The organism is Kaistia terrae, from assembly GCF_026344005.1.
Classification (GTDB): domain Bacteria; phylum Pseudomonadota; class Alphaproteobacteria; order Rhizobiales; family Kaistiaceae; genus Kaistia; species Kaistia terrae.
Genome location: NZ_JAPKNH010000014.1, coordinates 1 through 56,188 on the forward strand (window position 1 = coordinate 1; position 56,188 = coordinate 56,188).

At 64.0% G+C, this 56,188-nt stretch carries 58 protein-coding genes (1 of these 58 cut by a window edge); 24 read left to right on the plus strand and 34 right to left on the minus strand.

The features are described from left to right. Positions 1–183 precede the first annotated feature (183 nt). Together queG and OSH12_RS23960 are read right to left on the minus strand one after the other, a co-directional pair. Positions 184–1,422, minus strand: a complete 1,239-nt coding sequence (gene queG / locus OSH12_RS23955) for a tRNA epoxyqueuosine(34) reductase QueG (RefSeq protein WP_266346164.1) — start codon at positions 1,420–1,422, stop codon at positions 184–186. Next, positions 1,320–2,012 carry a glutathione S-transferase family protein gene (locus tag OSH12_RS23960; RefSeq protein WP_266346165.1) on the minus strand — a complete coding sequence of 231 codons (693 nt, stop codon included), beginning with the start codon at positions 2,010–2,012 and terminating at the stop codon, positions 1,320–1,322. Before OSH12_RS23960 ends, queG begins: the two co-directional genes overlap by 103 nt. Before the next feature lie 155 nt (positions 2,013–2,167). Here OSH12_RS23960 and OSH12_RS23965 point away from each other — a divergent pair, with 155 nt between their 5' ends. Further along, positions 2,168–2,974: an undecaprenyl-diphosphate phosphatase gene (locus OSH12_RS23965; RefSeq protein ID WP_266346166.1), complete on the plus strand. Its 807-nt coding sequence runs from the start codon at positions 2,168–2,170 to the stop codon at positions 2,972–2,974. A gap of 100 nt (positions 2,975–3,074) precedes the next feature. Here OSH12_RS23965 and OSH12_RS23970 read toward each other — a convergent pair whose 3' ends face one another. Beyond that, entirely contained in the window at positions 3,075–4,046 is a 972-nt protein-coding gene (locus OSH12_RS23970) for a complex I NDUFA9 subunit family protein (protein ID WP_266346167.1), read from the minus strand. A gap of 78 nt (positions 4,047–4,124) precedes the next feature. After that, positions 4,125–5,195 (minus strand): heat-inducible transcriptional repressor HrcA, encoded by a 1,071-nt coding sequence (gene hrcA, locus OSH12_RS23975; protein WP_266346250.1) that lies wholly within the window; start codon positions 5,193–5,195, stop codon positions 4,125–4,127. Between the two features lie 149 nt (positions 5,196–5,344). Here hrcA and rph point away from each other — a divergent pair, with 149 nt between their 5' ends. Genes rph through hemW form a run of 3 tightly spaced genes read left to right on the plus strand, consistent with a single transcriptional unit; the run spans position 5,345 to position 7,871 of the window. Then, positions 5,345–6,058, plus strand: a complete 714-nt coding sequence (gene rph, locus OSH12_RS23980; protein ID WP_266346168.1) for a ribonuclease PH — start codon at positions 5,345–5,347, stop codon at positions 6,056–6,058. Beyond that, entirely contained in the window at positions 6,058–6,708 is a 651-nt protein-coding gene (locus OSH12_RS23985) for a non-canonical purine NTP pyrophosphatase (protein WP_266346169.1), read from the plus strand. The genes rph and OSH12_RS23985 overlap by 1 nt, the downstream gene beginning before the upstream one ends. A gap of 5 nt (positions 6,709–6,713) precedes the next feature. Continuing rightward, positions 6,714–7,871: a radical SAM family heme chaperone HemW gene (gene hemW, locus OSH12_RS23990; protein ID WP_266346170.1), complete on the plus strand. Its 1,158-nt coding sequence runs from the start codon at positions 6,714–6,716 to the stop codon at positions 7,869–7,871. A 439-nt stretch (positions 7,872–8,310) separates the two neighbouring features. Here hemW and OSH12_RS23995 read toward each other — a convergent pair whose 3' ends face one another. After that, positions 8,311–9,534: a penicillin-binding protein activator gene (locus OSH12_RS23995; RefSeq protein ID WP_266346171.1), complete on the minus strand. Its 1,224-nt coding sequence runs from the start codon at positions 9,532–9,534 to the stop codon at positions 8,311–8,313. Between the two features lie 130 nt (positions 9,535–9,664). Here OSH12_RS23995 and rsmI point away from each other — a divergent pair, with 130 nt between their 5' ends. The 5 genes from rsmI to OSH12_RS24020 all read left to right on the plus strand — a co-directional run bounded on the left by rsmI (position 9,665) and on the right by OSH12_RS24020 (position 14,994). After that, on the plus strand, positions 9,665–10,654 hold the full coding sequence (gene rsmI / locus OSH12_RS24000) for a 16S rRNA (cytidine(1402)-2'-O)-methyltransferase (protein ID WP_266346172.1): 990 nt from the start codon (positions 9,665–9,667) through the stop codon (positions 10,652–10,654). Beyond that, entirely contained in the window at positions 10,605–11,009 is a 405-nt protein-coding gene (locus OSH12_RS24005; protein ID WP_266346173.1) for a YraN family protein, read from the plus strand. The genes rsmI and OSH12_RS24005 overlap by 50 nt, the downstream gene beginning before the upstream one ends. A gap of 64 nt (positions 11,010–11,073) precedes the next feature. Next, complete coding sequence (gene gshB, locus OSH12_RS24010) at positions 11,074–12,015, plus strand: glutathione synthase (RefSeq protein ID WP_266346174.1); 942 nt, start codon at positions 11,074–11,076, stop codon at positions 12,013–12,015. 108 nt (positions 12,016–12,123) lie between these two features. Next, entirely contained in the window at positions 12,124–13,656 is a 1,533-nt protein-coding gene (locus tag OSH12_RS24015; protein ID WP_266346175.1) for a YifB family Mg chelatase-like AAA ATPase, read from the plus strand. A 393-nt stretch (positions 13,657–14,049) separates the two neighbouring features. Next, the gene (locus tag OSH12_RS24020) at positions 14,050–14,994 is read left to right on the plus strand and encodes a GNAT family N-acetyltransferase (protein ID WP_380224662.1); all 945 of its coding nucleotides are present in this window, start codon (positions 14,050–14,052) and stop codon (positions 14,992–14,994) included. Between the two features lie 72 nt (positions 14,995–15,066). Here OSH12_RS24020 and OSH12_RS24025 read toward each other — a convergent pair whose 3' ends face one another. From OSH12_RS24025 to hisB, 10 genes are all read right to left on the minus strand, one after another. Continuing rightward, a complete protein-coding gene (locus OSH12_RS24025) occupies positions 15,067–15,705 on the minus strand; it encodes a trimeric intracellular cation channel family protein (RefSeq protein WP_266346177.1) in 639 nt (212 codons plus the stop codon). 13 nt (positions 15,706–15,718) lie between these two features. Continuing rightward, positions 15,719–16,324, minus strand: a complete 606-nt coding sequence (grpE, locus tag OSH12_RS24030; protein WP_266346178.1) for a nucleotide exchange factor GrpE — start codon at positions 16,322–16,324, stop codon at positions 15,719–15,721. Positions 16,325–16,448: 124 nt separating this feature from the next. Next, entirely contained in the window at positions 16,449–17,348 is a 900-nt protein-coding gene (locus tag OSH12_RS24035) for a cation diffusion facilitator family transporter (RefSeq protein ID WP_266346179.1), read from the minus strand. A gap of 120 nt (positions 17,349–17,468) precedes the next feature. Next, the gene (coaA, locus tag OSH12_RS24040; protein WP_266346180.1) at positions 17,469–18,422 is read right to left on the minus strand and encodes a type I pantothenate kinase; all 954 of its coding nucleotides are present in this window, start codon (positions 18,420–18,422) and stop codon (positions 17,469–17,471) included. 22 nt (positions 18,423–18,444) lie between these two features. Further along, positions 18,445–18,768 carry a phosphoribosyl-ATP diphosphatase gene (locus tag OSH12_RS24045; protein WP_266346181.1) on the minus strand — a complete coding sequence of 108 codons (324 nt, stop codon included), beginning with the start codon at positions 18,766–18,768 and terminating at the stop codon, positions 18,445–18,447. Between the two features lie 12 nt (positions 18,769–18,780). Continuing rightward, positions 18,781–19,569, minus strand: a complete 789-nt coding sequence (gene hisF / locus OSH12_RS24050) for an imidazole glycerol phosphate synthase subunit HisF (protein WP_266346182.1) — start codon at positions 19,567–19,569, stop codon at positions 18,781–18,783. Then, positions 19,569–20,309, minus strand: coding sequence for a 1-(5-phosphoribosyl)-5-[(5-phosphoribosylamino)methylideneamino]imidazole-4-carboxamide isomerase (hisA, locus tag OSH12_RS24055; protein ID WP_266346183.1), 741 nt, complete (start codon positions 20,307–20,309; stop codon positions 19,569–19,571). The genes hisF and hisA overlap by 1 nt, the downstream gene beginning before the upstream one ends. Beyond that, on the minus strand, positions 20,309–20,959 hold the full coding sequence (gene hisH / locus OSH12_RS24060; protein WP_266346184.1) for an imidazole glycerol phosphate synthase subunit HisH: 651 nt from the start codon (positions 20,957–20,959) through the stop codon (positions 20,309–20,311). The genes hisA and hisH overlap by 1 nt, the downstream gene beginning before the upstream one ends. After that, the gene (locus tag OSH12_RS24065) at positions 20,956–21,447 is read right to left on the minus strand and encodes a DUF2628 domain-containing protein (protein ID WP_266346185.1); all 492 of its coding nucleotides are present in this window, start codon (positions 21,445–21,447) and stop codon (positions 20,956–20,958) included. The genes hisH and OSH12_RS24065 overlap by 4 nt, the downstream gene beginning before the upstream one ends. Positions 21,448–21,456: 9 nt before the next feature. Then, entirely contained in the window at positions 21,457–22,050 is a 594-nt protein-coding gene (gene hisB / locus OSH12_RS24070) for an imidazoleglycerol-phosphate dehydratase HisB (protein WP_266346186.1), read from the minus strand. A gap of 209 nt (positions 22,051–22,259) precedes the next feature. Here hisB and hslV point away from each other — a divergent pair, with 209 nt between their 5' ends. The 3 genes from hslV to OSH12_RS24085 all read left to right on the plus strand — a co-directional run bounded on the left by hslV (position 22,260) and on the right by OSH12_RS24085 (position 25,298). Further along, positions 22,260–22,826 (plus strand): ATP-dependent protease subunit HslV, encoded by a 567-nt coding sequence (gene hslV, locus OSH12_RS24075; RefSeq protein WP_266346187.1) that lies wholly within the window; start codon positions 22,260–22,262, stop codon positions 22,824–22,826. Positions 22,827–22,843: 17 nt separating this feature from the next. Next, positions 22,844–24,148: an ATP-dependent protease ATPase subunit HslU gene (gene hslU, locus OSH12_RS24080; RefSeq protein ID WP_266346188.1), complete on the plus strand. Its 1,305-nt coding sequence runs from the start codon at positions 22,844–22,846 to the stop codon at positions 24,146–24,148. Between the two features lie 202 nt (positions 24,149–24,350). Next, complete coding sequence (locus tag OSH12_RS24085) at positions 24,351–25,298, plus strand: DUF1402 family protein (protein WP_266346189.1); 948 nt, start codon at positions 24,351–24,353, stop codon at positions 25,296–25,298. A 79-nt stretch (positions 25,299–25,377) separates the two neighbouring features. Here OSH12_RS24085 and OSH12_RS24090 read toward each other — a convergent pair whose 3' ends face one another. From OSH12_RS24090 to OSH12_RS24105, 4 genes are read right to left on the minus strand one after another with little or no spacing between them, the layout of a single operon-like run. Then, complete coding sequence (locus OSH12_RS24090; RefSeq protein WP_266346190.1) at positions 25,378–25,758, minus strand: helix-turn-helix domain-containing protein; 381 nt, start codon at positions 25,756–25,758, stop codon at positions 25,378–25,380. Continuing rightward, positions 25,755–26,345, minus strand: coding sequence for a Smr/MutS family protein (locus OSH12_RS24095; protein WP_266346191.1), 591 nt, complete (start codon positions 26,343–26,345; stop codon positions 25,755–25,757). The genes OSH12_RS24090 and OSH12_RS24095 overlap by 4 nt, the downstream gene beginning before the upstream one ends. Further along, positions 26,342–27,439: a murein transglycosylase A gene (gene mltA / locus OSH12_RS24100; RefSeq protein ID WP_266346192.1), complete on the minus strand. Its 1,098-nt coding sequence runs from the start codon at positions 27,437–27,439 to the stop codon at positions 26,342–26,344. Before mltA ends, OSH12_RS24095 begins: the two co-directional genes overlap by 4 nt. 15 nt (positions 27,440–27,454) lie before the next feature. After that, positions 27,455–28,177, minus strand: coding sequence for a Tim44/TimA family putative adaptor protein (locus OSH12_RS24105; RefSeq protein WP_266346193.1), 723 nt, complete (start codon positions 28,175–28,177; stop codon positions 27,455–27,457). Between the two features lie 250 nt (positions 28,178–28,427). Between OSH12_RS24105 and secB the strand changes: the two genes are divergently transcribed. Next, positions 28,428–28,913, plus strand: coding sequence for a protein-export chaperone SecB (gene secB / locus OSH12_RS24110; RefSeq protein WP_266346194.1), 486 nt, complete (start codon positions 28,428–28,430; stop codon positions 28,911–28,913). Between the two features lie 103 nt (positions 28,914–29,016). On the opposite strand, the gene dnaQ is transcribed toward secB, so the two are convergent. From dnaQ to OSH12_RS24135, 5 genes are all read right to left on the minus strand, one after another. Continuing rightward, positions 29,017–29,736, minus strand: coding sequence for a DNA polymerase III subunit epsilon (dnaQ, locus tag OSH12_RS24115; RefSeq protein ID WP_266346195.1), 720 nt, complete (start codon positions 29,734–29,736; stop codon positions 29,017–29,019). A gap of 66 nt (positions 29,737–29,802) precedes the next feature. Continuing rightward, positions 29,803–30,396 carry a dephospho-CoA kinase gene (coaE, locus tag OSH12_RS24120; RefSeq protein WP_266346196.1) on the minus strand — a complete coding sequence of 198 codons (594 nt, stop codon included), beginning with the start codon at positions 30,394–30,396 and terminating at the stop codon, positions 29,803–29,805. Further along, a complete protein-coding gene (locus tag OSH12_RS24125) occupies positions 30,393–31,271 on the minus strand; it encodes a shikimate dehydrogenase (RefSeq protein ID WP_266346197.1) in 879 nt (292 codons plus the stop codon). Before OSH12_RS24125 ends, coaE begins: the two co-directional genes overlap by 4 nt. A gap of 9 nt (positions 31,272–31,280) precedes the next feature. Then, complete coding sequence (locus OSH12_RS24130) at positions 31,281–31,868, minus strand: Maf family protein (protein WP_266346198.1); 588 nt, start codon at positions 31,866–31,868, stop codon at positions 31,281–31,283. Further along, on the minus strand, positions 31,865–32,755 hold the full coding sequence (locus OSH12_RS24135; RefSeq protein WP_266346199.1) for a pyruvate, water dikinase regulatory protein: 891 nt from the start codon (positions 32,753–32,755) through the stop codon (positions 31,865–31,867). Before OSH12_RS24135 ends, OSH12_RS24130 begins: the two co-directional genes overlap by 4 nt. 435 nt (positions 32,756–33,190) lie before the next feature. On the opposite strand from OSH12_RS24135, the gene hemE reads away from it, so the two are divergent. The 3 genes from hemE to rho all read left to right on the plus strand — a co-directional run bounded on the left by hemE (position 33,191) and on the right by rho (position 36,142). Next, the gene (gene hemE / locus OSH12_RS24140; RefSeq protein WP_266346200.1) at positions 33,191–34,213 is read left to right on the plus strand and encodes a uroporphyrinogen decarboxylase; all 1,023 of its coding nucleotides are present in this window, start codon (positions 33,191–33,193) and stop codon (positions 34,211–34,213) included. A gap of 14 nt (positions 34,214–34,227) precedes the next feature. Beyond that, entirely contained in the window at positions 34,228–34,656 is a 429-nt protein-coding gene (hemJ, locus tag OSH12_RS24145) for a protoporphyrinogen oxidase HemJ (protein WP_266346201.1), read from the plus strand. 220 nt (positions 34,657–34,876) lie between these two features. Beyond that, positions 34,877–36,142: a transcription termination factor Rho gene (gene rho, locus OSH12_RS24150; protein WP_266346202.1), complete on the plus strand. Its 1,266-nt coding sequence runs from the start codon at positions 34,877–34,879 to the stop codon at positions 36,140–36,142. A gap of 113 nt (positions 36,143–36,255) precedes the next feature. Here the strand turns inward: rho and OSH12_RS24155 are convergent, their stop codons facing one another. Beyond that, positions 36,256–38,274 (minus strand): thioredoxin domain-containing protein, encoded by a 2,019-nt coding sequence (locus OSH12_RS24155; RefSeq protein ID WP_266346203.1) that lies wholly within the window; start codon positions 38,272–38,274, stop codon positions 36,256–36,258. 156 nt (positions 38,275–38,430) lie between these two features. Here OSH12_RS24155 and mnmE point away from each other — a divergent pair, with 156 nt between their 5' ends. From mnmE to OSH12_RS24180, 5 genes are all read left to right on the plus strand, one after another. Beyond that, positions 38,431–39,759 (plus strand): tRNA uridine-5-carboxymethylaminomethyl(34) synthesis GTPase MnmE, encoded by a 1,329-nt coding sequence (mnmE, locus tag OSH12_RS24160; protein WP_380224676.1) that lies wholly within the window; start codon positions 38,431–38,433, stop codon positions 39,757–39,759. A gap of 95 nt (positions 39,760–39,854) precedes the next feature. Then, a complete protein-coding gene (gene mnmG / locus OSH12_RS24165) occupies positions 39,855–41,738 on the plus strand; it encodes a tRNA uridine-5-carboxymethylaminomethyl(34) synthesis enzyme MnmG (RefSeq protein WP_266346204.1) in 1,884 nt (627 codons plus the stop codon). Continuing rightward, positions 41,735–42,370, plus strand: coding sequence for a 16S rRNA (guanine(527)-N(7))-methyltransferase RsmG (locus tag OSH12_RS24170; protein ID WP_266346205.1), 636 nt, complete (start codon positions 41,735–41,737; stop codon positions 42,368–42,370). The genes mnmG and OSH12_RS24170 overlap by 4 nt, the downstream gene beginning before the upstream one ends. 27 nt (positions 42,371–42,397) lie before the next feature. Further along, positions 42,398–43,246 (plus strand): ParA family protein, encoded by an 849-nt coding sequence (locus OSH12_RS24175; RefSeq protein ID WP_323180723.1) that lies wholly within the window; start codon positions 42,398–42,400, stop codon positions 43,244–43,246. Positions 43,247–43,291: 45 nt separating this feature from the next. Next, on the plus strand, positions 43,292–44,176 hold the full coding sequence (locus tag OSH12_RS24180) for a ParB/RepB/Spo0J family partition protein (RefSeq protein WP_266346206.1): 885 nt from the start codon (positions 43,292–43,294) through the stop codon (positions 44,174–44,176). A 51-nt stretch (positions 44,177–44,227) separates the two neighbouring features. Here OSH12_RS24180 and holA read toward each other — a convergent pair whose 3' ends face one another. From holA to leuS, 3 genes are all read right to left on the minus strand, one after another. Then, positions 44,228–45,259, minus strand: a complete 1,032-nt coding sequence (gene holA / locus OSH12_RS24185) for a DNA polymerase III subunit delta (protein WP_266346207.1) — start codon at positions 45,257–45,259, stop codon at positions 44,228–44,230. A gap of 219 nt (positions 45,260–45,478) precedes the next feature. After that, positions 45,479–46,069, minus strand: a complete 591-nt coding sequence (gene lptE, locus OSH12_RS24190; RefSeq protein ID WP_266346208.1) for an LPS assembly lipoprotein LptE — start codon at positions 46,067–46,069, stop codon at positions 45,479–45,481. After that, a complete protein-coding gene (leuS, locus tag OSH12_RS24195) occupies positions 46,056–48,689 on the minus strand; it encodes a leucine--tRNA ligase (RefSeq protein WP_266346209.1) in 2,634 nt (877 codons plus the stop codon). The genes lptE and leuS overlap by 14 nt, the downstream gene beginning before the upstream one ends. Positions 48,690–48,982: 293 nt before the next feature. Here leuS and OSH12_RS24200 point away from each other — a divergent pair, with 293 nt between their 5' ends. After that, positions 48,983–49,714, plus strand: a complete 732-nt coding sequence (locus tag OSH12_RS24200) for a YggS family pyridoxal phosphate-dependent enzyme (protein WP_266346210.1) — start codon at positions 48,983–48,985, stop codon at positions 49,712–49,714. Positions 49,715–49,975: 261 nt separating this feature from the next. On the opposite strand, the gene OSH12_RS24205 is transcribed toward OSH12_RS24200, so the two are convergent. Next, complete coding sequence (locus tag OSH12_RS24205; protein WP_266346211.1) at positions 49,976–50,482, minus strand: L,D-transpeptidase family protein; 507 nt, start codon at positions 50,480–50,482, stop codon at positions 49,976–49,978. A gap of 198 nt (positions 50,483–50,680) precedes the next feature. Here OSH12_RS24205 and OSH12_RS24210 point away from each other — a divergent pair, with 198 nt between their 5' ends. Together OSH12_RS24210 and OSH12_RS24215 are read left to right on the plus strand one after the other, a co-directional pair. Beyond that, the gene (locus OSH12_RS24210) at positions 50,681–51,364 is read left to right on the plus strand and encodes a response regulator transcription factor (protein WP_266346212.1); all 684 of its coding nucleotides are present in this window, start codon (positions 50,681–50,683) and stop codon (positions 51,362–51,364) included. A gap of 52 nt (positions 51,365–51,416) precedes the next feature. Beyond that, a complete protein-coding gene (locus OSH12_RS24215) occupies positions 51,417–51,896 on the plus strand; it encodes a cyclic nucleotide-binding domain-containing protein (protein WP_266346213.1) in 480 nt (159 codons plus the stop codon). Between the two features lie 24 nt (positions 51,897–51,920). On the opposite strand, the gene OSH12_RS24220 is transcribed toward OSH12_RS24215, so the two are convergent. The 5 genes from OSH12_RS24220 to OSH12_RS24240 form a co-directional block, all read right to left on the minus strand. Further along, complete coding sequence (locus OSH12_RS24220; protein WP_266346214.1) at positions 51,921–52,712, minus strand: SDR family NAD(P)-dependent oxidoreductase; 792 nt, start codon at positions 52,710–52,712, stop codon at positions 51,921–51,923. Between the two features lie 64 nt (positions 52,713–52,776). Beyond that, on the minus strand, positions 52,777–53,355 hold the full coding sequence (locus tag OSH12_RS24225; protein ID WP_266346215.1) for an SRPBCC family protein: 579 nt from the start codon (positions 53,353–53,355) through the stop codon (positions 52,777–52,779). Then, the gene (locus OSH12_RS24230; protein WP_266346216.1) at positions 53,352–53,759 is read right to left on the minus strand and encodes an ArsR/SmtB family transcription factor; all 408 of its coding nucleotides are present in this window, start codon (positions 53,757–53,759) and stop codon (positions 53,352–53,354) included. Before OSH12_RS24230 ends, OSH12_RS24225 begins: the two co-directional genes overlap by 4 nt. A gap of 351 nt (positions 53,760–54,110) precedes the next feature. Then, on the minus strand, positions 54,111–54,914 hold the full coding sequence (gene xth / locus OSH12_RS24235; RefSeq protein ID WP_266346217.1) for an exodeoxyribonuclease III: 804 nt from the start codon (positions 54,912–54,914) through the stop codon (positions 54,111–54,113). Positions 54,915–55,536: 622 nt separating this feature from the next. Continuing rightward, a protein-coding gene (locus OSH12_RS24240; RefSeq protein WP_266346218.1) for a LolA family protein crosses the window boundary here: on the minus strand, positions 55,537–56,188 show its 3' portion. The gene runs 14 nt beyond the window's last position; only the last 652 of its 666 coding nucleotides appear in the window; its start codon lies off the right edge, out of view; its stop codon occupies positions 55,537–55,539.

The following is a 56,188-nucleotide window of genomic DNA, read 5'->3' on the forward strand; positions in this document are numbered from 1 at the left end:
TGGATCTTGCTCTAGCGGGCTAGGCCGCAACGCAGAGGATCCCGGGCAGCGCTTGCGAGTTCTGCTGGACCCTCCTTCGAGGCTTCGCTGCGCGAAGCACCTCAGGATGATGGTCGAGGGGGGCGAAGGCTGACTATGGGGCCATGAGGTCCCTGCCCCATCCCGCCACCTTCAACTGGCGGACTACGCGCCCCGCCATTCCTCCCGCACCGCCTCGTCGGCCTCCGCGGCCATCGCGCCCGGACGGGACGCTTCGAACTCGGCCGAGGCCAGGCGCGAAAACGCCCAGACGGCGGCGCCCCTGACAACCGGGGCCGGATCGTCCAGCAGGGTCCGCACCGCGCCCAGCAGGGCCGCGTCGCCGGAATTGCCGATCGCGATCAGGACGTTGCGCACAAAGCGATCGCGGCCGATGCGCTTGACCGGCGAGCCGGAAAAGAAGGCCCGGAAGGCCGCGTCGTCGAGCGCCACAAGCTCCGAAAGCCTCGGCCCCTCATATTCGGGCCGCGCCTTCAGCTTCATCTCCGAGGCCGCTTTCGCAAACTTGTTCCACGGACAGGCCGCGAGGCAATCGTCGCAGCCATAGATCCGGTTGCCCATGGCGACGCGGAATTCACGCGGGATCGGCCCGGCATTCTCGATCGTCAGATAGGAAATGCAGCGCCGCGCATCGATGCGGTATGGCGATGGAAAAGCGTTGGTCGGGCACGCGTCGAGGCAGGCCCGGCACTTGCCGCAATGATCGCGCTCCGGCGCATCGACGGGGAGCTCGAGCGCCGTGAAGATCGAGCCGAGAAACAGCCACGAGCCGAATTCGCGCGAGACGAGATTGGTGTGCTTGCCCTGCCAGCCAAGCCCAGACGCTTCGCCAAGCGGCTTTTCCATCACCGGGGCCGTATCGACGAAGACCTTGACCTCGGCGCCGGTGCGCGAAGCGAGGCGGCCGGCAACCTGCTTCAGCTTGCCCTTGATGATGTCGTGATAGTCGCGGTTGCGCGCATAGACGGAGATGTTGCCGCGATCACGCGCTTCCAGCAGCGTGCGCGGATCGTCTTCCGGGCCATAGTTGAGGCCGAGCATGATGACGGTGCGGACATCCGGCCAAAGCACAGTCGGATCCGCACGGCGCGCGGCCGTCTCCTCCATCCAGGCCATGGAGCCGTGGTGGCCGTCCCTCAGGAAAGCGTGTAGCCGCTCTGGCGCCAGCGGAATGGCATCGGGACCGGTGATGCGGACGACGCTGAAGCCCTCGGCCAGCGCATCGGCGATCAGCCGCGCCTTCTCCGCCTGAAGCTGCTTTGGCGTCAGGAGAGCTTGGGTCAGAAGTCCAGGTCGATGTAATGCGGCGCCGGGGGAACGCCCCGCACCACGTCGTTCAGCAGCTGCCGGAACGACGGCCGCGACTTCACCCGCGCGTACCACGCCTTCGCCGCCTCGTCCGCCTCCCATGGCACCTCGCCAAGATAGTCGATGCAGGAGATCTCCGCGGCGGCCGCGAAGTCGGCAAGCGTCAGTTCACGCCCGGCCAGCCAGTTCCGCCGCGCCGCCAGATATCCAATGTACTGGATATGATAGCGGACATTCGCGCGCGCGGCACGAATGGCGGCGGGATCGGGCGAGGTATTGCCTTCACCCTGCTTCATCTGCCGCTTGTAGATCTTTTCCGTAACGAGATAGCTCGTCACTTCGCCATGCAGTTTGCCGGAAAACCATTCGACGAGCCGGCGCACTTCGGCGCGGTCGGCCGCATGTTCCGGCATGAGCCGGACCTCGCCCATGCGGGCGCCCTTGGTTTCGACAAGATACTCCGTGATGACGGAGCCGCCGGCCACGACCGCTTCGTTGTCATCGATGAAGACCGGCAGGATTCCAGCCGGGTTCAGCGCCAAAAGGGCCGCATTGCGGACCCATGGCTTCTCTTCGACGAATTCGACGGCCTCATCGTACTCCGACAGCACAAGTCGGGCATAACGCGAAGCGGCGGAAAAGGGATGATGATGGAGAAAGGACATTGATCCGCAGGTCGAGAGCTGACAGAGCGAAGCGATTCTGCGGCAGTGAGTGCAGTTGCGAGAACGGCTTCAGCGACCGCATATAGGCCGCGATTGTGGCGAGTATCAAGCCGATTCGCGGCTTTTGACTCTCAACACCGCTTGCAGGAACGATCATGGATATCCCAGGTTTGCTGGATGCGCTTGTACTCGGCCTGATCGAAGGCCTCACCGAATTCATCCCGGTCTCCTCGACCGGCCACCTGCTGCTGGCGGGGCACTTCCTCGGCTTCGACAGTCCGGGCCGCGCCTTCGAGGTGTTGATCCAGCTTGGTGCGATCCTGGCCATCCTGACGGTCTATTTCGGCCGGCTGCTCAAGATCGTGCACGATCTGCCCAGCGATCCGCGCACGCGCCGTTTCGTGCTCGGCGTGCTGCTCGCCTTCCTGCCGGCGGCCGTCATCGGCGCCGCGGGACACAGCTTCATCAAGCAGGTGCTGTTCGAGAGCCCGATGCTGATCTGCATCATGCTGATCGTCGGCGGCTTCATCCTGCTGATCGTCGATAGGCTCGATCTGAAGCCGCGCTATCACGACGCGATGGATTTTCCGCTCGGCATGTATCTGGGCATCGGCTTCGCACAGTGCCTGGCGATGATCCCCGGCGTATCGCGCTCGGGCTCATCCGTCGTCGCCGCCATGATGTTCGGCAGCGACAAGCGCGCCGCGGCGGAGTTCTCGTTCTTCCTGGCCATGCCGACCATGGCGGGCGCCTTCGCCTATGATCTCTACAAGAACCACGACATCCTGACCGCCGCCAGCCTGTGGAACATCGCCGTCGGCTTCGTGGCGGCTTTCGTCGCCGGTGTCTTCGTCGTTCGCCGACTGCTCGATTTCGTCAGCCAGCGCGGTTTCGCACCCTTCGCCTATTGGCGCATCATCGTGGGAGCCATCGGCCTCGCGGCGGTCCTCACCTTCGGGTGAGCCATCGGTCCGACTGATGACGGAATGAAAAAGCCCTCGCCGGGGATACCGGGCGAGGGCTTTTCTTATTGGATCCAACAACCGAATTGGCAGGCGCCGATTACGCCGTGCGCTTGTGGTCGAACTGGCCGTGCGGCTTGAAGCGCTGCAGATAGGACGGCAGTTCCGCGAGCATATTGCTCGGATGGATGCCGATACCGGCCAGCGTACAACCTTCCGCTTCGGCGGCGGCCGAAACGACATTGTCGGTCTTCAGCAGGCGAACCTGATCGACGGTCAGGAGCGGCTTCGGCAGCCACTGGGCAATCGTCGCACCATAATGCGCCATCGTCCACGGCACCGAGACCAGCAGCGGCGAACGCTCGATCTCTGCCAGCAGCAGTTCCATGCACTGGCGGAATGTCTTCACTTCCGGGCCGCCGATCTCATAAATCGTACCGCCGGCCAATTGGCCCTCGACGGCGCGAGCGATCGCTTCCGCCACATCGGCGACGAAGACGGGCTGCAGCTTGGTCGCGCCGCCGCCGATCAGCGGCAGAATGGGCGAAATGCGGGCCATGTCGCCGAAGCGGTTGAAGAACTGGTCTTCCGGTCCGAACACGATCGAGGGACGCAGGATGACGGCATTGGGCACGGTCTCGAGAACGGCGTCCTCGCCCAGAGCCTTGGTGCGGGCATAGAGCGATTCCGACTTCGGATCCGCGCCGAGCGCCGACTGATGCACCAGCGTCTGGATGCCGGCAGCGCGCGTTGCCTCGGCCACCGCGCGGGCGCCGAAATTATGCAGGACGGAGAAATTCTGGCGGCCGCTCTCGTTCAGGATGCCGACGAGATTGACGACCGCGTCCGCGCCCTGAACCGCCCGATCGACCGACCAGCGATAGCGCAAATTCGCCTGGACCGGCATGATCTGGCCGACAGCGCCAAGCGGCTGCAGATGACCGGCAAGATCCGGGCGTCGCACGGCGACACGGATGCGCCAGCCGCGCTTGGCGAGCGCGCGCACCACATGACGGCCGATGAAGCCAGAGCCGCCGAAAACCGTGACCAGTTTGTCGGTACCCGTCGCCATGTTCTCGTCTCCACTCTATATTTGAAGCGTTCTCATATCGGCTCGCTGGCGCGCTGTACAGTCGCCAGACGGTCGCGCTCAGCCGATCAGCCGGCCCACCAGCTTGGCGGTATAATCGACCATCGGCACGATACGCGCATAATTGAGCCGCGTCGGCCCAATGACGCCGAGAACGCCGACCACCCGGCTCTCGGAATCGCGATAGGGCGACACCACCAGGGACGAACCGGAGAGCGAGAACAGCTTGTTCTCCGAACCGATGAAAATCCGCACCCCGTCGCCCGCTTCTGCACTGCCGAGCAGGTGAACCAGCTCGCGCTGCGTCTCGATATCGTCGAACAGCAGGCGGATGCGCTCAAGATCCTCGGCGGCGCGAACGTCCTCGAGCAAATTGGCCTGGCCGCGCACGATCAGCGTATCGGGGCGCAGTCCGGTCGCCTCGACCCAACTCGCCAGCCCCGCATCGACCAGGCGCGCCGTCAACTGATCCAGTTCGGCGCGGACCTGTTCCTGCCGCTGGTTCAGTTCGGCGCGTGCTTCCGGCAGGCTGCGACCGCGCAGATGCGTATTGAGGTAGTTCGAGGCCTCGACCAGGCTCGACGGCGTCGTGCCGGGATCGAGGTCAATCAGACGGTTCTCGACCGATCCATCTTCGCCGACCAGCACGACCAGCGCCTTGGTCGGCTCCAGACGAACGAATTCTATGTGTTTCAGCCGCTGGTCGCTTTTCGACGCGAGCACCACGCCGGCGCCGCGCGAAAGACCCGAAAGCATGCGCCCGGCCTCGCTCAGCACGCCATCAACCGTCCGCCCGGCGCCACCGCCGGCAACCTGGCTTTCAATGTCGCGCCGTTCGTCGGAGGTCAGGTCGCCAACTTCGAGCATGGCGTCGACGAACAGCCGCAGGCCACTTTGGGTCGGCAGTCGGCCGGCCGAGGTATGGGGCGCGTAGATCAGGCCGAGGCCTTCCAGATCCGCCATGACATTTCGCACGGAGGCGGGAGACAGGGCCATCGGCAGGATGCGCGCAAGATTGCGCGAACCGAGCGGCTCCCCCGTCTCCAGATAGCTGTCGACGATGCGCTTAAAGATTTCGCGCGAGCGCTGATCGAGCGCGGAAAGCGCCGAAGTCGCCGTATCGGAGGCCATGCGGTCCACGGGCAAGACGCTGGATCCTCTGTTCGAATGCTTCGATCTATTTGATTAAGTGTCGATTTTCGTGCCCGGTTCAAGCAGGGCTTTACGTTTCGAGCCACCGACCTGTACAAGCGGGCCAACGAAACAGCCAGGAATATCCCATGCGACCTTCAAAACGCGCCCCGGACGTACTGCGCGCGGTAACGCTCGAACGCGGTGTTGCCAAGCACGCAGAGGGTTCGTGCCTGGTCAAGTTCGGCGATACGCATGTGCTTTGCACCGCCAGCCTCGAAGACAAGCCGCCATCCTGGCTGCGTGGCTCGGGCAAGGGTTGGGTCACGGCCGAATACGGCATGCTGCCGCGCTCGACCGGCGACCGGATGCGCCGCGAGGCCGCGACCGGCAAGCAGTCCGGCCGGACGCAGGAAATCCAGCGCCTGATCGGTCGCTCGCTGCGCGCCGTCGTCGATCTCGTCCATCTCGGCGAGAAGCAGATCACCATCGACTGCGACGTGCTGCAGGCCGATGGCGGCACCCGTACGGCCTCGGTCACCGGCGCCTGGGTGGCGCTGCATGACTGCGTCGCCTGGATGAAGTCGCGCGACATGGTCGGCCCGAAGGTCATCCGCGATCACGTCGCTGCCGTTTCGGTCGGCATGTATCGCGGCACGCCCGTACTCGATCTCGACTACGCCGAGGATTCCGAGGCCGAGACGGATGCGAATTTCGTCATGACCGGCTCCGGCGGCATTGTCGAAATCCAGGGCACGGCCGAGGGCAAGCCCTTCAATGAAGCCGAGCTGACCGCGATGCTGACGCTTGCCAAGAACGGCATCGTCGATCTGGTCGAGCTGCAGAAGCTGGCCATTTCCTGATGAACGCTCCGAACAACCGCCTGTCTTCCGGCGACACGCTCGTGCTCGCCTCGCACAATGGCGGCAAGCTGCGCGAATTCGCCGGGCTGCTGGCGCCGTTCGGGCTCAAGGTGATCTCGGCAGGCGAACTCGGCCTGCCGGTTCCCGACGAAACCGGCACCACCTTCGAGGAAAACGCCGCGATCAAGGCGCATGCCGCCGCCAAGGCGTCGGGCTTCCCGGCGCTCTCGGACGATTCCGGACTCTGCGTCGATGCGATCGGCGGCGATCCCGGCGTCTATTCCGCCGATTGGGCAGCCCCCGATGGCGATTTCGCCCGCGCCATGCGCAACGTCGAAGAGAAGCTGCAGCAAGCCGGCGCCACCTCGCCGGACAAGCGCACCGGCCGTTTCGTCGCCGTGCTCTGCCTCGCCTTCCCGGATGGCACGACGCGCAATTATCGCGGCGAGATCGACGGCACGCTGGTCTGGCCGCCGCGCGGCGAGCTCGGCTTCGGCTATGATCCAGCCTTCCTGCCCGAGGGCCATGCGCTGACCTTTGGCGAGATGGTCGCGGAAGAAAAGCACGGCTGGTCGGCCGGACGGACCGATGCGCTGTCGCACCGGGCACGCGCTTTCGCGCTGTTCGCCCAAAACGAACTCGGGGCCTGAACCCGATGACCGCACCGATCGAACCCGGATTTGGCGTTTATGTGCACTGGCCTTTCTGCGCGGCCAAGTGCCCCTATTGCGACTTCAACTCGCATGTCCGCCACCAGGGGGTCGATCAGGAGCGGTTCGCCAAGGCGTTCGTCACCGAGATCAAGACGATGGCGGCCAAGTCGCCCGGCAAGACCGTCGACTCGATCTTCCTCGGCGGCGGCACGCCGTCGCTGATGGATCCGAAGACCGTCGGAATCATCCTCGACGCGATCGGCGCGGCGTGGAACGTCGCTCCGGACGCTGAAATCTCGATGGAGGCCAACCCCTCCAGCGTCGAGGCGGAACGGTTTCGCGGCTATCGCGCCGCCGGCGTCAATCGCGTCTCGCTCGGCGTGCAGGCGCTGAACGATGGGGATCTGAAGGCGCTCGGCCGGGTGCACAATGTCGAGGAGGCCATGCGCGCCATCGACATCGCCCGCGCCACGTTTCCACGCCTGTCCTTCGACCTGATCTACGCTCGTCCGGGCCAGACACCGGATATGTGGCGGGCCGAGCTGATGCAGGCGCTGGAACGCGCCTCCGATCATATGTCGCTCTACCAGCTCACCATCGAGCCGGGCACGATGTTCGAGAAGCTCTACGCGGCCGGCAAGCTGGTGATCCCGGACGAGGATACGGCAGCCACCCTCTTCGAGATCACACAGGAAGTCTGCGACAAGCACGGCCGGCCGGCCTACGAGATCTCCAACCACGCGGTTCCCGGCGGCGAGTGCCGGCACAATCTCGTCTATTGGCGCTATGGCGAATATGCCGGCATCGGTCCCGGCGCCCATGGCCGCCTGATCATCGACGGCAAGCGCCACGCGACCGCAACGACGCTCCTGCCGGAAACCTGGCTCGGACGCGTCGAGTCCTGGGGCGACGGCATCGAGACCGATGACATCCTGACGCCGGAGGAATCCGGCGACGAGATGCTGCTAATGGGTCTCAGGCTCACCGAAGGCATCGACCTTCGTCGCTACAAGGCGATCGCCGGCCGTACGCTCGATCCGCGTCGCATGGCCGATCTGATCGAGCACGGCATGGTCGAGCAGATCGACGAAAACCGCATCCGCGCGACGCGCTCCGGTTCGTTCGTGCTCGACGCCGTGGTCGCCGACCTGGCGGCCTGAGCTTTCTTTCTCTCCGCTCCTGAAGAGTAGCCCCTCACCCCAGCCCTCTCCCGCAAGCGGTAGAGGGAGTCTGCCTGCGCCCGTTCGCTCGGATGGCGCCTGAGCGGCGACGGTGTGAAGACCGCCGGCCCAAAGCCCTCGCCCGCTCGCGGGAGAGGGTTGGGTGAGGGTCTTGCCGGCCTTTACCGACCGGCATGAGGACCAGGAAAACAGCTACTACGGACCCACACTCGACCATCATCCTGAGGCGCCCGGCGAAGCCGGGCCTCGAAGGAGGGTCCAGAGAACGCCCGCAGGTCTGCGAGACCGACCGCCCCTGAAAAAGCAGAGCGCCCGCCGAACCCTCCTTCGAGGCTTCGCTGACGCGAAGCGCCTCAGGATGATGGTCGAGCAAAACGATCCGCTGGAAGGTCCAGAGAAGACGGTGCGAAGTCGCCGCCTACGTCCCGGTGCGGGCAAATGTCTGCGGGGCGCGGTCGATCATGACCGGGGTGCCGCCGCCGAGCTCATAGACCGCGAGCTGACGCTGATTGGTGCCATCGGGGAGGAAGCGGAAGGCGCCGTCGACGCCGATGAAGCCGTTCGGATTGGCCAAGGTGTCGGCGTTGAAGCGCTTGTCGCCATAGCGCGCGGCAAGCCCGGCTGCGAGGCTTGTCGCATCATAGCCGAGCGAGGCGGTGCGCAACGGCGGCGCGCCGAAGACGCCCTGATAGCGGACGGCGAAGGCGGCATAGCCGGCACGATCGGGCGCCGGATACCAGCCGCCGCGCAGCGTCGGTTCGGCGGCGATGCGCGGATCGTCCCACTGGCCAGAACCGAGGAACTTGACCTGGCCCGGCCTTATGCCGCGGGCGGAAAAGATCTGCGCCAGGAACGGCGCGGCATCGCCGGCGTCAGGCATGAACACGGCGTCGACCTGCCCGCTCTGGATCACCGCCGCGATCGCCTCCGCCTTCTGCTGCATGGCGACCCGGTCGAGGCCATAGCGCTCGATGGTGACGATGCGCGCTCCATTGGCGGTCGCAGCGCGCTGGACGGCCGCCTCCATCACCGTGCCATAGCCATTGTCCGGCAGCAGCGCCGCGATCGAGCGTTTCCCCTGCGACGCGGCATAGCTGATGATGCGGTCCGCGTCCGACTGCGGCAGGAAGCTCAACAGATAGACATTGCGAGCGGCGATGCTGGTATCGGTCGAGAAGGCCACGATCGGCACGCCGGCCGGTCTCGCGACCGAGGCCGCCGCGGCAACGGATTGGGAAAAGAGCGGACCCATGATCAACTCGGCGCCCTGCGAAATCGCCTCGGTGGCGGCCTGGCGCGCGCCTTCCGGCGTGCCACGATCATCCTTGACGATAATCTGCAGATTGGCGCCGCCCTGGAACTCGCGCAGCGCCAGATCGGCGGCATTCTTCAGATTGGCGGCGATTGCCCCGGCATTGCCGGTGGCCGAGGACGGCACCAGCAGGGCGACGCGAACAGTGCCGGTGCCCAGCGTTTCACCGCTGACGGGCAGGTTGCCGTTCGCCGCTGGAGCCAGGCCGGCCCCGGCGCCAGAGCCACCAACGGTCGAGGAACAGGCCGTGAGCAGACCGAGCGCCGCGACGCAGGCAGTGAACACCCCTGCCCTGCGGCCATCCAGCCGTTCGGAACGAAACCAACCCACACGCCTTCTCCTGTTCAGCCGCAGGATGTAACTGTAGTGGAAAGCCACTGGTTGTTCAGCGGCAAAGAGCGGCGGTTTCGGTGAATTCAAGTCGGGTGTCACATCTCCACAACGTCGGCGCAGGCGCGTCATGAGCGTCTCGTCGCGACCGGGCATTCCGGAGGGTGTCGCCAGCGACAGCGCCGCGAGCTATCTGATCGACGGCCAGCGCCTGCGCGCCCCGACTATCGAGGGCGGGCTCTACATCGTCTCGACGCCGATCGGCAATCTGCGCGATATCACCATCCGGGCGCTGGCGACGCTGGCGGCTGCCGACGTGATCGCCTGCGAGGATACCCGCGTCACCCGCGTCTTGACACGGCACTTCGGCATAGAGACCGAGCTTTTCGCCTATCATGAACACAATGCCGACCGGCAGCGGCCAAAACTGCTGGCGGCGCTCGCCGCCGGTAAGGTGATCGCGCTCGTCAGCGACGCCGGCACGCCGCTGGTATCCGATCCCGGCTTCCGTCTGGTCGGCGACGTTCTCGGCGCAGGCCATCGCGTCATTCCAATCCCCGGCGCCTCGGCCTTGCTGGCAGCCCTCGTCACGGCGGCGCTGCCGACCGACACCTTCCTGTTCGCCGGCTTCCTGCCCAACCGCACCGTTGGCCGCAAGAAGCGACTGGCGGCGCTCGGCGACGTGCCGGCGACGCTGATTTTCTATGAATCGCCGCATCGGACGGCGGATTCACTGGCCGACATGGCCGAAACCCTCGGCCCCGACCGTCCCGCCGTCATGGCGCGCGAACTGACCAAGACTTTTGAGACCGTGCGTCGAGGCACGCTCGGCTCGCTCGCGGAAGCGTTTGCCAACGAGCCTTCGCCGAAGGGCGAGGTTGTCATCCTGATCGGCCCGCCGGTCACCAGCGAGCCGGACGCCGACGAAGTCGATACGCTGTTGGCGCGACTGTTGGAGAGCCATCCGCTGAAAGAGGCGGCGGCATTGGCTGCAACCGCCACCGGCATGCCCAAGCGCGACCTCTACCAGCGCGCGCTGGAGCTGAAGGCCGAGGCCGCCGAAGACGCGGATGACGAAGACGCTTCCGACGAGATCGTCGACGAAGATGGCGCGGCCTGACCGCCGCACCTCCGAACGCCACGGCCGTTTCGCCGAAACGGTCGCCGCGCTTTTCCTGAATCTGAAGGGCTATCGAACCGTCGCGCGCCGCTTTCGCAGCCCGCTCGGCGAGATCGACCTCGTCATGCGGCGCGGCAGCACCCTCGTCTTTGTCGAGGTAAAAGCCCGCCGCACCATCGACGCCGCCATAATGGCGATCACACCGACGGCACGCGGACGCCTATTGCGGGCGGCGGAAAGCTTTGTCAGCCGCCACCCGCAGGCGGCCGGCATGAGGCTTCGCTTCGACATCGTCGCCATCCGCCCGAGGCGACTTCCTCATCACATCGTCGACGCTTTCGCTCGGGATCGTTGACAGCGGCATTGCCATTCGCCCCTGCCACACGACATAAGAGGCCTATTCCGCATTGGGGGCCTTCATGTCGCTTTCCGTCGCCGTCCAGATGGACCATATCGCCAAGATCAATATCCGGGGCGATTCCACCTTCGCCCTGATGCTGGAAGGCCAGCGACGCGGCCACAAGCTGTATCACTACACGCCCGACCGGCTGTCACTGAACGACGGCCGGGTCGAAGCGGCGATCGAAGCCGTCACTGTCCGCGACGTGCCCGGCGACCATTACTCGCTCGGCGAGGCGGAACGTACCGACCTCTCGACGATGGACGTGGTGTTCCTGCGCCAGGATCCGCCCTTCGACATGGGCTACATCACGACGACGCACCTGCTTGAGCGCATTCATCCGAAGACGCTGGTGGTCAATGACCCGGCCGAAGTGCGCAACGCGCCGGAAAAGATCTTCGTCACCGACTATCCGAAGCTGATGCCGCCGACGCTGATCTCCCGAGATGCCGAGGAAATCCGCCGCTTCCGCCAGGAGCATGGCGACATCATCATCAAGCCGCTGTTCGGCAATGGTGGCGCCGGTGTCTTCCGCCTTTCGGAAGGCGACCAGAACCTCGCCTCGCTGCTCGAGATCTTCTCGGCCGCCTATCGCGGCGAACCCTATGTCGTGCAGCGTTATCTGCCGGCGGTCCGCGCCGGCGACAAGCGCATCATCCTGGTCGATGGCGTCGCGGTCGGCGCGATCAACCGGGTGCCTGCGGATGGCGAGTCGCGCTCCAACATGCATGTCGGCGGCCGTCCCGAGCCGATCGAACTGACCCGCCGCGATCGCGAGATCTGCGAAGCGATCGGGCCGGATCTGAAAAAGCGCGGCTTCATCTTCGTCGGCATCGACGTGATCGGCGACTACCTGACCGAGATCAACGTCACCTCGCCGACCGGCATCCGCGAAGTGAAGCGTTTTGGCGGCGCCGACATCGCCTCGCTGATCTGGAATGCGGTCGAAGCGAAGCGCTGAGTTAACAAACCGCTAACAACATCCGCGCTCCGACCCGGATGTTCACGACCTGTTCTTGTGCTCCCGCCCGGATTGACGTAACGTCATATCTTCAACGGGGGAGCGGACATGGTCGCGCATGTCACGACGGTGGCCTTTCAGGGCATTGAAGCGGTTCCGGTCGACGTCCAGGTGCAGATTGCGCCGGGCTTTCCCGGCATCGTCATCGTCGGCCTGCCGGACAAGGCTGTGGCCGAAAGCCGAGAGCGCGTGCGCGCCGCCCTGCACGCCTCCGGCCTCGCTTTGCCGCCGAAGCGGATCATCATCAATCTGGCGCCGGCCGACCTGCCGAAGGAAGGCAGCCACTACGACCTGCCGATCGCTCTCGGCCTGATGGCCGGGCTCGGAGCCATTCCGGGCGAATTGCTTGCTGGTTTCGTCGTGCTCGGCGAACTGTCGCTCGATGGCACCATCGCCAATGTCGCCGGGGTGCTGCCGGCGGCGATCGGCGCCAACGCCATAGGGCGCGGCCTGATCTGCCCAGCCGCCTGCGGGCCGGAAGCAGCCTGGGCCGGTGGCGACATGGAGATTCTCGCGCCCCGAAGCCTGATCGCCATCGCCAACCACTTCAAGGGCACGCAGCTGCTGACCCGGCCCGAGCCGGCGCTGAAGCGCGACGGCGCCGCCCTCCCCGACCTCGCGGATGTCCGGGGCCAGGAAAGCGCCCGCCGTGCGTTGGAAATTGCGGCCGCCGGTGGGCACAACCTGCTGATGGCCGGACCGCCAGGTGCTGGAAAATCGATGCTGGCAAGCCGCCTGCCCTCAATCCTGCCGCCGCTCTCGCCCAAAGAGTTGCTCGAAGTCTCGATGATCGCCTCGATCGGCGGCGAACTGGTCGGCGGCAAGCTGACGGATCGACGACCGTTTCGCGCACCGCATCATTCGGCCTCGATGGCGGCCATGGTCGGTGGCGGTCTGCGCGCGCGCCCGGGCGAAGCCTCGCTTGCCCATCACGGCATCCTGTTTCTCGACGAGTTGCCGGAATTCACACCCCAGGTGCTCGATTCGCTGCGCCAGCCGCTCGAATCCGGCGAAGTGCTGATTGCCCGCGCCAACCACCGCATCCGCTATCCCTCGCGTTTCCAGCTGATCGCCGCCATGAACCCGTGCCGATGCGGCATGGCAGGCGAGCCCGGCATGAGCTGCAAGCGCGGCCCGCGCTGTGCGGCGGACTATCAGGCCCGTCTTTCCGGCCCGTTCCTCGACCGGATCGACATCCGCATCGAGGTACCGGCCGTTGTCGCCAGCGACCTGATCGGCGCGGCGCCATCGGAGAGCAGCGCCATCGTGGCGGAACGGGTCGCCTTGGCACGCGCGCTGCAGACCGAGCGATTTGAAGCCTTGGGCGTCGATGACATCCGGACCAACGCCCAATGTTCCAGCGCCTTGATCGAGACAATCGCCACGCCGGACAAGGCCGCGGCACGACTGCTCAGCGACGCCGCCACGGCGCTCAAATTGTCCGCGCGAGGCTATCATCGCGTGCTGAAGGTCGCGCGCACCATCGCCGACCTGGATGGCGCCGAGACCGTCGGCCGCTCGCATCTCGCCGAAGCGCTCAGCTACCGCGTCGCCGGCGACCGTCTGCTCGCTGCTGCCTAAGGGGCCGCCACTCTATGGACGACAATAACGCCGGCTGAGCAACTCGCAAACGGGAGCGAAGGGAAGCCGCGCAACGGGTTTGCCGGCGGATCGCCATATATCCGGCAACAAGCAGCTCGACGACGTTTGGCCTCTGTCCAGCGGGGCCCGTTCCGAGCCCTGGGCCGGTGTTTGCCCGCGATGCGACGCCGTGTCGGTCGCGCGACCGGGGGTCTCACCATGGCGAGCAACATCTGCTGCCGTTCCGGCCACCCAGGAGATCGAGCCGCGGAAGGGGTCGGGGACAGGGGGCGAAGAAAGCTTTGTCACCGAACTGTCGGAGAGATGTGACAGTCTTGTTCGTCGTCTCGGTATCGCGGGATCAGACGGCTTGGGCAGGCAGGAGAACGAGTGATGGTGAAGCGCGGGATTGCGTCGTCACAACCGGTTCAGCGCGTATCGGCGGCGATCGTGGCTTTACCGGCACTATCGCAGCGCGTATTCGGCGGTATAAGGCTGTCGATGCCGAAAGCTCTTCGCCCCGCCGTCGCACTGCCTGAATCGCTCGGAAGAATCGGGGCGCTGGAAGTGCGCCTTGCGGTCTCGCCGCGCGAGGTGAAGAAGGCGCAGAAGCTGCGCTACAAGGTTTTCTACGAGGAAATGTCGGCCATTCCCGACATGCAGGCGCAGCTTTCGCGCCGCGATCGCGATGGCTTCGACAAGATCTGCGACCATCTCCTCGTCATCGACCACGATACCCGGACCGCGGCCGGCGAAGCGGCGATTGTCGGCACCTATCGCCTTCTCCGCCAGGAAGTGGCAAGCCGACACACCGGCTTCTACACGGCGAGCGAATTCGACATCGCCCCGCTGCTGGAGCGCCACAACGCCCTGAATTTCCTGGAGCTCGGTCGTTCCTGCGTGCTGAAGCCCTATCGCACTAAGCGCACGGTCGAACTGCTCTGGCACGGTATCTGGAGCTATGTCCGCAGCCACGGCATCGATGTGATGGTCGGCTGCGCCTCGCTCGAAGGCACCAATCCCGACGCCCTGGAACTGCCCCTTTCTTTCCTGCACCACAATGCCCGCGCGCCCGCCGAATGGTCGGTGAGCGCGCTGCCGCATCGCCGCGTGCCGATGGACCGGCTGCCGGAAGGCGCGATCGACATGAAGGCGGCGCTGAAGACACTGCCGCCGCTGATCAAGGGCTATCTGCGACTCGGCGCCTATATCGGCGACGGGGCGGTCATCGATCGGCAGTTCGGCACGACGGACGTGCTGATCGTCCTGCCGGTCTCGGCGATCAACGAGCGCTATGTGAACCACTACGGCGTCGACGCGACGCGGTACGCCGCCTAGGGCCCACCTGCTGCGTTTCTCCACTCCATACGGAACAGGCTGACGCGTTCCTGAAAACGCCCTGAGACCGCCTTAGCGCGGCGGGAAGGCGCGGCCGGGACGCGAGCGGTAGGTCGGCAGCGTCCAGCCGAACCAGAGCGCGCCGGCGCGCACGACGAAGGCCGACATCGTGCCGAGCAGGGCGGCCGGCCAAAAGCCCGTTCCAAGCAGCGTGGCGAGCACGAACAGCCCCGCGCCGATCACCGTTGCCGTCACATAAATTTCCCGCCGCAGGATCACCGACGGTTCGCCGGCGATCATGTCGCGGATAACGCCGCCGAAGGTTGCCGTGACAACCCCCATCACCACCGCGCCAACAGGGCTGGCGCCGGCGTCGAGTGCCCGCGAGGCTCCCATGACGCAATAGCCGGAAATGCCGATCGCATCGGCCCAGAGCAGGAGCCGGTAGCGGTACTCCACAAAGGGGGCGAGGAAATAGACGACGACTGCGGTCAGGATGCAGAGCACGACCGGCGCGGGCTCCGTGATCCAGAACACCGGCGTGGCGCCGAGGATGACATCCCGAAGTGTCCCGCCGCCGACACCGGTGATCGCCGCCATGAACGCGAAGCCGACCAGGTCGAGCTGTTTTCGCGAAGCGGCGAGCGCTCCGGTCAGCGCAAAAACAATAACGCCGATGAGGTTGAGGCTGTAGAGCAGGGCAGCATCCACAGCCTCTTGGCCCCTATACCGAACGCAGGATCGTATCGTCCGCTTCGGACTTCGGTCCCTTGGGCTTCGGCGCGCCCTTGGCGACGCTCACCATGGCGGGGCGCAGGACACGGTCACCAATCACATAGCCCGACTGCATGACCTGCATGACGGTACCGGCCGGCTGTTCAGACGTCGGCACCTCGAAGACGGCCTGGTGCATATGCGGATCGAACTTCTGGCCCAGCGGATCAAGCTTGCGGACGCCATGCTTCTCCAGCGAGTTGACCAGATCGCGCTCGGTCATCTCGACGCCGTCGATCAGCGCGGTCAGCGCGGCATTGGAGTTGCGCTCGTCTTCCGGGATCGCCTCGATCGCGCGAGCCAGATTGTCGCCCGCCGTCAGCATGTCACGCGCGAAGGCGGCGATGGCATACTGGCGCGCGTCGGTCACTTCGCGCTCGGTGCGGCGGCGCAGATTTTCCATCTCGGCGATCGTGCGCAGGACACGATCCTTCAGCTCGGCATTTTCGGATTCAAGCGCTGCAATACGGGCCGTGGCCACGTCGCCGTCCACGGCCGCCGCAGCCGCTTCAGCGGTCGCTTCGGTGGCGGGAACGGGCTGTGTATCGTCGGACATGGCAAACTCTCTTTTCATCAGAACCAAAGGTTAGGCCCGATATCATGAGTTTGGGGCAGAAAATCAAGCTCTTGGCCTGTCCGCTGTCCGGATACCGCTCACCCTTACGCTAGTGAACCGTGCGCTAGAGCACAATGACCCCGTGATGCTGCGCTTCGGCTTCGGGCTCGACATGGATCAGAACTTCCGATCCCTCGACCGCCTTGTGCAAGGCTGCTTCGATGCGGTCGCAGATGATATGGCCGACAGCGACTGTCATCGATCCCGGCACCACGAGATGGAATTCGATGAAGATGACGCGGCCGGCGTTGCGGGTGCGCAGGTCATGCACCTCGATGGCGCCCGTCGCCTCTTGGGATATGACCGAGCGGATCTCGGCCTCGACATCGCTCGCCACAGCATGGTCCATCAAACCGCCGACCGAATCGCGGATGACGCGCCAGCCGGACCACAGGATGTTGACGGCGACGATGACGGCGAGCAGCGGGTCGAGCACGACCCAGCCGGTCATCGCCACCAGCACGAGGCCGAAGAACACGCCGACCGAGCTGATGACATCGCTGGTCAGATGCCAGGCTTCGGCGATGAAGGCGGGCGAACGGCGACGACGGCCGAAGCGGAACAGATACATCGCCCACGCGCCGTTGATGGCGGTCGCGAACAGGTTGATGGAGAGGCCGACGCCGGTGTTCTCCAGCGCATGCGGCGTCTCGAGGCTGTTCCAGGCCTCGCGCAGGATCAGCAGGGCCGCGACGACGATCAGCACGCCCTCGAGCACGGCCGAGAAATACTCCGCCTTGTGATGCCCGAACTGGTGGTCGCTATCGGCCGGCTTGTGGCTGAGGCGGATCGCCCAGAAAGCGGCACAGGCTGTAACGAGATTGACGATGCTCTCAAGCGCATCCGAATAAAGCGCGACGCTGCCCGTCTGCAGATAGGCGGCGTATTTCAGCGCCATCACGACCAGCGCGATGACGATCGAGCTGAGCGCGACAAGCGTTATCCTGTCGTTCCATTTCGGCATGATCGTCCTCGGAAACTCGGCGGTTCGGCGCAGGTAGCACCGCCGGGAGGACGCTTCAACGGCTATCTTCGCAACTGCGAACGAGTGGCAATCGAGGGTGCTGAAAACCCAGCAAACGCCTCAAAGTCGACGCAGCGCCACCTGTTCAATTAGGTGGCTTTCCCCTTTGCTGAGGATAAGGTCGGCGCGCGGGCGGGTGGGCCGGATGTTCTCGTCGAGATTGACCCGGTTGATCCGCGACCACAGCCGCTCGGCGATCGCCAGCGCCTCGGCGTCGGGGATCATCGCATAGCGGTGGAAGTAGGAATTGGGATCCTGGAAGGCCGTTTCGCGCAGGCGCTGGAAGCGCTCGACATACCAGCGCCGGACATCGGCCTCGTCCGCATCGATATAGATCGAGAAATCGAAGAAGTCGGAGACGAACGGCACCGCCGTGCCATCGCGCGGCAAGCGTGGCGCTTGCAGCACGTTGATGCCCTCGACAATCAGGATGTCGGGGCGATCGATGGTGATCCGCTCGCTCGGCACGATGTCATAGACGAGATGCGAATAAACGGGGGCGGACACACTGCCGAGGCCGGCCTTGATGTCGGAGAGGAAGGCAAGCAGCGCCGGCAGGTCGTAGCTTTCCGGAAAGCCCTTGCGCTCCATCAGCCCTTCGCGCTCAAGCACGGCGTTGGGATAGAGGAACCCGTCCGTCGTGATCAGGTCGACCTTCGGCATATTGGTCCAGCGCGCCAAAAGCGCCTTCAGCACGCGCGCGGTGGTCGACTTGCCGACGGCGACAGATCCGCCGATGCCGATGATGAAGGGCGTCTTGCCCTCATTGGCGCCGAGAAAGGTCCGGGTCGCGTTGTAGAGGCCCTGGGTGGCTTCAACATACAGGCTGAGCAGGCGCGACAGCGGCAGATAGATCGTCTCGACATCTTCGATCGAGATCGGATCGTTCAGGCTGCGCAGACGCGACAGGTCGTCCTCGGTCAGCGTCATGGGCGTATCGGCCCGGAGCCTTGCCCATTCCTGGCGGCCGAAGACGCGATGCGGGGCGTGCTCGATGCGCGCGGACTTGTCCATGGTCATTCTCCCCGGCTGCGGATCACTCCGCCGGCCGTGCCGCCTTTTCCTGGAGCCCGGTCTGACGGGTCCGGCCTTCCAGTTCGTCCATCACGGCGTCGAGCGGCACCTCGGCCGCCTCCAGCATCACCAGCAGATGATAGAGCACGTCGGCCGCTTCCGCCGTCAGTTCCGCCGCATTACGCTCGGTCGCCGCGATGACGGCCTCTACAGCCTCCTCGCCGAACTTCTTGGCGCAGCGCGACGGCCCCTTGGCCACCAGCTTGGCGGTATAGGAGCCGGGATCGCCGGAATGGGCGCGGCTTTTGATGATGACGGCGAGATCGGAAAGCGTGAAATTCGACATGCCCTGCTCTCCTCAGCCGTCGAGCCGGACGGGAATGCCGGCCGCGGCCATATGAGTCTTGACCTCGCCAATGGTGAATTGGCCGAAATGGAACACCGAGGCGGCCAACACGGCGCTGGCATGACCTTCAATGACACCATCGACGAAATGATCCAGAGCACCGACGCCGCCCGACGCGATCACCGGGATCGGCACCGCATCGGCAATGGCGCGGGTGAGCGCGAGATCAAAACCGTCACGCGTACCGTCGCGGTCCATAGAGGTGAGCAGGATCTCACCGGCACCGAGCGCTGCGACCTCGATCGCATATTCGATCGCATCGATGCCAGTCGCCTTGCGGCCGCCATGGGTGAAGATTTCCCAGCGATCGTGATGGTCGCCGCCCATGCCGCGCCGCTTGGTCTGCTTGGCGTCGATGGCGACGACGATCGCCTGCGCGCCGAACTTTTCCGCCGCGCGGGCGACGATCATGCGATCGGTCACCGCGGCCGAGTTGATCGCCACCTTGTCGGCGCCCGCTAGCATCAGGGCACGGATATCTTCCACGGCCCGAACACCGCCGCCAACCGTCACCGGCATGAAACAGGCTTCGGCAGTGCGCGCCACGACATCGAGGATGGTGCCGCGATTTTCATGCGTCGCCGTGATGTCGAGGAAGCAGAGCTCATCGGCGCCGGCCGCGTCATAGGCTTTTGCCGCCTCGACCGGATCGCCGGCGTCGATCAGGTCGACGAACTGCACGCCCTTGACGACACGGCCGTCATGCACGTCGAGGCAGGGAATGATGCGAGTCTTGAGCATCAGGCTTTTCCCCGCGCGTTGCGGATCAGTTCGAGCGCCTCGGCCGGGTCGAGCCGGCCGTCATAGAGCGCGCGACCAGAGATCGCGCCTTCGAGGATGGCGCAATCGGGCTGCAGCAGGCGCTTGACGTCGTCGAGCGAGGCAAGGCCACCGGAGGCGATCACCGGGATCTCAACGGCGCGAGCGAGCGCCAGCGTCGATTCGATGTTGAGGCCCTTCAGCACACCGTCGCGATCGATATCGGTGAAGACGATAGCCGCGACGCCGGCGTCCTCGAACCGGCGCGCCAGCTCGATGGTGGTCAGCTCCGAAGTCTCGGCCCAGCCCTCGACGGCCACCTTGCCGCCGCGTGCGTCGATGCCGACGGCGACTTGGCCCGGATGGGCCTTGCAGGCCTCGCGAACGAGGTCGGGATCGCGCACCGCGATGGTGCCGAGGATGACGCGGGCGATGCCCTTGTCGAGCCACGCTTCGACGCCGGCGCGGTCGCGGATACCACCGCCAAGCTGGACCGGCATCTTGACCGACTTCAGGATCGCCTCGACCGCCGCGCCATTGACCGGCTGGCCGGCGAAGGCGCCGTTCAGGTCGACGACATGCAGATACTCGAAACCCTGCGTCTCGAACTCATGCGCCTGGGCGCCGGGATCGGTGTTGAACACCGTCGCCTGCTCCATGTCGCCGAGCTTGAGGCGAACACAGGCGCCGTCCTTCAAATCGATGGCCGGGAAAAGGATCATCAGGGCTTCCACTTCAGGAAGTTGGCAAGGAGGGCGAGACCGAGCTTCTGGCTCTTCTCGGGATGAAACTGCGTGCCGGCAATGTTGCCGGTGGTGACGATCGCCGTGATCGGACCGCCGTAATCGGCGGTCGCCACGACATCGCCGGCCTGCTCGGCATAAAACTGGTAGCCGTGCAGGAAATAGGCGTGCCAGCCATCGTCGCCGAGCGCGATGCCGTCGAGCAGCGGATGCGGCGCGGACGCGTTGAGCGTGTTCCAGCCCATGTGCGGGATCTTCAGGTGCGGATCGTTCGGCTCGATGCGCCGGACCTCGCCCTGGATGCGACTGAGTCCCTTGGTCACGCCATATTCGATGCCGCGCGTCGCCAGCAGCTGCATGCCGACGCAGATGCCGAGAAACGGCCGGCCGCGCGCGTCGATCGCCTCGTTGATCGCCTCTATCATGCCGTCGACGCTGTCGAGATTGGTGCGGCAATCGGCAAAGGCGCCGTCGCCGGGCAGGACGATGTGGTCAGCCTTGGCAACCACGTCCGGATCGGCGGTGACGACGACGGACGCCGTCGAGCCGTTGCGCGAAGCGGCAAGCTCCAGCGCCTTGGCGGCGGAGCGAAGATTGCCCGCGCCGTAGTCAATGATCGCAATGGTCATCGGGATGTCCCCGGGGTCGGAAAGAGGCCGACGATATCGGCCGAGAAACTGGGTTTTGCGACGGGACCAGCGACGACGCCAACCGCAGTCGGGTCGGCGCCGGTTGGCGTCACGCCAGCAAGACGATGAAAGAAGCGGATCTCCGCCTCCTCGAGCGAGCGACCTTCGGCGACACCGCGCTCGGAAAAGCGGCGACGCGCCAGCGACCACCGCCGCAGCGTGTTGCCCTCGAAGCCGAGATAGAGCGCGCCAAGAAAACCAAGCGCCGTCGCCGTCGGCACGCCGAGAAAGCGGCCCGACAGTTCGATCGCGACGGCGAACAACGCATAGAGGCAGAGCACGACCCACATGCGCCGATAGAGCATCCAGATCACCGGGATCAGGAATGCCGGCCAGCAGAAGCCATCCTTGACGAAGATGATCCGGTCGGCCTCGCTCCTTCCGCCGGTCGCGGAAACAGGCGGTGCGTGCACGGTATAGGTCGTCATGACGCCCTCTCAGTCGCCGAGCTTGCCCTTGGTCGACGGCACGCGGTCGGCCTGGCGCGGGTCGATCGACGCGGCCACCCGAAGCGTCCGCGCGACCGCCTTGAAGCAGGTCTCGGCGATATGGTGGTTGTTGTCACCATAGAGGTTTTCGATGTGCAGCGTGATGCCGGCGTTCTGGGCGAAAGCCTGGAAGAACTCCTTGAACAGCTCGGTATCGAAATCGCCGACCTTGTCGCGCGAGAACTCGACCTTCCAGACCAGATAGGGCCGGCCGGAAACGTCGATGGCGCAACGGGTCAGCGCCTCGTCCATGGCGAGGTGCGTGTCGGCATAGCGGGTGATGCCGCGCATCTCGCCCAGCGCCTTCTTCAGCGCCTGGCCGATAGCGATGCCGACATCCTCGACAGTGTGATGCTGGTCGATATGCAAATCGCCCTTGCACCGGATGGTCAGGTCCATCAGGCCATGGCGGGCCAGTTGATCGAGCATATGGTCGAAGAAGCCGACGCCCGTGGCGATGTCGGCGCGGCCAGTGCCGTCGAGATCCAGCGTTACCGCGATCTCGGTTTCCTTCGTCTTGCGCTCGATCGTGGCGCTACGCATATCTGAGTTCCTTCCCGGTCCTTGCTCGGTCCAGCAATCTGGGTCCCTTTGGCTCAGGACAGCCGGCTTTTATCAGGCGTTTCCCCGTAGCGCCATAAGGTTGAGCAAGCCTTTGCATCATCGCCCCTCGCGCCTACATATGACGCTCTAGCCAACAGGGATCGCCGCGGGGCCTCAGGGACCAAAGCGATCCGCCACGAAAGCAGAACATGACCCATTCCCAGAATGAGAGCCCCTATGCGGCCTGGCACGGGACGACGATCATCACCGTCCGTAAGGGCGGCAAGGTCGTCATCGCCGGCGACGGCCAGGTATCGCTCGGTCAGACCGTCATCAAGCACACCGCCCGCAAGGTTCGCCCGCTCGGCAAGGGCGGCGTGATCGCTGGTTTCGCCGGCTCGACCGCCGACGCCTTCACCCTGTTCGAGCGCCTCGAGGCGAAGCTTGAGCAATATCCCGGGCAGTTGACTCGTGCCTGCGTCGAACTCGCCAAGGACTGGCGCACCGACCGCTATCTGCGCCATCTCGAGGCAATGATGCTGGTCGCCGACCAGACCACCAGCCTGGTCCTGACCGGCAATGGCGACGTGCTCGAGCCGGAAGGCGGCATGATGGGCATCGGTTCCGGCGGCAATTATGCGCTCGCCGCGGCCCGTGCCCTCGCGGATACCGACATGACGGCTGAACAGATCGCCCGCAAGGCAATGGCGATCGCCGCCGAAATCTGCGTCTACACCAACACCAGTGTCACGCTCGAGCAGCTCGACGCAGCTTAAGGCGGACAGGAAATCCCATGACCAATTTCTCTCCCCGCGAGATCGTCTCCGAGCTCGACCGCTACATCATCGGCCAGAACGACGCCAAGCGCGCCGTCGCCATCGCCCTTCGCAACCGCTGGCGCCGCCAGCAGCTCGAAGGCACGATGCGCGAAGAAGTGCTGCCGAAGAACATCCTGATGATCGGACCGACCGGTGTCGGCAAGACGGAGATCTCGCGCCGCCTGGCGAAGCTCGCCGGTGCGCCCTTCCTCAAGGTCGAAGCGACGAAATTCACCGAGGTCGGTTATGTCGGCCGCGACGTCGAGCAGATCATCCGCGACCTCGTCGAGATCGGCATCGGCCTGACGCGCGAAAAGAAGCGCAAGGATGTCGAGGCCAAGGCCCATCTCTCGGCCGAGGAGCGCGTGCTGAATGCGCTTGTCGGCGACGCCGCCAGCCCCGCCACCCGCGAAAGTTTCCGCAAGAAGCTGCGCTCCAACGAACTCGACGACAAGGAAATCGAGATCCAGGTGCGCGACCAGTCGGGTGGAATGCCGCAGTTCGACGTCCCCGGCATGCCGGGCGCCTCGATCGGCGTGATGAACATCGGCGACATGCTCGGCAAGGCCTTCGGCGGCAAGACCAAGACGCGCCGCGTCACGGTCAAGGACAGCTACAAGGTCCTGATCGACGAGGAATCCGACAAGCTGCTCGACGACGACGCGCTGACGGCCGAGGCTATCAGCGTGGTCGAAAATGACGGCATCGTCTTCCTCGACGAGATCGACAAGATCTGCGCCCGCGAAGGCCGCTCCGGCGATGTTTCACGTGAAGGCGTGCAGCGCGACCTTCTACCCCTGATTGAAGGAACGACAGTCGCAACCAAATATGGACCGGTGAAGACGGATCACATCCTGTTCATCGCGTCGGGCGCCTTCCACATCGCCAAGCCGTCGGACCTGCTGCCCGAATTGCAGGGCCGCCTGCCGATCCGCGTCGAACTGAACGCGCTGACGCAATCCGATTTCCGCCAGATCCTGACGGAGCCGGAAGCAAGCCTGATCAAGCAGTATGTCGCGCTGATGCAGACCGAAGGCGTCACGCTCGTGATTGCCGAGGATGGGATCGACGCGATCGCCCGCATCGCCGTCGAGGTCAACTCGTCGGTCGAGAATATTGGCGCGCGTCGCCTGCAGACGGTGATGGAGCGGATTCTGGACGAGATCAGCTTCGCCGCCCCGGATCGCTCCGGCGATACGGTGACGATCGATGCCGCCTATATCGAGGCGCATATCGGCGACTTGTCGCGCAACATCGACCTGTCGCGCTACATCCTCTGAGGCTTTTGGGGCTTTCCCCCTGCCCCGACGCAAAAAGACCGCTCCCGGAGACAGTATCCGGGAGCGGGTCCGCTTCCGCCAATGGCGTTATGTGCGCGACTGTGGCAGCGAAGCCGTTTTCGAGCGTGGAATTCCGATGCTATAAGCCCGGTTCGGCCGATCCGCGACGGAGTTCGGTCATGGCTCGACCGACGGATCCCCCATGCGTCTCCTGCGCAGTGCCCTGCTCGCCTCCATCGTCATCTCGACGATCCTGCCGGCCATGGCCGTTGTTTCCGTTCCGGCCGGCAACCGCTCGAAGGAGCAGCCGGCGATCGACATGAGTTCGATCAAGCGTGCCGGCGAGACCAAGGAAAGTTTTGAGGCCAAATACAGCCGCATCTATGCGCTGCTGAAGCGCGACAAGAACCTGATGCGCTCGATCAAGCGCGCCGCCGCAACCTATGGCGTCGACCCGGTCCATCTGATCGGCGCGATCGTCGGCGAGCACACCTACAATGTCGGCGGCCTCGACAGCGCCCAGTCCTACTACGTCAAGGCGCTTGCCTATCTCGGCACCACCGACCTCGCCTTCGGCTACAAGGGCGAGAGCGTGACCGACTTCGTGGCGCGGCCGCAGTTCGACGAGTGCGACGGACTCAAATCCGCTTACGACCTTTGGACCTGCCGCGAGGACGTCTGGGACAAGGATTTCCGCGGTAAGACGGTCGAGGGCAAGTCGTTCCCGCGCGATCGCTTCTCGAAGGTGTTCTTCCAGCCGCTCTATGCGGGACAGACCTTCGGCCTCGGCCAGATCAATCCGCTGACCGCGCTGACGGTGACGGATATCGTGCACCGGAAGAGTGGCCTGCCCCTGCTCAGCGCCGAACGCGCGCCACAACTCTACCAGGCGATCATGGATCCCAACATGTCGCTGGACTACATGGCGGCGATCATCCGCCTGTCGATCGATGTCTATCGCGATACGGCCGGTGTCGACATTTCCAACAATCCCGGCATCACCTCGACGCTCTACAATGTCGGCGACGTCAAGGTGCGCGCCCGCACCCTGGCCGCCGAACGCAAGCGCAACAAGTCTGCCACGCCGCAGGAAAACTACTATGGCTGGCTGGTGAACGACCGGCTGGACGACCTGCGCAAGCTACTCTGAACAGGCCGAGTTCGCTTTCGAGCGAAGTGGGTGCGGTTCACGTGAAGAAAACGCGACCAACCAGAAGCTAGGGCAATGCCTAGGCGCCATCGACATGGTCGCGGGCGGCCGCATCGCGTACGGCTTTCTTCAGATCCCGCAATGATTTGGCGCTAAGGCCGCCGATTTTAGCCGCCAGCAGATGCGCCAGCTCCGTTGCCGCCGGGTCGAGCCCGGCTGTATCAACGACAACACGCGGATGCGACGTGTCGGCCAAGCGCTGCAATTCCTCGGCCTCATCCCAGATCACGTTGAAATAGGCGATGATGCGCTGAACCATGAACCAGCTTGGACTGCCGCGCCGACCGTGCTCGAGCGCCGACAGATAGGAACTGGAAACGCGCAGCCCCTCCGCCATGTCTTTCAGTGAAAGGCCGCGCTCGTCGCGCATGGCGCGCAGGCGCACCCCGAACGGCGTCACGGTTCGCCCACCTTATGCAGGGTCCGCTTCTTGCGGATGCGGACATAAAGCGCGCCGCCGCCACCATGACTGCGATGCGCCTCCTCGAAGCCGATAACGATATTGCGCAAACCCGGCTCGGCCAGCCATTGCGGCACACGCCGGCGAAGGACCCCGCGCTCGTTCATGCCGTAGGGATCATCGCCGCCCACCTTGCCCTTGCCGGTGATGACGATCACCAGCTTCGACCCGCGCGATTGCGCATCGCGCAGGAAGCCGTGCAGCCGGTCATGCGCATCAAGCTGGGTCAGGCCGTGCAAATCGATGCGGCCGTCGATCTCGATGGTGCCGCGGGCGACGCGGGTCAGCGTCCGGCGCTCGATGGGATGCAGCGGCGGCGGTGGGGGCGGCACGGCCTTGCCGAGCTTGCCGGCATTGGCGGATGCCCCTGCCCCCTTTGAAGGTGCGGACATGACGGGCGCCTCGGCCACCGGCGGCGCGGGCGGCTCGGCCATCATGTCCTCAGGGCGAAGCGGCGCCACTGTGCGGGCAACGATGGCCCAGAGCGTTCGTTCTTCGCCGGAAAGACTTCGCTTGCGGCGCGTCATAGAGCGCTCCGCGGCGCCAGGACGATGAAGTCGCCGGCTGCCTGCATGCGCCCGGCAATCCGTCCCGCCTCGTCGCCCGATCCGAAGAAGATATCGCCCCGCGAGGGCCCAAGAATGGCCGAGCCGGTGTCCTGCGCCATCAGCAGCCGACGAAACGCAGTGCCGCCTTCGGCCTGCGGCAACACCGTATCGATCCAGATCGGCGCGTGAAACGTGTGCAGCGTGCGGTCCACGGCGAGGCTGCGACCGGCGGTCAGCGGCACCTTGGCGGCAGCGATCGGCCCGAGCGCCGGATCCTGCACCGCCGCCTCGCGGAAAAATATGTAGGAGCGGTTCTGCCAGATCACCTCGGACGCCTGGTCCGGATGATCGGCGAGCCAGGCGCGGATCGACTGCATGCTGACACCGCCCTTTGGCAGCGCCTGCCTGTCGAGCAGAGCCTTGCCGACCGACGTGTAGGCATGGCCGGATTTCGCCGCATAGGTCACGCGCAGCCATTCGCCATCCGGCAGCCGCAGCCTTGCAGCGCCCTGGATGTGGACGAACAGCGCATCGACGCGATCGGCGAGATAGGCGAGTTCAAGGTCGCGACCGGCCAGCGCGCCGCGCTCGATCTCGCCACGGTCGAAGAAGGGCTCGAAACCGTCAGCTGTCTTGCGGGCAAAGCGCATACCGGGCTCCAGGCCCGACGGTGGATTGTGCTCGTCGACTTCCGCCAGTTCCGGCGGCGCCGCGTAGAGCGGCACGTCAAAGCCTTCGACAGGCGTGCGCGAAGCAGCGACTTCGGGCTCGTAAAAGCCGGTAAAGAAGCCCCTCGCCGGCTCCGAAACCACCCGCATCGGCTGAAAATGCGCTTCGAAGAACGCCTTGGCTTCATCGCGGGAAAGCTCGGCCGGCATGGCGGACGCAAGTTTGGCGATGCGGGCCAATCCGGCACCATCAATGCCCAGCGCGCGCGTCTTCGGCTCATGCGCGGCGGCATGGACCGCGCTCAGGCGATAGGCGCGCCAAGCCGCGGCATGGTCATCGTCGTGCCAGCCTTCCAGCGCGCCGAACGGCACGGGCACGAGCCGGGCGTTTGCTTCCGTCGACACGAGCGGAACTTCCGATCATTCAACGGTTTCGGTAGCGACAAGCAGCCAGTTGGGATCGCGGGACGACACGTCGCGCGCAAAGGTCCAGATGTCGGTGACATCGGCAATGTGGACCGGGTCGCCATCGACCACAGCGCCAGCCTTGTCGCGCGTCGCCGAAATCAGCTTGGAGACGAACTTGACCGAAACCTGCGCGCTACCGTTCTTCAGCGCGGCATCGACCACTTCTACCTTCTCGAATCCAACGAAATCGAACTCGACCGTTTCGCCGCGCGACTCGCGATCGGCGATGGCGCTGGCGAAGCCGTCATAGACCTCGCGGCCAAGCAGCGGCTTCAAAGCCTTCTGGTCGCCCCTGGCGAAGGAGGTGACGATCATCTCGTAGGCAGAGCGGGCGCCATCGACGAATTGCTGCGGATCGAAGTTGCGATCGGCGGCCATGATCTCGGCGACCGAGGCGGCGAGCGGCGTGCCCAGCGTGGCGACCGCGGAGACGCGATGATCATCGTCCTGCGCGGAAATCGTTGCAGACGAGACGTTCTCGTTGTCGCGGCGGGGCAGGTTCACAACCTTGCCGTCGTTCGCCGCCTCCGGTTCGTCTGCCTTGCGGCGCGTGAACGGATCGAAGGGCGGGCGTTCGCTGCCGGTACGTTGACCGAGAACGCCACGCAGCTTGAAAAAGATCACCACCGCGAGGACGAGGAAGATCAGCGTATAAATGTCAACGAAGCCGTTCATGCCGAAGGCATCCTGTCCTATTCTGGGAAGTTCATGGTGCCGAGTGCGCGCGCTTCAGCGGTCATGAACCCAATGTGGTAATCGTTGGGCGTCTATCCAAGTCCGTCAAGGGCACAATGCCAGAGTGTGGCCGCGCGGCGTGTCTCGAACGAGCTTGGTACAGCCGCTTGTATCACTGAGACGGAAGTGTTAGCGAGCCCACTTGTTAAGATCAGGCCATTCGGCCGATTGTTCCAGGGGAGCCGCCTTCATGGCCGATGACAACGAAAACGGCGCGGGCCAGCTCGCCCAGCCGAACCTTTCGATCCTGTTGCAATATGTGAAGGATCTCTCCTTCGAAAACCCAGGCGCGCCGCGCTCGCTGGGTCCGCGTCGCGCTGCGCCGCAGATCAACATCGGCATCAATGTCGGCGCCAATCCGCTTGAGGGTGACGACTACGAGATCGAGCTGCGCCTCGAGGGTCGTGCCACCGACGGTGACCAGACGCTGTTCGTTGCCGAGTTGGTCTATGCCGGCGTCTTCCGCGTCGCGAACGTGCCGCAGGAAAACCTGGCTCCGATCCTGATGATCGAATGCCCGCGCCTGCTGTTCCCGTTCGCGCGCCAGATCCTGGCCGACATGACCCGCAATGGCGGTTTCCCGCCGCTGCTGGTCGATCCGGTGGATTTCACCCAGCTCTACCGTCAGCGTCTGATGGAAATGGCCGCCGCCCAGCAGGGTTCGCGCCCGAGCTGATCGTTTTCGCGACAGCCTTGCAAAACAAAGCTCCTGAGCCGGCCGGTTCAGGAGCTTTTTTAATGTCTGCCGTTCTGCAAATTGCCGTCGCCCCGATCCATGTTCAGGCCGGTTCGACCTCTTCGGGCAGATAGGCCTTCCAAAGCGCGCTATCGCCCATCTTGGCGATGAAGGCGCGATGCGCCGCCTGCTCTTCGGCTGTCACGCGAAACGCGCGCGGCTCGGGCCGTTGCTGCGGCGCGGCCACGATCATCAAGCCGCCGGCGTCATTGACCTCCGAAACCGTCTCCGGCACCAGCACGAGATCCGGCTGCCTGCCGCCGATCAGTTCCAGATAGACATCGGCCAGAAGCACCGAGTCAACCAAACCGCCGTGAACGGTTCGCGAACTGGTATCGATGCCATAGCGCGAGCAGAGCGCATCGAGCGTGTTGGCCGCTTTCGGATGCTTGCGCCGCGCGAGCGCCAGCGTGTCGATCACCCGTTCCGGGGCAATGGGTGGCTTGCCGAGCCGGCTGAACTCCGCGTTCAGGAATCCGATATCGAAATTGGCATTGTGGGCGATCAGCGACGCGTCTTCGATGAACGCGAGAAACTCGTCGACAACAGCGCTGAACAGCGGCTTGTCGGCGAGAAACTCGGTCGAAAGTCCATGCACCCGAAAGGCCTCGTCCGGCATCGAGCGTTCGGGATTGATATAGACGTGATAGTGGCGGCCGGTCGGCAGGTGGTTGAACAGTTCGACGGCGCCGATTTCGACCAGCCGGTCGCCCTTCAGCGGCTCAAGACCGGTCGTTTCCGTATCGAAGACGATTTCCCGCAAAATTTGGCTCCGGTTCCGTTCAATTCAAACTGCCGGGGAGGGCGGTCGCCGCAATCCCCGGACTGATCAGGCCGCGGCCTTGGCCGCCAGCGCCCGCACGATATCGGCAACGATGAGAGCCGAAGCTTCCTTGCTGTGACCCGTATCGACGATGAAATGGGCGCGCCGACGCTTCTCCGCATCCGGCACCTGTCGCGCCAGGATAGCGGCGAAGCGCTCCGGCGTCATGCCCGGACGTTTCAGCACGCGCGTCGCCTGAATTTCGGACGGCGCGCTGGCGACGACGACGACATCGACGCGATTTTCCGCGCCTGTCTCGAACAGAAGCGGCACATCGGTGACGAACATGGCCCGCCCTTCGCTCCGCGCCGCAGCCATCCGTTCCGCCTCGACCGCCTGCACCATGGGATGGACTATCGCTTCGAGCACCGGCAGCGCGGCCGGATCCTCCGCGAGAATGGCCGCAAGCTTGACCCGATCCACGCCCTCTTCGGTAATTGCTTCGGGAAAGCGCGCAGCGACGAGCGGTACGGCTTCGCCGCGATAGAGCGCGTGAACCACGGCGTCGGCGTCGTGCAGCACGGCGCCATGAGCGGCGAACAGCCGGGCCGTCGTCGACTTGCCCATGCCGATCGAGCCTGTGACGCCGATAACGATCACGCAGCCACTCCCGTTTCCGTCACGCCCATATCGGCAAGGATCAGACGACGCAGTTCCGGCGTCACGACCGGTCGCTGCCCGAACCAGCGTTCAAAACCCGGAACGGCCTGATGCAGCAACATGCCGAGACCGTCGACGGTCTGCAGGCCGCGCGCCCGCGCCGCCTTCAGCAGCGGCGTTTCGAGCGGGATATAGACGATATCGGTGACAAGCAGCGTGTCGCGGGCAGGGGCGAGGTCAATTTCCAGCGGCGGCTGGCCTTCCATGCCGAGCGAGGTGGTGTTGACCAGTAGCGAAGCCTGCGGCAGCAGGGCAGGGACGTCTTCCCAGCCTACCGCGTGAATGTCGGCGCCAAAACGTTCAGCCAGGGCCTCTGCCCGGTCGCGCGTCCGGTTGACGACATGGATCGGTGCAAAGCCCCGCGCCTGCAACGCCCAGATCACGGCGCGCGCCGCGCCGCCCGCACCAAGCACAATCGCCGCGCCCGGATTGGCGTCAAAACCCGGGGCGAGATGATCGAGATTGGCGATAAAACCTTCGGCGTCGGTGTTGGAGCCCATCAGCCTGCCATTCTCCAGCCAGACCGTGTTGACGGCGCCGAGCGCCGTCGCCACCGCATCGGCATGATCGACGGCGGCAAACGCCGTTTCCTTGTGCGGGACGGTGACATTGCAACCGACAAACGGGCCGTTGGCGAAATCGGCAAAAAAGGCCACCGCCTGCTCCGGCTCGACCGGATGACGCACATAATCGCCTGCCAGTCCGAGTTCCGACAGCCAATAGCGATGGATGATCGGCGAACGCGAGTGCTTGACCGGCCAGCCGATGACGCAGGCGGTCGGCACGGCAGAAGTCGCAGTATTGGAAATCGTCATATCGCCTCGTCAGGACGGGAGGATGCCACGCTGGCGCAGGATCTCGAGGAGCGGCAGCAGCGGCAGGCCGAGAATGCTGAAATAATCGCCATCAATGGCAGAGAACAACTGGATTCCGACGCCTTCAAGCAGATAAGCGCCGACGGACCATAGCGCGGACTCGCCCGCTTCATCCAGATAGCGCTCGATGGCTGCCTCGCTCAGCGGCCTCATGGTCAGGCTCGCCGTACTGACAAACTCCCAGACGATGTCGCCCTCGCTGGCCAGAACGACGGCCGTCCGCAGTCGATGCGTCTTGCCGGCAAGCCTTGCGATCTGCCGCGCGGCATCCGCCCTATCTGCCGGTTTGACGAAGCGTTCGCCATCAAGGTCCAGCACCTGGTCACCACCGAGGACAAGTGCGCCCGGCGTCGTGATTGCCTGCGCCTTGGCCCGCGCCAGCGCCAGCGCGATCTCGGTCGGCGTGGCGCCGGCCGCCAACAAAGGCAATTCCAGCGCACGCTCGTCGACACCTGGGGAAACCGCCTCGAAGGGAATGCCGGCGTTACGGAGCAGGGCGATGCGGGTCGAACTGGTTGAAGCGAGGATCAGTGTCATCGGTCGGAGACATCCGGGATCGGGCTGTTCTTTGCCGGATCCGGGTTGGAAAGGTCCTTGAGCGCCCCCGCCTGCTTGTTGCGCAATGCCAAAATGGCGGCGGCTGTTTCCTCGATCGAGCGACGCGTCACGTCGATCACCGGCCAGCCATTGCGAGCGCAGATTTTTCGCGTCGAAGCGATCTCGTTGGCGACGGCGGCGCGATCGACATAGGGGTCGTCATCGCCAAAATTCGTATTGGAGAGGATCCGGTTCTCGCGCATTTGCACGATCCGATCCGGCGTTGCGATCAGCGCGACGATCAGCGGCTTCGTCGCGGCCTCCAGTTCGACCGGCAAACCAATGCCCGGCACGATTGGAATATTGGCGGTGCGCACGCCACGATTGGCCAGATAGATGCTGGTCGGCGTCTTCGACGTTCGGCTGACACCGATGATGACGATCTCGGCCAGGTCGAGATCCTCCGGCAACTGGCCATCGTCATGCATCATCGTGAAGGTCAGCGCCTCGATGCGACGGAAATAATCGCCATCGAGCGAGTGTTGCGCCCCGACGCGGCCCTGGCTCGGCGCGCCGAGATAGGACTGGAACACCTGAAGCACGGGATCGAGAACCGAAAAGCACGGCACACCGATGTCGCGACACCCCTGTTCCAACATCACCGCCATCGAGCGATCCACCAGTGTGAACAGGACGATGCCCGGTTCCTGCTCGATTTCGGCGACAAGCCGTTCGACCTGCTTCGGCGCGCGGACCATCGAATGCAGGTGTTCTATGATCTCGACGCCGGGATATTGGGCCGAAGCCGCCCTTCCAACCGTCAGCAATGTCTCGCCTGTCGCATCCGAAATCAGATGGAGGTGCAGGTGGCGGACCTCGTTCTTCACACTGTCATCCCCAGGGCTGTGGACAGGACGTGGATAAATCCCCCGTCCGGTCTCCGATGACCGACTTGTCCCCGATGAGTGGAAAATGATCAACAGCGGCTGAGCCTGGGGACAAAGATTCAGGCCTGTCGAGGAAAGCGGGAATTAAGAAGTTATTAACCAAGACATTAACGAGATATTAACAGCCTGCGGCCGGATCTCTAAAACTGTAAACGTCCAAAAATTTACAGATGAATCAAAGCGCTAGAGAAAAGCGACAGCCGCTTCTCCCCAAAAGGATTCACAACGAACGCCAAACACGTCGAGGTTGCACGGGCGTCTCGGTCGCATTGTGGATAGCGCTGAATGACGGTAATCCACCGTCAAGAAGAAGAAGAAACTACAGATAGATCTCTTTCTTTGGTGATGGTGGTGAAGAACGACCCGACGGCTTTGATGACGAAAGCGCGCCTGCTGCGCGTGCTGGATGGCGAAGCGATCGCCCGGCCACCCATGTGGCTGATGCGACAGGCAGGACGCTACCTCCCGGAATATCGGGCGCTTCGGACGAAAGCCGGATCGTTCCTCGATCTCTGCTACACCCCGGAACTGGCAACGGAAGTGACGCTGCAGCCAATCCGGCGGTTTGGCTTTGATGCTGCGATCCTGTTCTCCGACATTCTCGTCATCCCGCATGCTCTCGGCCGAGACGTTCGTTTCGTTGAAGGCGAGGGACCGCGTCTCGATCCAATCGAGATCGCCCACCTTGACCAACTGACAGTCAACGCCGTCCTCGAACGGCTGGCGCCTGTGCTGGAGACCGTGGCGGCGGTTCGGAGCGAATTGGCTCCAGACAAGGCGCTGATCGGCTTCTGCGGGGCTCCCTGGACCGTCGCGACCTACATGATCGCCGGGAAAGGGACTCCGGATCAGGCACCTTCCCGTCTTCTGGCAGCGCGCAATCCCGAAGCGCTCGACAGACTGATTGAAACGCTGGTTCAGGCTTCGATCGTCTATCTCGTGGCGCAGCTTCGCGCCGGCGCGGATGCCGTGCAGATCTTTGATAGTTGGTCGCGCGTGCTTTCGCCGGCCGCTTTCGAGCGTTGGTCTGCCGGACCGATCGCCCGGATCGTTGCCGGCGTTCGCGCGGAAATTCCGGATGCCCGGATCATCGGTTTTCCGAAAGGCGCGGATCGCGGCCTGGTTTCCTTCGTCGAAACGACGGGCGTCAACGCTGTCGGTGTCGATTGGACCGTACCGCTTGCCACGGTGCGGGCGGAAATCGGCGATCGAGCCGCTATACAGGGCAATCTCGATCCGATGGCGTTGGTTGCCGGTGGCGCACAGCTCGACGACGCCGTTGACGAGATTCTCGACGTCATGCGCGGTGGAAGACTGATTTTCAATCTCGGGCATGGGATCGTGCCGCAGACGCCGATCGAGCATGTCGAGCGTCTCGTCGAACGCGTGCGACGCTAGGGCAGGGGCAAGCAATGGCTTACTATGACTGGATCAAGGCGCTGCACGTCATTTCGGTGATCGCCTGGATGGCCGGCATCTTCTACCTGCCGCGTCTTTTCGTCTATCACACCAGTGCTGCGGTCGGTTCGGACAAGTCCGAGACCTTCAAGGTGATGGAAGCCAAGTTGTTGCGGATGATCATGAATCCGGCGATGATCCTGACTTGGATCACCGGCCTGACGATTGTCCGTCTCGGCGGCTGGGAACAGCAGCCCTGGTTCATGGCAAAGTTCGTTCTTGTCATCGCCATGTCGGTTTTCCATATGTGGCTGGCGTCATGCCGCAAGGCTTTCGCGGCGGACCGGAACAGCCGGTCGGAGCGCGCTTTTCGCCTCGCCAATGAGATCCCCACCGTCCTGATGGTGCTGATTGTCATCCTGGTCGTCGTCAAGCCGTTCTGAATTTCTGCGTATTTGCGACGTTTCTGCCGCTTGCCGTGGAACCGGCGAGCGATTATGGTGCGCCATCTTGTCGAAGCAGACGGATGCCGGTTGACCTGCCAGGGACGACCGAAGCATCGCGCCGGTGGGCATAGTTCCCGCCAGGCTGAAGTTCTGCCAATCCCCTTTCGATATCCTTCGATCCATCCTTTCCTGAATCCCAACGAGATTCACAAAACCCATGCGTGAAATGAAACTACAGGACCTCAAGTCCAAATCCCCGACGGAGCTGCTAGCCTTCGCCGAGGAACTTGAGGTCGAGAATGCGAGCACCCTGCGAAAGCAGGAGCTTATGTTCGCGATCCTGAAGCAGCTGGCTGACAACGATGTCGAGATCGTCGGACAGGGCGTCGTCGAAGTGCTGCAGGATGGCTTCGGCTTCCTGCGCTCCCCCGACGCCAACTATCTGGCTGGACCCGACGATATTTACGTCTCTCCCTCGCAGATCCGCCGCTTTTCGCTGCGGACCGGCGATACGGTCGAGGGCTATATCCGCAGTCCGAAGGATGGCGAGCGCTATTTCGCCCTGCTCAAGGTCTCGACAATCAATTTCGAGGACCCGGACAAGGCGCGCCACAAGGTTCACTTCGACAATCTGACGCCGCTCTACCCGAACGAGCGCTTCAGGATGGAGCTCGAAGTTCAGCACGGCAAGGACATGACGCCCCGGATCATCGATCTGGTCGCGCCGCTCGGCAAAGGCCAGCGCGCGCTCGTCACAGCGCCGCCGCGCACCGGTAAGACGGTGTTCCTGCAGAACATCGCCCATTCGATCGCTGAAAATCACCCCGAGTGCTACCTCATCGTTCTCCTGATCGATGAGCGTCCGGAAGAAGTGACGGACATGCAGCGTTCGGTGAAGGGCGAGGTCATTTCCTCGACCTTCGACGAACCGGCAACCCGCCACGTCGCCGTCGCCGAAATGGTCATCGAAAAGGCCAAGCGCCTGGTCGAACATGGCCGCGACGTTGTCATCCTGCTGGATTCGATCACCCGCCTCGGCCGCGCCTACAACACCGTCGTGCCGTCCTCCGGCAAGGTCTTGACCGGTGGTGTCGATGCGAACGCGCTGCAGCGGCCGAAGCGTTTCTTCGGCGCCGCCCGTAACATCGAGGAAGGCGGCTCGCTGACGATCATCGCGACCGCCCTGATCGATACCGGCAGCCGCATGGACGAAGTCATCTTCGAAGAGTTCAAGGGAACCGGTAACTCGGAAATCATCCTGGACCGCAAGGTGGCCGACAAGCGGACCTTCCCGGCGATCGACATCACCCGTTCGGGCACCCGCAAGGAAGAGCTGCTCGTTCCGCCGGACGTGCTCAAGAAGATGTATGTCCTGCGCCGCATCCTCATGCCGATGGGTACGGTCGACGCGATCGAGTTCCTGCTCGACAAGCTCAAGCAGACGAAACACAACTCCGATTTCTTCGACCAGATGAACACCTGATCGAGAATTTTGCGACGCTTCGCGCGGCGCTTGGGATGAGAAAAGGCCGGGCAATCGCCCGGCCTTTTTGCGTTTGGGTGTTAACCCATCGGGATCGGAGCGTTAGCGATCCGTTAGCCATGTCCGGCGAGGTGAGCAGCCAGGGCTTGCGGATCGGTGAGCGGTAGCGAGCAGGCACCCTCGCGACAGACATAGGCCGTCGCCCTTCCATCAATTGCGGTCTTGCCGTGCGCCGGATGCGAGGTCGGCAAGCTCGAACTTTCCGTCCGCACATCGAGCACGAAATGGCGTTGCCAATTTTGCAGGACGATATCTCGGAGCGATGCGCCATCGCTGCCGGTCGGCGTCAGGATCACGATGGTCTGAACCGCGAGACGGAGATCGAGCCCCGATAGCAGGCTGGCCGACCCAAACACATTGGTGGCGATCGCCGAAGCGGCAGCTTCCAGAATGGCATCCGCTCGGTCGCGATAGAGATCGTTGCCAGTCAGCGCCCACAGCCGGACAAGACACTCGACGGCGAGGCCATGCGGATTGGGTGCGGCGTCGTCGATGCGGTCGGACTTTCGAACGATGAGCGCCTCGGCGTCATCGGCGGTGAAGAAATAACCGCCGTCTCCGTCGCCATGATGGGCTTCAAGGTCATCGAGAAAACGCGCGGCATGATCCAGATAGACCGCATCCTGGGTTGCCTGATGCAGCGTGATCGCCGCCTTGGCCATGGACGCCAGATCGGAGGAGAAGCCCGGAAACACCATCTGCCCGTTGCGCGCCGCGTGGCCGAGACGGCCATCCCGGGCGATGGATTCGGTTATGAAACGAAACGCCTGCTCGGCCATTTCGATCCAATCGGGGCGATGCAGGAGCATGCCGGCGGTCGCGAGGCCGGAAATGGCATAGCCGTTCCAGTCGACCAGGATCTTGTCGTCGAGGCCGGGACGAATGCGCATGGCGCGATGTTCCTGCATCCGCGCCAGCAATCTTTCAGCGCGAACTGCGTCGACGGCGGATAGCGGGGCGGGGGTCTTCAATCGATTCGGGATCGAAACGCCTTCCCAATTGCCCCCTTCGCTGATGTCGTAGAGTTCCGCGATGAGAGCGGCGTCGTCGGGCACCAGGAATTGGTCCAGCTCGGCGCGGTTCCAGACGTAGAACCGCCCCTCATGCCCTTCTGAATCCGCGTCGAGGCTGGCCGAAAATGCGCCGCCCGGCAGCAGCATTTCTCGTTGAAGCCAAGCGACGGTGGTTTCGATTCGGTTCCGATACGTCGTGGCCATCGGTCCGGCTCGGGAAGCCAGCGCCCATTGCTCGATGACAAGGCCATTGTCGGAGAGCATTTTCTCGAAATGCGGCGCGAGCCAATCGGCATCGGTGCTGTAGCGGGCCAAGCCGCCGCCGACGTGATCAAAAATGCCGCCATTCGACAGCCCGTTCAGGGTCGCAGCGACGGCCTGAGCATAGACGTCTTCGCCGTTGCGCGTTGCGCTGCGGGCCAGAAAATCGGTGACGGCGGCATTGGGGAATTTTGGCGCGCCCTTGGTGCCGCCGCGCTCCAGATCCATGATCGACAGGATCGACCGCGCCGCTTCGTCGAGCAGGTCACGTCCAAGCGCCGGCCCGGCAGCCTGTGGGCGCGGGGCTATATGCGCGGCGATGCGGTTTGCCTGCGCAAGGATCTGTTCCCGGTCGTTCTGGTAGAAGGCAGAAATCTGCTCCAGCACGTCGACGAAACCAGGACGGCCATAACGCGACGTCTTGGGAAAGTAGGTGCCGCCCCAGATCGGCTTGCCGTCGGGGGTCAGGAACATCGTCAACGGCCAGCCGCCCTGGTCGCCCAGCGCGTGCAAGGCCGCCATGTAGATCTGGTCAATGTCGGGCCGTTCCTCGCGATCGACCTTGATGTTGACGAAGAGACGGTTCATCACCGCGGCCGTCGCGTCGTCCTCGAACGATTCATGCGCCATGACATGGCACCAGTGGCAGGCGGCATAGCCGATCGACAGCAGGATCGGCACGTCGCGGTCATGTGCCTCCTGCAGCGCCGCGGCGTTCCAGCCGCGCCAGTGAACAGGATTGTCCTGATGCTGGAGCAAATAGGGGCTGGTCTCGAGGCGCAGCAGATTTTCGGACATGACGGCTTTCGCAAGTTAGAGCCTTTGTGGCGGCGACGTCCGAGGGTAGACCTCCATGGCGGGTGCGCAAGCGTTGGCTGCGGAGATGCACCAAAGCCCTGGGCCACCGGATTGGCCGAGGGGTACAGAGATCAGGCAAGGATTGAGTAGGCGGGAATGACCATCGAACGACACGACACGATCTTCGCCTTGTCGAGCGGCGCGGCGCCCTCTGGCGTGGCCGTCATCCGTTTCAGCGGCGCGAACGTTCGATTCGGACTCGAAACGTTGATTGGTGATGTACCCGCGCCCCGGATGGCGGCGCTGCGGACGCTACGCGCGCCTGGATCGGAAGACATTCTTGATCGTGGACTCGTTCTGTTCTTTCCGGGTCCGGCCAGCTTTACCGGGGAGGACGTCGCCGAATTGCAGGTTCATGGCGGCCGCGCGGTTATCGCCAGCGTGCTGAAGGCGCTTGGAACTCTGCCAGGATATCGCCATGCCGAGGCCGGTGAATTCACCCGCCGCGCCTTCGAGAACGGCCGCGCCGACCTGACCGAGATCGAAGGCCTGGCCGATCTGGTCGCCGCTGAAACCGAAATGCAGCGCCGTCTGGCGGTTCGGCAGGCGGAGGGCGAGCTTCGAAAGCTCTACGAGGATTGGCGGCATCGCCTGATCCGCGCCCGCGCCTTGATCGAGGCCGGACTGGACTTTGTCGATGAGGAAGATGTCCCGGATGACGTCATGGCGCCAGCATGGCAGGAGGCAGCTTCGGTCGCCCGCGAGATGGCGGCGCATCTGGATGATCAGCATTTTGGCGAACGGGTGCGGAGCGGCTTTGAGGTCGTGCTGCTGGGCGCGCCGAATGTCGGCAAGTCCAGCCTGATGAATGCGCTCGTGCGCCGCGAGGCGGCCATCGTCACGGCCGAGCCTGGCACCACCCGCGACCTGATCGAGGTCGCGCTGGATATTGACGGCCATGCCGTGACGCTGATCGACACGGCGGGATTGCGCGAGACGGAAAGTGTTGTCGAGCGCGAGGGAATTGCCCGCGCCCGTCGTCGGGCGGGCGTTGCCGACTTGGTCCTCGCTCTGTCGGACGAGGACTCCTGGCCCGAAACGATTTCCGAAAATGGCCCAATCCTAAGGGTTCGTACGAAGCTTGACCTCATTGATTCGGACTCGAAACGAGTCGCGAGCGAAGCCGATGTTGCTGTGTCGGCGCGTAGCGGCACCGGCCTGGATAACCTGATCCGCGCCATTGGTGGCGCCCTGCGGCTGGCACGTCCCATGCCCTCGGCCTTGATTACCCGGACACGCCAGCGTGACGGCATCGCACGGTCGCTTGCCTATCTTCAGGAACTGGAGCGCGAAGGCGATCGCGCTATCGAGGTGAAGGCCGAGCTCCTGCGCAGCGCCGCCGACGCGCTTGGCCGGGTGACCGGCAAGGTCGATGTTGAGGACCTGCTCGACGTTATCTTTGCCGAATTCTGTATTGGCAAATAGGCATCGTTTCGCATCCGTGTTCCACGTGAAACAGTTTTGTCTTTGACGCGGTTCGGCCAAGCGACTACGAAAACGCGATCAACAGGATCGGAACTATGACGAGCGCAGCAGACGCCATTTTTGACGTCGTCGTGATTGGCGGCGGCCACGCTGGAACGGAAGCGGCCGCTGCCTCGGCGCGGCTCGGCGCCCGCACGGCCCTAGTGACCCATTCGCGCGACACCATCGGCGTCATGTCCTGCAACCCGGCCATTGGCGGTTTGGGCAAGGGACACCTCGTTCGCGAAGTCGATGCCTTGGACGGATTGATGGGGCGTATCGCCGATGCCGGTGGCATCCAGTTCCGCATGCTGAACCGCCGCAAGGGCCCGGCCGTGCGCGGACCGCGCGCCCAGGCAGACAGAAAACTCTATCGCGAAGCGATGCAGGCCGAAATCTTCTCGACCGCTAATCTGACCGTGGTCGAGGGCGAGGCGGATGACCTGACGGTTGTCGAGGGCCGGATTGCGGGCGTCGTGCTGGCCGATGGTCGTCGGATTGTTTGCGGCGCGGTGGTGATCACCACGGGCACCTTCTTGCGCGGGCTTATCCATCTGGGCGAGACCCAGACTCCTGCCGGGCGTGTCGGCGAAAAGCCGGCGATGGGCCTTTCCGCTGCTCTGGAACGCCACGCCTTTAATCTGGCTCGACTGAAGACCGGTACGCCGGCCCGTCTTGATGGCCGCACCATCAATTATGATGGTCTCGATCGCCAGCCCGGCGATGACGAGCCGGAACCGTTTTCGACGCTGACGACGCGCATTGATCGCGAGCAGGTTGATTGCTTCATCACGCGCACGACCGAAGCGACCCATGCGGTGATCCGCGCCAATCTGCATCGCTCGCCTATGTATTCCGGCCAGATTGAAAGCCGTGGCCCGCGCTATTGCCCGAGCATTGAGGATAAGGTTGTCCGCTTCGCCGAGCGCGATTCACACCAGATCTTCCTGGAACCGGAAGGGCTGGACGATTCCACGATCTATCCGAATGGTATTTCGACCTCCTTGCCGGAGGATGTGCAGCGCGCGCTTGTCGCGACCATTCCCGGATTGGAAAACGCGGTCATCCTGCGGCCAGGCTATGCGATCGAATATGACCATGTCGATCCGCGCGAACTGACCGCGTCGCTGGAGACCAAGAAGGTCGAAGGCTTGTTCCTCGCCGGACAGATCAACGGCACCACAGGTTACGAGGAAGCAGCGGCGCAGGGCGTCGTCGCCGGTCTCAATGCGGCGCGTCGCGCCGGTGGCCAAGACGGCGTCGCCTTCAGCCGGTCGGACAGTTACATCGGCGTGATGATCGATGATTTGATCACGCGCGGTGTCACCGAGCCCTACCGCATGTTTACCTCGCGCGCCGAATATCGGCTGTCGCTGCGGGCGGATAATGCCGATCAGCGCCTGACGCCGTTTGGCCTCTCCATTGGCGCGGTTGGCGCCCGTCGCGAAGCAGCCTTCGCCGCCAAGCTGGAGCAGCTTTCGCAGGCGCGCAAGGCCTTCGCCGCGCATAATCTGACGCCGAATGAAGCCGTGAAGGTTGGCCTGGGTGTCAATCAGGACGGCGTACGACGTTCGGCCTTTGACCTCTTGGCCTATCCCGATATTGATGCGGCACGGTTGGTGCAGGTCTGGCCGGAGCTTGGCCGTTTCCAGCCTGCCATCCTCGATCAGATCGAGGCCGACGCGAAATACGCCGTTTATTTGAATCGGCAGCAAAACGATATCGACTCGGTAAAGCGCGACGAGGCTGTGGCGCTGGGTGACGATCTCGATTACAGCCGCATCGAAGGGCTTTCGAACGAACTGCGCCAGCGCCTGATGCTGGTTCGTCCGGCAACGCTTGGCCAGGCAGGCCGCATAGAAGGCATGACGCCGGCAGCGCTGGCGCTTCTCCTGACCACGGCGCGTCGTCGCCCTCAAGCCATCCGGACCGTTGCATGACCGATACGATCGCGGCCGTCGAGGCCATTCTCCCCGTTTCACGTGAAACACGCGAGCGGTTGGAGTGCTATGTCGCACTTCTGCGAAAGTGGCAGCCGGCGCAAAACCTGGTGTCGCCGAATACGTTGGGCCAGATCTGGACCCGGCATGTCGCCGATTGCGCGCAGCTGGTCGCCCTGTTTCCGGACACGCGAAAGTGGATGGATCTCGGCAGCGGCGCCGGCTTGCCCGGCATGATCACCGGCATTCTGCTGGCCGATCAGGAGGGGGCTATCGTCCATTGCGTCGAGGCCAATCAGCGCAAATGCGCCTTCCTGCGCACCGTCATTCGCGAGACGGGCGCCAAGGCCATCGTGCATGAAGGCCGGATCGAATCGGTTCTGAAACAATGGAGCGAGCCGGTCGAGCGCATCAGCGCCCGCGCGCTCGCCTCGCTGACCAACCTGCTCGATCTCTCCGCTCCGGTTCTCGCGGCCGGTGCCACAGGAACCTTTCATAAAGGTGAAGATTTTGAGTGGGAACTCGAGGATGCCTCTAAATCTTGGTCTCTCGATCTGATAAGACACAAGAGCATGATCGATGAACGTAGTTCGATCGTCGAAATTTGCCGGGCAGAGCGCCGGACCAACTGATCCCGCGCTCCATCCAAGAGGCCGCCGATGTCTTATGCCGACTCGTTTTCCCCGCCGTCGCTGTTACCGCCCTTGCCGCGTGTGATCGCGCTCGCCAACCAGAAGGGTGGCGTCGGCAAGACGACGACGGCGATCAACCTCGGTACGGCGCTGGCCGCAATTGGCGAAGAAGTGCTGATCGTCGATCTCGACCCGCAGGGCAACGCCTCGACCGGGCTCGGCATCGACCGCAAGAGCCGCTTGCGATCGACCTATGATGTGCTGGTCGGGGAATCGACCCTGGCCGAGATCGTCATGGAAACCGCCGTGCCGAGACTTTCGGTAGCGCCGTCGACCATGGATCTGCTGGGCGTCGAACTGGAAATCGCCAGCCGGTCGGACCGCGCCTTCAAGTTGCGCCGCGCCATCGCCAGCCACATGCAGCGGCCGGAATCGAGTCGGAACCGAAACTATACCTATGTGCTGGTCGACTGCCCGCCCTCGCTCAATCTGCTGACGATCAACGCGCTGTCGGCGTCGCATTCGATCCTGGTGCCGCTGCAGTGCGAGTTCTTCGCGCTCGAAGGCTTGAGCCAGCTGCTGCAGACCGTTGATCAGGTCAAGCATGCGCTGAACCCGGAACTGTCGATCCACGGCATCGTGCTGACCATGTTCGATAGCCGCAACAATCTGGCCAGCCAGGTGGTTGCCGATGTGCGGGCGCATATGGGCGATGTCGTCTACGACACGGTGATCCCGCGCAATGTCCGCATCTCGGAAGCGCCGTCGCATGGCAAGCCGGTGCTGCTTTACGACTTCAAGAGCACCGGCAGCCAGGCCTATCTCCGGCTCGCCTCGGAGATCATTCAACGCGAAAAGCGCCTGCGCGCAGCCTGATTTTTTGGCGCGGCGGTGGAATCCAGTTTTGCAGGAGTTGACGCTATGAGCATGGAAGATGGATCGCGCCGCAGGCTTGGACGCGGACTTGCCGCTCTCATCGGCGATGTTGGCCAGGAATCGGCGCCGGTAGATCGCTCGCGCAATTCGCGCCGGGTGCCGATCGAGTACCTGCGTGCCAATCCGCGCAATCCCCGCAAGGCTTTCGAGGAAGCGGATCTTGCCGATCTGACGGCCTCGATCCGCGAAAAGGGCATCATGCAGCCGATCCTCGTTCGCCCGGTTCCGGGCGGCGGGACGGACGCGTATGAGATCATTGCCGGCGAGCGGCGCTGGCGCGCGGCGCAGCGTGCGGCGCTGCATGACGTGCCTGTTATCATCCACGACGTGAATGATCAGGAAGCGCTCGAGCTCGCGATCATCGAGAACGTCCAGCGCGCCGATCTGAATGCGCTCGAGGAAGCGCTGGGTTACCAGCAGCTGATCGACGAATTCGATTATAGCCAGACGGCGCTGGCGGACGTGATCGGCAAGAGCCGGCCGCATGTCGCCAACACGCTACGCCTGCTGAAGCTGCCGCCCGCGGTTCAGACCTATCTGCGCGACGGCAAGCTGACGGCGGGCCATGCCCGCGCGCTCGTCACCGTAGACAACCCGGAAGCCGTGGCGCAGCGCATCGTCGAGATGGGTCTGACCGTTCGCGACGCTGAGGCGCTGACGCAGAACGAGCCGAAAAAGGGTGGCGCCCAGCGCGCCGCCAACCGGGCCGAGAAGGACGCGGACACGCGGGCGCTGGAAAAGCTGCTCGGCGACAGCCTCGGCCTGATGGTGACGATCGACCACAAGTCGAACGGCACCGGCGAGCTGAAGATCCGCTACAAATCGCTGGAACAGCTCGATGAAATTTGCCGGCTGCTGAAGCGCGAGTAGCGCTTCGGCATAGGTCCAAATTTCAATCGATCGAGTTAGCCGGCGAACATTCTAGCGTCGGACGCGGGCCATCATCGCGACGGAAAGCAAGGCCTGGGCAATGACTTCGTCGGCTATGTTTGCCTTTAGCCGGCTATCAAAGATCGCCCGATCCAGACGTTCGAGCGCCAGCATCAGCCGATCGGCCGGCCAGATGCGCAGCTGCTGTTCCAGCTTGCCCTTGCGCTGGAAGAAGATGCCGCCGGCATTGCGCTCGATCGCGGTTGCCGAAGGCACGCCGTCCTCGATCGCCGTCTTGATCCGGTGCAGCAGCTGGAAATGACGCAGCGCGGCGTTGGCGACAACAAAAGCCGCCGTGCCGGAGCCGAGGATGCGCCGAAATGCCTTGTCGAGGCTGCCGGCGTCGCCCAACGCCGCCGCATCGACAGCCTCGTCGGTGGCCGAAGCGCCGGCATCGCCGACCACCGCGCGTACCGCCTCGACATGGATCGACGGCTCACCCAAGGCATACAGGCAGAGCTTTGCGACTTCGGAGCGGCTGGCGAGCCGGTCGGCGCCAAGCAGGCTGCGCAGCAGCGTGCGGGCGTCCGGATCCATCTTGAGGCCGGTTGCCTGCAATTCGGAATCGATCATCCGGTCGAGCGCCGCATCATTGTCGGCGTAGCAGGCAAGCGCCGCCGCACCGCGCGAATTCTCACAGAGCTTTCGGAGGCCGACACCCTTCTTGATGTCGCCAGCCTCCAGGATGATCCAGGCGTCCTGGGGTGGATTGGCGAGCACGGCCTCGACGGCGGCCTGGATTGGCCGGTTGCCGGCGACCTTGACCCAGATGGCGCGGGAGCCGCCGAACAGGGCGATGGTGTTGGCTTCGTCGGCGAGGCGGCCGGTGTCGGAAGCAATCTCGGAGGAATCAATCCGGACGAGCGCGAAGGGGTCGTCGCTCTTGCCGAGAATTGTCTTGGCGAAGGCGCTGGCGCGCTCGGAGATGAGGCCGGTGTCGCTGCCATGCAGCAGCACGACGCGGATGCCGGGATCCGGCCGGCTCAAAAACCGGTCGGCATCCTGAGGTTTGATCTGGACCATGGTGTTGTCGTCCGGGCCGAAGGCTGTAGAGCGAGATCCATCTGGCAAGAATCCGGCTATTCGCCTCTCCCCGAGGGAGAGGTCGGAGCGGAGCTCCGAGTAGGGGCTTAGGCAACCATCGGGTGAGGCCGTAAACCCTCACCCGCCGGCCTTCGGCCGTCGACCTCTCCCTCAGGGAGAGGTGACAACGGCGTTCGTTCCGTGCGGCTGCACTTCAGTCTAGCTGGACTTGCCCCGGGCCAGCGCCGCGGCGAGGCGAAGCTGGATGTCCTCTGCGACCGATTGCGCCGCGCGGTTCTGGGCGTCGATCTTGGCACGCTCGTTGGCGAAGGCCTGGTTCGAGCGGTCATAGGAGGCGATGCCGCGGTTCAGCGAACGAAGGATCACCTTGCCGGTGCTGATCTCCTTCAGCTCGTAGGCAACGGTGACGGTGACCGAATAGGCCGGCGCCGTCTCGTCGCGCTCGAAGCCGAGACGCGCCTCGGAAGAGGTGACGCGCAGCGACAGATCATAGAGCGGCGGGGATGCATTGCCGCCGCCGGTGAAGCCGAAAATCAGATTGTTGCGGACTTCCTGGCCGACGCGGTCGCTGACATCCTCGACCTGGATCGCCTTCAGGCTGCTCCCGACGTTGGGGCCATTGGCAATCGGCATGTAGACCGGCTGGATGGTGCAGGCAGAGGCCAGCGCGCCAAGCGCGAGGGCAACAAGGCCGCTCCGCGCCATCCGCGAGATGCCCCCGAACCGAGACTTGCGCGCCGAGGCGGCGACAAGCCGTGCCAAATCCTGTCCGCGATCAGACGACGACATTGACGATCCTCTTCGGCACGATGACGATCTTGCGGGGGACGCGGCCTTCGAGCGCCTTGATGACGCCATCGAGCGCCAGCGTGGCCGCTTCGATCTCAGTTTCGGATGCGGTTGCCGAGATTGTCAATTCGGCGCGCTTCTTGCCGTTGATCTGGATCGGCAGAACGAGCTGATCCTCGACCAGCAGGGCAGCGTCGACGACGGGCCAGGGCGCTTCGGCCGCCAGCCCTTCGCGACCGAGCACGATCCAGCATTCCTCGGCGAGGTGCGGGATCATCGGGCCGATGGCAGCCACCAGGAACGTCGCCGCTTCGCGCAGCGCGAAGGCGAGATCGTCGGCAGGCTTTTCGCCGCTCGTTTCGGCGTTCTTGCGGGCGCTCGAAATTGCTTCGGCAAATACGTTGGCAAAGCCGTGGATGCGGGCGACGGCGACGTTGAAACGCAGCCGGTCGATGTCGTCCTCGACATGGGCCGCCAGCTTGTGCGTCGCGCGGCGCAGCGCATCGGCTTCCGGGCCGATAGCGTCGGGCTTGGCCTGGCCGGCTTCGGAAAGCTCGACCGCCTCGCCGACCAGACGCCAGAGGCGCTGGGTGAAGCGCCATGCGCCCTCGATGCCGGCTTCCGTCCATTCGCTGTCGCGCTCGGGCGGGGTGTCGGAAAGCATGAACCAGCGGGCGCAGTCGACGCCATAGGTGTCGGCGACCACTTCCGGCGGCACGACATTCTTCTTCGACTTCGACATCTTCTCCGGCGGGCCGACCGTGACCGGCTCTTCGGTGCCGATCTTGACGGAGGTGCCGTCGGCGCGCTTCTCGACCTCTTCCGGGAACAGCCACTTGCCGGCCGAATCCTTGTAGGTCTCGTGCACGATCATGCCCTGGGTGAAGAGACCCGCGAAGGGCTCCTTCACCGAGACGCGTCCCGTGTGTTCCAGAGCGCGGGTAAAGAAGCGCGAATAGAGCAGGTGCAGGATCGCGTGCTCGATGCCGCCAATATATTGATCGACCGGCAGCCACTGATCGGCGGCTTCCTGGCTCAGGGCGGCTTCGCCGGGCGTGCTGGCGAAGCGGGCGAAATACCAGGACGAATCGACGAACGTGTCCATCGTATCCGTCTCGCGCGTCGCCGCCTCGCCGCAGTTCGGGCATTTGACGTGCTTCCACGTCGCGTGCCGATCCAGCGGATTGCCGGGCTGGTCGAAGGTGACGTCGTCCGGCAGCTTGACTGGCAGGTCCGCCTTCGGCACCGCGACCGGGCCGCAGCTCGGGCAATGGATGATGGGGATCGGGCAACCCCAATAGCGCTGGCGCGAGATGCCCCAGTCGCGCAGGCGGAAATTGACTTGGCGCTTGGCCTGCGGCGCATTGCCGAGCAACTGGCCTTCGAGGCGCAGCGCCACGGCTTCCTTGGCCTCGGGGATGGACATGCCGTTCATGAAATCGGAACGGAACAGCGTGCCGTCATCGGTATAGGCGACGTCGCCGACATTGAATGTCAGCGAGTCCGCACCTTCCGGCAGGACGACGGCCTGAACCGGCAGGTCATATTTGCGGGCAAAGTCGAGATCGCGCTGATCATGCGCCGGGCAGCCGAAGACGGCGCCGGTGCCATAATCCATCAGGATGAAGTTGGCGACATAGACCGGCAGGTACCAGCCCGGCACCAGCGGGTGCTTGGCGCGGATGCCGGTATCAAAGCCCTTCTTTTCCTGCGTCTCGATCGCTTCGGCCGAGGTGCCGGTACGGCCGCATTCGACGATGAAGTCGGCCAGCGCCGGATTGTTTTCAGCGACCTTGGCGGCGAGGGGATGGTTGGCGGCGATGGCGACGAAGGAAGCGCCATAGAGCGTATCCGGACGGGTCGTGTAGACCTCGATCTCGGTCTCGCCGGTCGGGGCGGAAATTGCGTCGAGGCCGAAGCGGACCATCAGGCCCTCGGAACGGCCGATCCAGTTCTTCTGCATCAGCCGGACCTTGTCCGGCCAGCGCTCGAGTTCGTCCAAGGCGCCGAGCAGCTCTTCAGCAAACTCGGTGATCTTGAAGAACCACTGCGACAGCTTGCGTCGCTCGACGAGCGCGCCCGAACGCCAGCCGCGACCGTCGATCACCTGCTCATTGGCGAGCACGGTGTTGTCGATCGGATCCCAATTGACCTCGCTCTCCTTGCGATAGGTCAGGTTGGCCGCGAAGAAGTCGGTGAAGATACGCTGCTGTTCGGCGTAATAGGACGGATCGCAGGTGGCGATCTCGCGACTCCAGTCGAGCGACAGGCCGAGCAGCTTCAGCTGCGCCTTCATCGTCTCGATGTTTTCGTACGTCCAGATCTTCGGATGGCTGTTGCGCTCGATGGCGGCGTTTTCCGCCGGCAGGCCGAACGCATCCCAGCCCATCGGATGCAGGACATTGAAGCCCTTCATCCGCTTGAATCGGGCCACCACGTCGCCCATCACATAATTGCGGCCATGGCCGATATGGATGCGTCCAGACGGGTAGGGGAACATCTCGAGCACGTAGTATTTCGGACGCGGATCGTCGTTCTTCGTCTCGAAAATGTTTTGTTCGGCCCAGACACGCTGCCAGCGCGGTTCGGCATCCCGAGGGTTGTAGCGTTCTATGGCCATGGTCCGTCGTCGAAAAGAGTGGGAAAAGGGCGACGAATGCCGCCGGAACAGGGTGCGACCTTCACCAGAAACGCGCCGTCCGGTCAACCGCTATCGCTGCCGCAGGCGTCGAGGCGGGCGTTCGGGCCGCCTTCGGTCGGTTGAGCGCCACCGCCCGCCATGCTAGGCGCAGCAACATTCTGGAGCCTTTCCCTGTTTCAACGAACGGCGTAACGCTCTCATCCCTTGCAGGACCGCGCTTTCCTCACGCGAACCGCGTCCCTGCGCTCGAAAACGCTCCAGCTGGAGGCGACATGCCCGATCTCAAGCCCGATGATGTCCAGTCCCGGCTGGCTTCCGTCCTCGCCCGCATAAGGGACAAGGAAGTGCAATCCGGCCGCCAGCCGGGTTCGGCCCAGCTGATCGCCGTGTCGAAGACCTTCGATGTCGACGAGATTCGTCCCGTCATCGCCGCCGGCCAGCGCCGCTTTGGCGAAAACCGGGTGCAGGAGGCGCAGGCCAAGTGGCCGCTGCTGCGCGAAATGGCGGACGATATCGAGCTGCATTTGATCGGCCCGCTGCAATCGAACAAGGCGAAGGAAGCCATCGCGCTTTTCGACGCGATCCATACGGTCGATCGCGACAAGATCGCAGGCGCGCTGGCCGACGAGATTGCCAAGCAGGGCCGGACACCAAAACTGTTCGTGCAGGTGAATACCGGGCTGGAGCCGCAAAAGGCTGGCATTGCGCCGCGTGAGGCGGCCGAATTCGTCGAGCGTTGCCGCACGGTGCATGGGCTCACGATTGGCGGGCTGATGTGCATTCCGCCGGCCGGCGAAGCGGCAGGACCGCATTTCGCGCTGCTGGCCAAGATGGCGGCCGAGATCGGCGTGGAAAATCTCTCCATGGGCATGAGCGGCGATTTCGAAACGGCAATTGCTTTTGGCGCGACGCATGTGCGCGTCGGCGGCGCGATCTTTGGCTCACGCCCGCCGGTGGTGACGGAGCCCGTCGCGCCTGTGGTCCCGGAAGAGCCTGCGGCCTGATCTGTCACCTGGTGATGCTGCTTCGTTACCTCTCCCTCAGGGAGAGGTGAAAGAAGGAGGATCGCAAGGCGATCCGGCAGTTCTGCCAGACACACCCTCCATCATCCTGAGGGGCTTTCGCAGAAAGCCGTCTCGAAGGACGCAGGGCCGGTGTGCCATCTGCCCGGCAAGATGCGTTGCATGACCGTCCTGCGCCCTTCGAGACGGCCCTTCGGGCCCCTCAGGATGTTGAGGGTGGTGTGCTGCAGCTTGGCAGGGGAGCTACCTTACCTCGATCGCCGCGCCGCGCCGGAGACGTTTTAGAACTCGGCGCATGTCGGAGAGGTGGACGGCGACGCAGCCCTCGGTCGGCGTAAAGCCAGGCCGCGCCAGATGGAAGAAAATGGCGCTGCCGCGGCCCTGGCTGCGGCGCGAGATGTTCCAGTCGAGAATGACGACGACATCATAGAGAGAATCGTCGCGCCACATCGTTTCCGAGCTGGCCGGATAGGGCCGGCAAACGGGGCGGTTGTAGTTGCGGTCGCCGACGGCGTCGCACCAGCCATCCGAGGCGCGTGTCGCCCGCAGCGGCAGATTCGTCGTCGGGCGAAGAACCCGGTCGGCGCGATAGCGGATGTCGAGCAGCCGATAGCGGCCGGCGGGGGTACCGCCATCGCCTTCGCGCTTGTTGTGGGTGATGCCGGAGCGACCCAGCGCGCATGGCACGCGCAGGCTGCCTATCCGCAGTATGCCCTTTGTTGGTGCGCCGGGCCGGGCCTGAACGAACAAGGTCTGCCGTCCGCGAGGCGCGCGAAGGCGTGTTGCGGCATTTGAAGGAGATGTTTCGTAAGACAAGTACCGCTCTTTCCGGAAACGCGCCGCTTCTTGCGCCGCACCGTGATTGAGGTCTAAACCTTAGTCGACCGAATTAGAAACGCACCTCGGATACTGCCACGAAACCCGAGGAAACCGTCAGGGGCAAGCGCAATGGCTGCACGGCGAATTCTGGTCGTCGATGACGACGATCTGCTGCGCGAAAGTCTGGTCGAGCAATTGTCACTCTACGAAGAGTTCGAGCTGATGGACGAGGGGACGGCCACCAAGGGCGTCCAGCGCGCCCGGGCCGAACCGACCGACCTGTTGATCATGGATGTCGGCCTGCCCGACATGGACGGGCGCGAAGCGGTAAAACTGCTGCGCAAGGGCGGCTTCAAGGCGCCCATCATCATGCTGACCGGGCATGATTCCGAATCCGACACCATTTTGGGTCTGGAAGCCGGTGCCAACGACTATGTGACGAAGCCGTTCCGGTTCGCCGTGCTGCTGGCCCGCATCCGCGCGCAGCTGCGCCAGTTCGAGCAGAGCGAAGACGCCACCTTCACCATCGGCCGCTACACGTTCCGCCCCAGCGCCAAGCTGCTGCTCGACGAGCGCGGCCAGAAGATCCGTCTCACCGAAAAGGAGACGTCGATCCTGAAATTCCTCTATCGCGCCGGCGAGAAGGTGGTCGGCCGTGATATCCTGCTGCATGAAGTCTGGGGATATAATTCCGGCGTCACGACGCACACGCTCGAAACTCATATCTATCGCCTCAGGCAGAAAATCGAACGTGAGCCGTCGATTGCGGAACTTCTCGTGACCGAAGCGGGCGGATACAAACTGGTTCCATGATACAGGTTGTTTGTATGCTGCTTCGATCGCGGCTCGGAGCAGGAATGTCGGCGTGACGCTTGAACAGGATATAGCCCTTCTCTCGACGGTGCCGCTCTTCGCGGAGCTGGCGACGGATCATTTGCGGCTGATCGCCTTCAGCGCGACGCGGCTGGAATTGCCGGCGGGGCGCGTGCTGTTTCGGGGCGACAGCAAGGCATTGTCCGGCTTTGTTGTGATGTCGGGCGAGATCGAAATGTCGGTCGGCCACGGCGAGACGCTCAAGCAGCTCGGCGTTTACGGTCCCGGTACGCTTCTGGGCGAGGTGGCGCTGTTCATCGAAACACGCCGGCCGGCGACCGCGACCGCCGCCGGCGACGCGCTGGTGATCGAGATCGACCGCACGCTGATGCGCCGTATCCTGACGGAATATCCCGACGTGGCCGCGCGGATGCACACGCGCATCGCCGACCAGCTGATGGAAACCGTCCACGAGCTTGGCGGTCTGGAAGCCAGGCTCGACAGCGGCCCCGACGCTGCCGGGAACCGCTAGCAGCCCCGGACGGGGCTTCGCGCTTCAATCCAGTATCGAGCCGCAGGTCAAATTCGCCAGCGCGCCGGTCATGGCGCCGGCCCTATCCGAGGCGACGAAGGCGGCATAGTCCGCTACCTGTTCCAGCTTCGGCAGCCGGCCAAGCAGCGTATCCTGCCTGGCATGCTGTTCGATCCACGCGTCCGTCGTCGTGCCCAAACGCCGCGTCATGTCGTCGAATAGCCCCTGCGTATAGGAAAGCGGGATCGCGTCGGGGATGGCATCCGAGCGCAGGCAGATCACCCGTATGCCCGAACCACCCAGTTCCACCGCCAGCAGCCGCGAAAACGTCTCGACCGCGCCGCAGGCGACGCCATGGCCGAGGAAGCCCGGACTGGTAATGCGCGATCCGGGCGCGGTCAGCGTCAGGATCACGCCGCTCCCCTTCATGTGCCGCGCCACCGCTTTCGCGGTGACGAAATTGGTGCGGAGATTGTCCGTGATGACATGCATGAACTCGTCAACGCCGACCTCTGCCATTGGCCGACCCTGGGTGTGGACGATGCTGACGGCGTTGAGCGCAACGTCGATCCCGCCCGCCTGGGTGGCGACACGGTCGGCATGGTCGCGGACGGCCTTCTCGTCCAGCGCGTCGACAATTTCGACATGCACCTGGCCGCCTTCGGCACGGATATCGGCGGCGACGCGCTCGAGCCGCTCCAGCGTCCGGCCGGCGAGGAAGATCTCGGCTCCCTCGCGGGCGAAGGTGCGGGCGGTCGCGCCGCCAATGGCGCCGCCGCCGCCATAGATCACGGCAATCTTGTCTTTGAGCAGCATGACAGCCTCCCTGGCTGGAAGTGATGGAATGCAGTTCGTCGGCAGTGTGGGGGCTGGCGTTCGCCTACCAGGGCGGAATGCGCTGGTCGTAGACCGCGTCGAGCCGGGTCATGCTGCGCCAGAAGCTGTCGGGCGCCTCGCCGGCCAGGGTCGCTTCGAGAATGCCGAGATGGGTGTGCCAGCCGGCCGAGACGCTGACCAGCGCGTCGCGCGAGGGCAGGCGGGTGTGTGTCAGCCGCAGCAGCACCTTGTCGCCCTTCGGCTCCAGCTCGATGCGTACGTCGGATACCAGCTCCGGCCCATGCTCCCACCGAAAGCCGAACAGATGCGGCGGCTCGCAGGCGGTGACGCGGCCGAGGATTTGGCCCGGCCCGGCATGCTCGGCATATTTTGGTGGCGGCAGGTCACCGACCGCTGAAAGATCGGCATTCTGGATCTGGATCTCGACGTTGCCGCCGACGCGGGGCTCGATCTCGCCGCCGCCAAACCAGCTCCGCCGTTTGTCCGGGTCGATCAGATAACTCCAGACCCGCTCGATCGGGCCCGTCATCAGACGCTCGATGCGCACGGCGTCGCGTGCAAATACATCGCCAAGGCGGTCCTCTGCCGGTTCGCCAATTCTCATTTCGCCAAGATTGTTCATGACCCTGCTCCTTCGCTGGTGTCCTGGTTGCCTTGGGGTGCTTGAGTATCTTTGGAATCCTGGGTTTTGGACGCGGCGTCGTCGGCCGCGAGCAGGTCGTCGAGAATGTCGAGGCGCTGCTGCCAGAACTTTTCGTAGTGGCGCATCCATTCCATGCCGGCATGGAGCGGCGCGGCCTCGAGCCGGCAGAGATGCGTGCGGCCCTTGATCCTGCGGGCGACCAGCCCGGCGCGCTCCAGCACCTTGATGTGCTTCGAGGCGGCGGCGAGCGTGATCGAAAACGGCGCGGCCAGTTCGCTGACCGTCTGTTCCGATTGCGACAACCGCGCCACCATCGCCCGCCGGGTCGGATCGGCCAGGGCGTGGAAGACGTCGTTGAGATGGGGGGCGCTATGTTCAACCATGTAGTTGAATATAGCGCGCGCCGAAGAATAGTCAACCGATCGGTATAATTATGGGCCGACGATACGCTGCCGAGCTTCTGGACCACGCCGATGGTCCCGCTCCGCCATCATCCTGAGGCGCTTCGCGTCAGCGAAGCCTAAGTCCAATTGTTTCCATCAGGGCCCTCCCTGGACCCTCCTTCGAGGCCCGGCTTCGCCGGACACCTCAGGATGATGGTCGAGCATTTCGACTTGCGGGCTGGACGCTCAGGATGATGGGCGCTGCTGGGTTGCCGGGGGGCTGCCGCAGGAAGGGCGCACGGCCATCATGCCGTGCACGGCTTCACCCCCGGGAAAAACCTGCCAAAGATCCTAGATCGCCAGCCGCGCGATGACCGGGACGTGGTCGGACGGCTTGTTCCAGCCGCGCGCTTCGGTGATCACCTTGATGCCTTGCAGGCGGGCGCGCAGTGGCGGCGTCACCCAGACATGGTCGAGGCGACGGCCGCGATTGGACGTTTCCCAATCCTTGGCGCGGTAGCTCCACCAAGTGTAGAGCTTCTCGTCCATCGGCACGAACTGGCGCATCGCGTCGATCCAGCCGCCGGCCTCGCGGACCTCTTCCAGCAGCTTCGTCTCGACCGGCGTATGGCTGACGACATTGAGCAGCTGCTTGTGCGACCAGACGTCGTGCTCATAGGGCGCGATGTTCAGATCGCCGACGAGGATGGCCGGGCCGCTGGTCTCCGCGCCAGTCAGCCAGGTCTTCATTTCTTCCAGGAAGCCGAGCTTGTGGGCGAATTTCTCGTTGATCGCGACATCGGGTTCGTCGCCGCCGGCGGGAATGTAGAAATTATGCAGCGTGATCGGCAGTTCGCGATCCGTCAGCGTGACCGAGATATGGCGGGCGTCTTCCTTGCCGAAAAAGCCGCGCCGCTTCGTCTCGATGAACGGCTTGCGCGAGACGGTGGCGACGCCGTGATAGCCCTTCTGGCCATGGACGGCCTGGTGCACATAGCCCAGCTTGTTGAAGGCGCCGGCCGGGAAATTGTCCTCGATGCACTTGATCTCCTGCAGGCAGAGCACATCCGGCCGGTGCGCCTCCAGAAATGACGTGACGAGGTCGATCCGCAGGCGAACCGAATTGATGTTCCAGGTGGCGATGCTGATGGTCATGGAAAGCCCCGGCGGAGGAAGAACCGCGGGGCCCGCAATACGCAATCGGGCCGTGGATGCCAATGAAAAACCGCGGCAGGGGACTTCCCGGCTTGGTCGGACGGCTCCGCCGTCATCCCGAGTGTTTGGCTCGTAAGTCGAAGAACTCGAGCATTATCCTGAGGCGCTCGGCGCAGCCGCGCCTCCAAGGAGGGGCCATGAAGCGCCCTGATGGAGACGATGGCATCTGGGCTGCGAGGTCGAAAGGCCCAGCTGGAGCCTCCTTCGAGGCTTCGCTGACGCGAAGCACCTCAGGATGATGGCGGAGCGCTGGCCCGAATGTCTGCAGGAATTCCTGGGCCCTCCTTTGAAGCCCGGGCGCCTCAGGTCTTGTCCCGGAAATCCGAAAAGGGATGCCACGAAAGGAAACGCCCAGCTCCGGGGGGAAGCTGGGCGTTGCGCTTTTCAGCGCCTTGCGCCCGTCTAGTGACGCGGCGCTTCGCGGGACCATCTTCGGCGAGACGGGGGGCACTACCGATCGATGGAATGGCCCGCTGTTCTATGATTTGGGAGCGCCAGGATCGAATTCAAGGTTTTGGAGCGGTTCCAAACCAGCCGTTCGTTCACAAGGTCGCGAGCCGGATCACTTCAGGCTCTTGTTGGGCAGGTAGTAGTTGATCTTGAAATGCTTGGGGTCAGCCGGCTTGCCGATCTCGACGTCATAGACGGCGACCGAGGTGTCGAGACCCTGCGCGTCGGTGACGACCCACTGGCGCAGCTCATAGGTCTTGGTGTCGAAAATCAGCTTCAGGCTGCCGCCGCCGAAGGCCGACCCCTGCTCCAGAACCAGCGAGATCAGGTCCGGTTCCTCGATCAGCTTGCGCACGATGTTGGACGAAGTCAGGTCCATCTGGTCGGCGAGAAGATAGCGCAGCGGCGTCTTCTTCAGCGGATAGAGGTCCTGCGTCATCATCTTGTTGTCGCGGATTGCGACCTGGTTGCCGTCGGCAACGACGTCCATCTTCACCGGCGGGCTGTAGTTGAAGCGGATCTTGCCGGGACGGGCGAGGAAGAACACGCCCTCCGACTGCTCGCCGCTCGGGCCGAACTGGATGAAGCGGCCCTGCATGGTGCGGATGGAATTGAAATAGGTGTTGATCTTGCGCAGCGCCGCCATCTGCTGGGCGTTGAAGGCCGCTTGCGCCTGGCCGGGAAGGCCGATCGCGCCGAGCGCGACCGCGGCACCAAGCCCAAGCGTGGTGGTCAGGAAGCGACGCCGGGTCGAATTGGCCTGC

Coding starts and splice junctions, on each gene's coding strand:
- OSH12_RS24175 (WP_323180723.1), top strand. CDS start 42,398: ATGTCTTATGCCGACTCGTTTTCCCCGCCGTCGCTGTTACCGCCCTTG.
- OSH12_RS24020 (WP_380224662.1), top strand. CDS start 14,050: ATGGTGAAGCGCGGGATTGCGTCGTCACAACCGGTTCAGCGCGTATCG.
- OSH12_RS24125 (WP_266346197.1), bottom strand. CDS start 31,271: ATGACGATTTCCAATACTGCGACTTCTGCCGTGCCGACCGCCTGCGTC.
- OSH12_RS24035 (WP_266346179.1), bottom strand. CDS start 17,348: ATGCCGAAATGGAACGACAGGATAACGCTTGTCGCGCTCAGCTCGATC.
- OSH12_RS24210 (WP_266346212.1), top strand. CDS start 50,681: ATGGCTGCACGGCGAATTCTGGTCGTCGATGACGACGATCTGCTGCGC.
- OSH12_RS24225 (WP_266346215.1), bottom strand. CDS start 53,355: ATGAACAATCTTGGCGAAATGAGAATTGGCGAACCGGCAGAGGACCGC.
- OSH12_RS24045 (WP_266346181.1), bottom strand. CDS start 18,768: ATGTCGAATTTCACGCTTTCCGATCTCGCCGTCATCATCAAAAGCCGC.
- OSH12_RS24220 (WP_266346214.1), bottom strand. CDS start 52,712: ATGCTGCTCAAAGACAAGATTGCCGTGATCTATGGCGGCGGCGGCGCC.
- OSH12_RS24005 (WP_266346173.1), top strand. CDS start 10,605: ATGACGAAGACGCTTCCGACGAGATCGTCGACGAAGATGGCGCGGCCT.
- hisA (WP_266346183.1), bottom strand. CDS start 20,309: ATGATCCTTTTCCCGGCCATCGATTTGAAGGACGGCGCCTGTGTTCGC.
- hemJ (WP_266346201.1), top strand. CDS start 34,228: ATGGCTTACTATGACTGGATCAAGGCGCTGCACGTCATTTCGGTGATC.
- lptE (WP_266346208.1), bottom strand. CDS start 46,069: ATGTCGTCGTCTGATCGCGGACAGGATTTGGCACGGCTTGTCGCCGCC.
- OSH12_RS23965 (WP_266346166.1), top strand. CDS start 2,168: ATGGATATCCCAGGTTTGCTGGATGCGCTTGTACTCGGCCTGATCGAA.
- OSH12_RS24200 (WP_266346210.1), top strand. CDS start 48,983: ATGCCCGATCTCAAGCCCGATGATGTCCAGTCCCGGCTGGCTTCCGTC.
- rph (WP_266346168.1), top strand. CDS start 5,345: ATGCGACCTTCAAAACGCGCCCCGGACGTACTGCGCGCGGTAACGCTC.
- secB (WP_266346194.1), top strand. CDS start 28,428: ATGGCCGATGACAACGAAAACGGCGCGGGCCAGCTCGCCCAGCCGAAC.
- OSH12_RS24095 (WP_266346191.1), bottom strand. CDS start 26,345: ATGACGCGCCGCAAGCGAAGTCTTTCCGGCGAAGAACGAACGCTCTGG.
- OSH12_RS23970 (WP_266346167.1), bottom strand. CDS start 4,046: ATGGCGACGGGTACCGACAAACTGGTCACGGTTTTCGGCGGCTCTGGC.
- grpE (WP_266346178.1), bottom strand. CDS start 16,324: ATGTCCGACGATACACAGCCCGTTCCCGCCACCGAAGCGACCGCTGAA.
- rho (WP_266346202.1), top strand. CDS start 34,877: ATGCGTGAAATGAAACTACAGGACCTCAAGTCCAAATCCCCGACGGAG.
- hslU (WP_266346188.1), top strand. CDS start 22,844: ATGACCAATTTCTCTCCCCGCGAGATCGTCTCCGAGCTCGACCGCTAC.
- hemE (WP_266346200.1), top strand. CDS start 33,191: ATGACGAAAGCGCGCCTGCTGCGCGTGCTGGATGGCGAAGCGATCGCC.
- holA (WP_266346207.1), bottom strand. CDS start 45,259: ATGGTCCAGATCAAACCTCAGGATGCCGACCGGTTTTTGAGCCGGCCG.
- OSH12_RS24085 (WP_266346189.1), top strand. CDS start 24,351: ATGCGTCTCCTGCGCAGTGCCCTGCTCGCCTCCATCGTCATCTCGACG.
- OSH12_RS24130 (WP_266346198.1), bottom strand. CDS start 31,868: ATGACACTGATCCTCGCTTCAACCAGTTCGACCCGCATCGCCCTGCTC.
- hslV (WP_266346187.1), top strand. CDS start 22,260: ATGACCCATTCCCAGAATGAGAGCCCCTATGCGGCCTGGCACGGGACG.
- OSH12_RS24230 (WP_266346216.1), bottom strand. CDS start 53,759: ATGGTTGAACATAGCGCCCCCCATCTCAACGACGTCTTCCACGCCCTG.
- rsmI (WP_266346172.1), top strand. CDS start 9,665: ATGAGCGTCTCGTCGCGACCGGGCATTCCGGAGGGTGTCGCCAGCGAC.
- hisB (WP_266346186.1), bottom strand. CDS start 22,050: ATGCGTAGCGCCACGATCGAGCGCAAGACGAAGGAAACCGAGATCGCG.
- OSH12_RS24155 (WP_266346203.1), bottom strand. CDS start 38,274: ATGTCCGAAAATCTGCTGCGCCTCGAGACCAGCCCCTATTTGCTCCAG.
- OSH12_RS24180 (WP_266346206.1), top strand. CDS start 43,292: ATGAGCATGGAAGATGGATCGCGCCGCAGGCTTGGACGCGGACTTGCC.
- OSH12_RS24065 (WP_266346185.1), bottom strand. CDS start 21,447: ATGACGACCTATACCGTGCACGCACCGCCTGTTTCCGCGACCGGCGGA.
- OSH12_RS24015 (WP_266346175.1), top strand. CDS start 12,124: ATGGTCGCGCATGTCACGACGGTGGCCTTTCAGGGCATTGAAGCGGTT.
- hisH (WP_266346184.1), bottom strand. CDS start 20,959: ATGACCATTGCGATCATTGACTACGGCGCGGGCAATCTTCGCTCCGCC.
- gshB (WP_266346174.1), top strand. CDS start 11,074: ATGTCGCTTTCCGTCGCCGTCCAGATGGACCATATCGCCAAGATCAAT.
- hemW (WP_266346170.1), top strand. CDS start 6,714: ATGACCGCACCGATCGAACCCGGATTTGGCGTTTATGTGCACTGGCCT.
- coaA (WP_266346180.1), bottom strand. CDS start 18,422: ATGGACAAGTCCGCGCGCATCGAGCACGCCCCGCATCGCGTCTTCGGC.
- hisF (WP_266346182.1), bottom strand. CDS start 19,569: ATGCTCAAGACTCGCATCATTCCCTGCCTCGACGTGCATGACGGCCGT.
- xth (WP_266346217.1), bottom strand. CDS start 54,914: ATGACCATCAGCATCGCCACCTGGAACATCAATTCGGTTCGCCTGCGG.
- mnmG (WP_266346204.1), top strand. CDS start 39,855: ATGACGAGCGCAGCAGACGCCATTTTTGACGTCGTCGTGATTGGCGGC.
- hrcA (WP_266346250.1), bottom strand. CDS start 5,195: ATGGCCTCCGATACGGCGACTTCGGCGCTTTCCGCGCTCGATCAGCGC.
- OSH12_RS23960 (WP_266346165.1), bottom strand. CDS start 2,012: ATGTCCTTTCTCCATCATCATCCCTTTTCCGCCGCTTCGCGTTATGCC.
- OSH12_RS24105 (WP_266346193.1), bottom strand. CDS start 28,177: ATGAACGGCTTCGTTGACATTTATACGCTGATCTTCCTCGTCCTCGCG.
- OSH12_RS24170 (WP_266346205.1), top strand. CDS start 41,735: ATGACCGATACGATCGCGGCCGTCGAGGCCATTCTCCCCGTTTCACGT.
- mnmE (WP_380224676.1), top strand. CDS start 38,431: ATGACCATCGAACGACACGACACGATCTTCGCCTTGTCGAGCGGCGCG.
- OSH12_RS23985 (WP_266346169.1), top strand. CDS start 6,058: ATGAACGCTCCGAACAACCGCCTGTCTTCCGGCGACACGCTCGTGCTC.
- leuS (WP_266346209.1), bottom strand. CDS start 48,689: ATGGCCATAGAACGCTACAACCCTCGGGATGCCGAACCGCGCTGGCAG.